We start from the raw sequence: 55,763 nt of genomic DNA on the forward strand, positions 1-55,763 counted from the left end.
GGGCGGGCCTGCGGGTCGCGGCACCGATGGGCCGGGCCGGGCGGGCGGCGCGCCCGAGCGCAACGGGCCTTCCGAACGGGCCGGACAAGGGGCGAATCCTGGGGCCGGGGAACGCGGCGACCGGGGCGAGCGCGGCGGCCGGGAGCCGGGCGCGGGCGGCGAACGCGGCAACCGCGACGCGGCCGGGCCTGATCGGGGCGGTCGCGGTTCTGCCGGGGAGCGGGGCGGTCGGGCCGGCGCCCGCGAGCACGGCTCCGTCCGCGGCGCGGTCGGGCGGCTGGATACGCGGCAGCGGACGGAGTTCCGCAGCTCGATCACCCGCCTCGGTGTCTCGCCGCTCCGGGACGTGGCTTTCGGCTTGGCGGTCGGCACCGCGATCCCGCGGTCGGTGACGCTGCACCGGCTGCCGCCGGCCATCGTGTCGATCGTGCCGGAATACGAGGGCTACGAGTTCATTCTCGTGCGCGACGACATCGTAATCATCGATCCCGACACCTACGAGATCGTCGACGTGATCCCGGCCTGATCGGCAGCCGCGCGCCGGCCAGCGAGGGTTCTGTACGGCGCGCGGCGTTTTTCCCGAAATCGCGATCGAGACCCGCCTCGGATTGCACCTGCGCCGAGTCTGGCGCGGGTCCGTCCTCAGCGCGCCATGGCATCGAAACCACGTGACATTCAGACCGCCTCGATCACTCGTCAGACAGACGTAAGGACCACCGCATCGGCGCTGCGGTTCAAGCCTCGACCGGCGGACGTCGCGCGGGGTAGCCGCCTGCATCGTGGCTCCCGCCGCCGGCACGGTTGGCGCGGCCAGCGTCGCCGCCTTACCGTCCACCGTCCAGCAACTTCGAAACGACGCGGGCGGTGTAGTCGACCATCGGCACGATGCGGGCGTAATTCAGTCGGGTCGGGCCGATCACCCCGACGACGCCGACGATCTTCTGCGATCCGTCCCGGAACGGCGCGGCGATCAGCGACGAGCCCGAGAGCGAGAACAGCTTGTTCTCCGATCCGATGAAGATGCGCACGCCGTCGCCGCCCTCGGCGCGGGCCAGGAGGTCGATGACATCCTTCTGGGTCTCAAGATCGTTGAACAACAGGCGAATGCGCTCGAGATCCTCGACCGCGCGCAGGTCGTCCAGCAGGTTGGCCTGTCCGCGCACGATCAACTGGCGCGCCTCCATGGGGCCGACCGGCGTCGCGAGGCCGGCGTCGACCAGGCGCTCGGTGATCGCGTCGAGTTCGCGCTTCATCGCCTTGCGGCCTGCCTCGATCTCGGCGCGCAGGGACCCGAGGGTGCGGCCCTGCAGGCGAGCGTTGAGGAAATTCGTCGCCTCCTGGAGCGCCCCCGCCGGCAGGCCCGGCGGCAGGTCGACGAGACGGTTCTCCACGGAGCCGTCGTTCGAGACCAGGATCACCAGGGCGCGGGCCGGGTCCAGGCGCACGAACTCGATGTGCTTCAGGTTCACGTTCGCCTTGGTGGTCAGGACGACTCCGGCCCCGCGGGAGACGCCCGACAGCATGGTCGATGCCTCAGCAAGCGCCGTTTCGAAGGTGTGCCCCGAGGCGGCGGCGCGCATCTGGGCCTCGATGCGCGTCTGCTCGTCCTGACTGACGTCGCCGAGTTCGAGCATCGCGTCGACGAAGAACCGCAGCCCCAGCTCGGTCGGGAGGCGTCCGGCCGAGGTGTGGGGCGCGAAGATCAGGCCGGAATGCTCGAGATCCGCCATGACGTTCCGGATCGAAGCCGGCGAGAGCGCCATCGGCAGGATTCGAGCCAGATTGCGGGAGCCGACCGGCTCGCCCGTCGTCAGATAGCTTTCGACGATCTGCCGGAAGATCTCACGGGCACGCTCATTGAGGGCGGCGAGCGCCTGCATGGATTGGCCGTTGGAAAGGTTGGGACTGGGGTGTGTCACGCAATCATCCTGTGGTCCGATCATGTCCAACCGTCCCGCCCGGATCAATCCGTAAGGCGATGCTTGCCCGCGGTGGCGCGCCGGCCTAAGAGCCCGGCCCTCGACACTCTCGACAGAAGGGGCCCGCAATGCGGCCTTCCAAGCGTGCCGCCGACGAGCTGCGGCCCGTCACCCTGGAGCGCGCGGTCTCGCGCTACGCCGAGGGGTCCTGCCTCGTCAGCTTCGGCAACACCCGGGTGCTCTGCACCGCCTCGCTGGAAGAGCGGGCACCCCCGTGGCTGCGCGGCTCGGGTAAGGGCTGGGTCACGGCCGAGTACGCCATGCTTCCCCGTGCGACGCACGAACGCACCCGCCGCGAGGTCGGTTCCGGCAAGCCCTCCGGGCGCACGCAGGAGATCCAGCGGCTGATCGGCCGATCGCTCCGTGCGGTCACCAACCTTCCGGCCATGGGCGAGCGTCAGGTGACGATCGACTGCGACGTGATCCAGGCCGACGGCGGCACGCGGACAGCCGCCATCACCGGCGCCTGGCTGGCCCTGCACGACTGCTTCGCCTGGATGCGGACGCGCTCGATCATCTCGGTCGATCCGCTCCGCGATCACGTCGCCGCCGTGTCCTGTGGCCTGTACAAGGGGACCCCGGTCCTCGACCTCGACTATGCCGAGGACTCGGCCGCCGAGACCGACGCCAACTTCGTGCTCACCGGCCGGGGCGGCATCGTGGAGGTGCAGGGCACCGCCGAGATGGAGCCGTTCACGCAGGAGCAGCTCATCGACCTGCTTGGTCTGGCCCGCGCCGGCACCGATCGGCTTGTCGCCCTCCAGAAGGAGGCCCTCGCGTGAGCCGGCGCCTCACCGGGAAGGTGGTGATCGCCACCCACAACGCCGGCAAGCTCGTCGAGATGCGCGAGCTGCTGGCGCCGTTCGGGGTCGCGGCGGTCTCGGCAGGTGACCTCGGCCTGCCCGAGCCTGAGGAGACCGGCACGACGTTCGCCGAGAATGCGGCGATCAAGGCCCAGGCGGCCGCCGTCGCCACGGGCCTTCCCGCCTTCGCGGACGATTCCGGCCTGTGCGTGGACGGCCTCGACGGGGCGCCGGGCATCTTCTCGGCCCGCTGGGCTGGCCCGACCAAGGATTTCGCCGGCGCGATGGCGCGGATCTTCTCCGAACTCGACAGGCGCGACATGGCGGACCGCCGAGCGCACTTCGTCTCGGCCCTGGTGCTCGCCTGGCCGGACGGCCACACCGAGCTGTTCGAGGGCCGGGTCTTCGGCGACCTGGTCGCGGCGCGCGGGACCGCGGGCTTCGGCTACGACCCGATCTTCCGGCCGGACGGGCACGAGTGCACCTTCGGCGAAATGACGGCCGAGGAGAAGCACGGCGTCGATTGGCAGAAGGGGTATGGCCTCTCGCACCGCGCCCGGGCCTTCGTGAAGCTGAGCCGGGCCTGTCTCGCGTCCGGAACCTGATTGCCAAACGGCACGTCCGCGCTCACATCCCGGCCATCATGTCATTCAACGGCCCGGACCACCCGACCCGCGACGCGGGCTTCGGCATCTACCTGCACTGGCCCTTCTGCGCCGCGAAGTGCCCATACTGCGACTTCAACAGCCACGTCCGCCACGCGGGCGTGGATGAGCCGCGCTTCCTCGCAGCCTTCCGCGCGGAGATCGCCCACACCGCAGCCCGCACCCCCGGCCGAACCGTTACCAGCATCTTCCTCGGCGGCGGGACTCCCTCGCTGATGCAGCCTGCGACGGTGGCCGGCCTGCTTGAGGCCGTGGCGGCCCACTGGCCGGTCGCAGCGGACGCCGAGATCACCCTGGAGGCCAACCCGTCGAGCGTCGAGGCCAACCGCTTCCGCGGCTACCGAGCGGCCGGCGTGAACCGGGTCTCCCTGGGCATCCAGGCCCTCGACGACGTGTCGCTTCGAACGCTGGGCCGCCTGCATGACGCCGCGCAGGCCTTCGCGGCGATCGACTTGGCGCAGTCGGTCTTCGAACGGACGTCCTTCGACCTGATCTATGCCCGGCCCGGCCAGACTTCGGAGCTCTGGCGGGCGGAACTCGGCGAGGCGCTGTCCCGGGCCGCCGAGCATCTCTCGCTCTACCAGCTCACCATCGAGCCGGGGACGCCGTTCCACGCCCTGGCCGCGGCCGGCAGGCTGGTCACGCCGGACGACGATGCCGGGCGCGTGCTCTACGATGTCACCCAGGATCTCTGCGCGAAGGCTGGCCTCCCGGCCTATGAGATCTCGAACCATGCCCGGCCCGGCGCGGAATCGCGCCACAACCTGCTCTACTGGCGTTACGGCGAATATGCCGGCATCGGCCCGGGAGCCCATGGGCGGCTTGTCACGTCCGGCGGCCGGATCGGGACCATCACCGAGCGTTCCCCGGAAGGCTGGCTGGCCCGGGTCGAGCACGACGGCCACGGCGTCGTCGCGACCGAGGCGCTGTCGGCCGCCGATCAGGCCGACGAGTTCCTGATGATGGGCCTGCGGCTCCGCGAAGGGATCGATCCGGACCGCTACGCGGATCTGAAGGGGCGCCCGCTGAACGGCAACCGTGTGGGCATGCTGATCGGCGACGGCCTGCTGGCGCGGCTGCCCGGCGGTCGCATCGCCGCCACGGCCCAGGGGGCGCCGGTCCTGAACGCCCTGGTGGCCGACCTCGCGGCCTGATCAGATCCCGGGCTTCGCCAGGACCCGGGGTGCCGGGCTGACCGGGGTCGCGGCGTTGTTGCGGATCTCGTAGACCGCCAGGGCGCGCTCGCTCTGCCCGTCCGGCCGGAACCGGAAGGTCCCGTCGATGCCTGCGAAGCCCGACCCGTTGGTCAGGGTCGTCTCCGCGAAGCGCTGCGAACCGTACCGGCGGGACAAGGCGCCGACGAGCATGACGGCGTCGTAGGCCAGCGACGCGACCCGCGGCGGCACGGCGCCGAAGCGGGCTTGATAGCGGCCGCTGAAGTTGGAGAAGCCGGTGCGGTCCGGGCCGGCGAAGCGGCCCCCCTGAAGGGCGGGGAGCGCGAAGAGTGCCGGCTCGTTCCAGAGGGCAGTCCCGACGGGGCGCACTCGGGCCGGCGAGAAGCCGGCCTTGGTGAGCGCCGCCGCCACGGTCGGCATGGCGTCTGCCGTGTCCGGGATGAACAGCGCGTCGGCGGTGGCGCCCGGCCCGGCGACGACCCGCGCCAGCCGTTCCACCGCAGCGACGGGTGCGCCCGCCGGGTAGCGCTCCACGGCGGCCACCCGCGCACCCTTGCGGGCGACGGCCTCCCGGAACTCCGCCTCGACGGCGTTGCCGTAGGCCGTCTCCGGAATCAGCGCCGCGAAGGACCGCTTGCCATCGGCGACGGAATCCTCGACCGCGCGGTCGACCTCGGGTTGGGGCAGGAAGCTCAGCAGGTAGACGCCGCGGTTGGCCACGGTCGCGTCCGTCGAGAACCCGATCACCGGCTTGCCGGTCGTCTTCGCCACAGTCGCGGCGGCTTGGACGGAGCCGGCGAAGAGCGGCCCCAGCACGATCTCGGCCCCCTGACGCAGCGCATCCTGGGTCGCGTCCCGGGCACCGTCCGGGCTGCCCCGGTCATCCTCGACCAGGATCGTGAGATCCGGCTGCTGCGCCTCGTCGAAGGCGAGCTGCGCCGCGTTGCGCATGGCCGCGCCCACCGTCGAGCCTTGGCCGGTCAACGGCAGCACGAGGGCGACCTTCACGGTGCCCGCGCCGATGCGCGCGCCGCCGCCCGCGGCGGGCAAAACCGGCGCGGCTGGCGTGAGCGCCTGCGCCTCCGGTACGGCGGCCGGCGGCGTCAGGTCGGCCTCCGGTCCCGGCCGGCGCCGGGCCAGATCGGTGCCGACGCAGGCGCCCAGCGACAGCAGGACGGCGCCCATCGCAGCGGACCGGGCGGTGACGCGCACGAGACGGTCCCGCGCGCTTGTCGGGCGCGCCATGGCGCGAACTCCTTCGAGCATGAAGGCCAGCCTGACTGCCGGATTTCGAAATGTAAACGCGGTGCCGCGGACTTGCCCCCGGTTGCATGACCTTGCCGCGACGCGCGGCGGCCGGTGTGGCAAGATCGCCGGTGATGACCCGCCGATTCGAAGACCCTGGGCTCGCCGCCCCGACCCGAGGCCCGTCCCCGAAGCTCGCCCCCGACCGACCGCGCCGCACCACTTTTACGGCTTTCGGCCTCGCGAGCGAGGCCGAGCCCCTGGCACCGGGCCTGCACATCGTCGCGACCCCTATCGGCAACCTGCGCGACATCACGATCCGCGCGCTGGCGACGCTGGCGGCCGCCGACGCGGTCCTGGCCGAGGACACCCGGGTCACCCGGAACCTGCTGGCGCATTACGGGATCACGACGCCGCTGCTCGCCTATCATGAACATTCCAACGACGCGGTGCGCGAGCGGATGGTCGCACGGCTTCGGGCCGGAGAGGCCCTGGCTCTGGTCTCGGATGCCGGCACGCCGCTGGTCTCCGATCCCGGCTACAAGCTCGTTCAGGCCGTCATCGAGGCCGGGATCGCCATCACGCCGGTTCCCGGCCCGTCGGCGGTGATGACGGCGCTGGTCGCAGCCGGTCTTCCCACCGACCGCTTCTTCTTCGAGGGCTTCCTGCCGCAGAAAGCCGGTGCCCGACGCAACCGTCTCGAGGCCCTGCTCCACGTGCCCGGAACGCTGGTCCTGTTCGAGTCGCCCCACCGCTTGCCGGACATGCTGACCGATGCCGCCGCGGTACTCGGCCCGGAGCGTCCGGCGGCGGTAACCCGCGAACTCACCAAGCTCTACGAAACCATACGGCGCGATACGTTGGGCAGCCTGAGCGAACGGTTCGCCCAGGAAGGACCGCCGAAGGGTGAGATCGTCGTGATCATCGGTGCGGCAACCGCCCCGGAGCGGCCCACGGACAGCGATGCCACCCTGGACGCGCTGATCCTGGCAGCCCTCGAACGGCACTCGATCAAGGACGCCGCGAGCCTCGTGGCCGACGAGACCGGCCAGCCCCGCCGGCTCATCTACACGCGGGCGCTGGCACTTGCGCGGGGGCAGGGATGAACGGGGTTCTGCCGGACCGCTCCGGCAGGCGCCGCGCCGCCTATCTGCGGGGCCACCACGCCGAGTGGCTCGCGCTCGCCGCCTTGATGCTCAAGGGCTACTGGCCGATCGGCCGACGGGTGAGCTTCGCCGGCGGCGAGATCGACCTCGTCGTGAAGCGCTGGAACACCGTCGTGTTCGTGGAGGTGAAGGCGCGCGCCCGGCGCGACGATGCACGGGAGGCGATCGACGCGGCCAAGCGTCGTCGGTTCTCGCGGGCGGTGCGCGCCTGGATCGGACGCAACGCATGGAGTGGCGGTGCGACGTTCCGCGCCGATGCCGTCTTCGTCGGCGCCCGGGGCTGGCCGGCCCATGTCGAGAACGTCTTCCCGATCGAAGGGCTCTGAGGCGCCGATCCCGAGCGGTCGCACCCGCGCGGTCGGGAGGGAGCGGTCAGGCAGAGGGCAAGGGCCGGAGGGAGGCTGCGGGAGCAGCCCCCGGGCGGGCGCCAGCGTCAGGCGCGGGCAGCCCGGATCGCTCCGATCAAGGTGCGCTTGAGGTCGGCCTGGCTGAACGGCTTCTGGACGACAGGCCGATCGCGGAACGGTTCGCGAATGCCCGCGCCGCCATAGCCGGTCGAGAACACGAGCGGTAGATCGCGCTTCGCGATGGCCTCGGCCACCGGATAGATCGGCTCACCGGCGACGTTCACATCGAGGATGGCAACCTCGAATGTTTCCTGCGAAGCCATTTCCAAGGCTGAGGACAGCCGCGCAGCAGGCCCCACGACGGCACAGCCGAAATCGAGGAGCATGTCCTCCAACAGCATCGAGATCGCGGCCTCGTCTTCGACGACGAGAACGCGGACACCTTGGAGAACGTCATCGTTGGGGTCAGCAATCACGCCGGGCCGTCTTCCCTTCGAACGCCCCCGTCACCGGGGATCTTGCCGTGCGGTTTGTCGAGCCCCGCGCACCTGTTGAGCAGCGTCCGGATGTCTGAACGCGGCTCGAAGGGCGGCCCGCGAGACTGCACGAGGGGTCGCCCGTATTCAGCAGTGTGTCAAGCGTTCTCGGCCCGTTCCGGATGCCAGTGACGCCGCTATGTTAACCGATGATACATTTTTGTGCGCGGGGTCGCGCGAGCGGGCGTCCGCTGCGGGTCAATCGTCCTTGAAGCTGACCTTGGCCCCGCGCGTCACATGAGACGCGAGATCACGCACGTTCCAGTTGGTCAGTCGGATGCAGCCGTGGGATTCGGTCTTTCCGACCTTTTCGGGCTCCGGCGTGCCGTGGATCCCGTAGCTCGGGATCGCCAGGTCGATCCAGACCAGGCCAACCGGATTGTTGGGGCCTGATTGGATCGTGAACTTGTGCTGTGCTTTCACGCCCTTGAACGCGTATTTCGGATTGTAGGTGTAATCGGGATCGAAGGCGACGCCCTTCACCTTGGTGTCGCCGCTGGGCGCCGGCTTCTCGGCGCTGCCGATCGAGGCGGGATAGTAGGCCAGGAGCTTCCCGTTGGCATCGAAGGCGCGGACGTCTCGGCTCGACTTGTCGACCTCGATGCGCTCCACTTTCGGTTCCTGAGGAAGGTCCTTGCCCTTCGGCTTGTCCAGGCCCATCGGATCCACGGCCGCGACCACGATCGTCGTTCCCGCCTTGTCGAGGGGCTTGCCGGGGTTGAGGGCGCTGACGAGATCGCGGCCCATGTGGAAGCGCTCGGCCAGCATCTCGCGGGGGTTGGTGTAGTCCAACGCCTTGAGATCGGCCTGCTCCTCCATCTTGGGCGGGATCCGGTCGACATAGGGTCCCGACGCGTCGGAATCCGTGACGGTATAATCCGTCACGACCGGTTTATCGCTGGAGGCCTGGAGCTTGTCCCAGACCTCCTGCGTCAACGCCTGCGTGGCGGGAAGACCCTGTGCCACCGCGAACGCCGAGAGCGCGCGCCGGTAATTGTCGCCTTTCAGGCCGTCGATCGCCCCGGGATAGAAGTGCGCGCGATCGAGCAGGACCTGCGCCTTGATGATCAGCGCGTCGGGCTTTTCGTCGGAAGCCTTGATCCTGCGCGCCCGGGCTCCGGATTTCGATCCGTTGGCCTTGCCGGAGTCGGGGGAGGCCAGGGATGCGGCATTCACCGCATCGGCGGTGAGCGGCGCCTTCTGAGGCGTTTGCTCCTTCTTGACCTTGGCCGGCCGCGCCGCCGCGCCATGTGCGGCGACGCAACTCGCCAGGAGAGCCACGCAAACCGGCCGCCAGGATGTCGGGATCATCGACGTCGTCATTCCCGGGAGCGGGCGCGCTCCCGAGCCATGAAATGCCGAGTCCGCCGGAACGTTCCACGCGAGGCTATTCGCAGAGACGGTGACCGGCGCTGCGCTCGCGCTCGTCGAAGTGGAGATGGTTGGCATGGGCCGCGTTCGTGCCCGGCCCGAGGACGGTCCGAAAGAAGCCGCAAGCCTTGGTTCGGACCGAACCGAGGAACTGCGCCTCCTCCGATCCGTCGGGCATCGCCTTCACGGGGATGGTCGCGCGGCCCGCAAAAGTAAAACCCATGATGTCGGCGGCGTTGGCGAAGGCGTGCTCGCTCAGCTTGGCATCGAGGTCGTGGTTCTGGCCGCGGCACACATAGGACCCGCCGAGTTCGAGGCCGGTCAGCGGATGCTTCAGAGTCCGCTCGGCCTCGACCTGCACCTCGGTGACCCAGCGCGCCAGCGCTTCGGCGGCGCGGCAGGTCAGCGTCGCGCCCTGGGGCAGCGCAACCCCGTCGGCGAACCGCGTCACCTTGAGCGGCAGCGGTGCGGTGCATTGCCCCTCCGCGATGGGTGGTAGCGGCTCGAAATCGACGCCGAGCCGCTTCAGTCGCGTCCGACAGGCCGTATCGTCCGGCGGCGCCACCTTGAGGGCCAGGGCCGCCTCGCCCGTCAGTTCCGGAGGGCGCCCCGGCGGTGTCGGCGGCGGCGACGGAATCTCAGGTCTGGCCGTTTCGGTCGGCCTCTCGCCGCCCGCGTCCTTCGTCGGCTCCTTGGCTGGTAGTGAGACGGCCGGCGTCAGTTCCGGCGGACGGGCCGGCGGCGTCGGGAGCGCCAACTCCGCAGCGGCGGGCGGCTTTAACGCGTCGGGGCGCTCCGGGGGCAGAGGCGGCGGGGTCGGAACCGTGGGGGCCGGTGCCTCGGCCGCCTGGCTTCGCGCGATCGGAAACAGGCAGAGCGCATGGGCGAGGGCAGCGCCCGCCAGGAATGCGGACGGTCGGCGGATCGACAGGATACGTCCCGGCATGGGGCCTCGAAGCGTGGGCGTGGGCCTCTACAAACGAGCGAGACGCCATTCGGATCGCACCCGACCGGTTGACGGCCGCGTCGAACGGGCCACTGTCTTCCCGATCGTGCCCCTGCACCCCATGTCGGCGCGCTGGCGGGGCGATGGGATTCGCCGTCGCGGGGACGTACCGTTGAGGATCGCATGTCGGACGCAGTAGAGGCCGGGCTTCCGAGCCTGCCGCAGGACAATCCTTTCCGCGAGGCGCACTGGAGCACACCGCACGGACTTCCGCCCTTCGATCGGATCCGTCCGGAGCATTACAGCCCGGCCTTCGACGCGGCCCTCGCCGTTCACGACGCGGAGATCCGCGCCATCGCGACCCGGACGGACCCGGCCACCTTCGGCAACACCGTGGAAGCGATGGAGCGGGCCGGCCTCGCCCTCGATCGCGTGGCCGGCGTGTTCTACAACCTGACCGGCAGCCACACGAATCCCGAGTTGCAGGCCATCGAGCGGGAGATCGGTCCGAAGCTCGCCCGGCACGGCAGCGCCATCTACCTGAATCCCGACCTCTGGGCGCGGATCTCGGCGATCGAGGCCGAGGGTCTGGGTCCGGAGGAGCGCCGGGTGCTCGACCGGTATCGGATCCGCTTCCGGCGGTCGGGCGCCGATCTCGGCCCCGACGCCAAGGCCCGCATCGCCGAGATCGCGGCCCGGATGTCGGAGCTGGGCACCCGATTCAGCCAGAATCTCCTGGCGGACGAGAGCAGCTTCACGCTTCCGCTCCAGGGCGAGGAGGATCTGGCGGGACTGCCGCCGTTCCTGCGCGCCGCCGCGGAGAGTGCCGCCAGGGAGCGCGGTCTCGACGGCCACGTCATCACGCTGTCCCGCTCGCTGATCGAGCCGTTCCTGGTCTTCTCGACCCGGCGCGACCTGCGTGAGCGCGCCTACGCGGCCTGGACGCGCCGCGGCGAGAACGGGGGTGCCACCGACACCCGCGCGATCATCGCCGAAATCATCCGGTTGCGGGCCGAGCGTGCGCGTCTGCTCGGATTCGAGAGCTTCGCGCATTTCGCCCTCGACGATACCATGGCGGCGAGCCCCGATGCCGCAACGGGGCTGCTGCGCGATGTCTGGACGCCGGCCCGTGCACGGGCGGCCGACGAGCGCGACCGCCTTCAGGCGACGATCCAGGCGGAGGGCCATGACTTCGCCCTCCAGGCCCACGATTGGCGGCACTACGCCGAGAAGGTCCGGCGCGCCGAGCACGACCTCGACGAGAGCGAGATCAAGGCCTACCTGCCCCTCGAGCGCATGATCCAGGCGGCGTTCGACACCGCCACGCGGCTGTTCGGCCTGACCTTTTCGGAATTGTCCGACGTCCCCCGGTATCACCCCGACGTCCGCGTCTGGCGGGTTGGCAATCCCGACGGTTCGGAAGTCGGCCTGTTCCTCGGCGATTACTTCGCCCGCGCGTCGAAACGGTCCGGCGCCTGGATGAGTGCGTTCCGCTCGCAGGAGCGCCTGAACGGGCCGGTCACGCCGATCATCGTCAACGTGATGAACTTCGCCAAGGCGCCCGACGGCGAGAGTACGCTGCTGTCCTTCGACGACGCCCGCACGCTGTTCCACGAATTCGGCCACGCCTTGCACGGTTTGCTGTCGGACGTGACGTACCCGCTTCTGTCCGGGACGGCGGTGTCGCGCGACTTCGTAGAGCTGCCCTCGCAGCTCTACGAGCACTGGCTGGAGCAGCCGGAGGTTCTGCGCACTCACGCTAGGCACCATCGCACGGGCGAGCCGATGCCCGACGCCCTTTTGCAAAAGCTGCTGGCGGCGCGGACCTACAATCAGGGTTTCGCCACGGTGGAATACACCGCCTCGGCAATCGTCGACATGACGCTGCACCTCTCGGCCGACGGCGAGGCCGGACTCGACGTGCCCGCCTACGAAGCCGAGGCGCTGCGGCGGATCGGCATGCCTTCCGAGATCAGCATGCGGCACCGGACGCCGCACTTCGCCCACATCTTCTCAGGGGACGGCTACGCGGCGGGCTACTACAGCTATCTCTGGTCGGAAGTCCTCGACGCCGACGCGTTCGACGCGTTCCGCGAGGCCGGCGACATCTTCGATCCGGACACGGCCCGACGGTTGCGGACCTTCGTCTACGGTGCCGGCAACCTGCGCGACCCGCGCGAAGCCTACACGGCCTTCCGGGGGCGGATGCCGAGCATCGAGCCGCTCCTGAAAAAGCGCGGTCTGGCGGCGAGCACCGCCGGCGCGCGGTAAGGGTTTCGTAAACAAACGTCCTTAACGAACGCTTGCAGCGGGATCCCGCGAGCGGAGTTCGGGGCGATGACGAAGATCGAGGCCATGCCAGCGGTGTCGCCGGCCGACCTGCTCAAGGCTGTCGTGACCGGTAAGGAGGCGCCGGCAGCGGCCGTGGGCGAAGCCACGGTGGCGCCCGCCGCCGGGCTCACCGCGTTCTCGGCTTTGCGGACCATCGATCCGAAGCGTCTCGCGCTTCCGGGTGCGGCGCTGGCGATCGGCGCTCTCCTGGGCGGGGGCATGATCGCTCTGGCCCGCCCCGCATCCGTCCAATCCGACGCGATCGCGGCGCTCGGCACGACCCTCGATGCCGGCCGGACCGAGACTGCGCGGCTCGCGAGCGACATCGCACAGCTTCACACCGTGCTGGCCGATCTGCGCGCCTCCACGGATGCCGCGCGGAAGGAGGCTGCGACGCGGAGCAGCGCCCTCGGCGAACGCATCGCTCAGGTGGACAAAAATCTAGGCTCTAAGAGCGCCGCCCTCGGCGAGCGTCTCGAGCAGGTCGAGCGCGAGCACAACACCCGGCTCGCCGGCCTCGCCGCCCAGCTCGACCGGCGGACGGCGGCGGCGCCGACCGTCACCAAGGCGGAACCGACGCAGACGGGAAGTCTCGCCGAGCCCCCCCGCAACGTCGAAACGAAGCCGGAGGTGAAGGTCGCGGACGCCAAGGTCGCCGACCAGAAGGTGAAGCCGGCAGCGACCGACAAGCCGCCCGTCATCGACGGCTGGGCGTTGCGCGACGTGTACGAAGGAACCGCGATCCTCGAAAACCGCCGTCGCCGCCTGGTCGAGGTCTCGCCGGGGGACATTCTGCCGGGTGTCGGTCGCGTCGAAGGTGTCGAGCGGCACGGTCGGGAATGGGTGGTGGTGACACGCCAAGGCTTGGTCACGCCACAACCCTGGTAGGGCGGCCGAACAGCCGGCTGCGCGTCAGCGGCCTGGGCAGGCGGTCGGAGCCAGCTCGCCGGGAGCGATCGGGAAGCGAGGCTCGATTGTCATCGGATCAGCGAGGGCGGAGGCGCGCTCGGCCCGCAGCCGTCCGTGCCTCAGAGCTCGGGTTTGTGCCGCCCGAGTGGGATGCAGGATCGCCGCGAGCAGAGCCTGCCCTTCGAACTCGCTGTCCAGATTCTTTGCTTCGAAGACGGGCATGGCCGGCCTGCATGAGTGCGGACGCGGACACTGCCAAAGGCGTCGATCCGGACCGCATCCCGAATAACGGGGATGGCGTGGACAGGTTCCGTCAAGCTTTCGCTCCGAAACCACTTTTTTACGTTCGTCCAGGCGCATCCCGAATGCAGTGCGGCGACGCACATCGATTGTCTGGTCAGACGAACTGGTTGAGGCCGGGGATCGAGCCGATGATCGGACCCATCGCGTCCTCGCCCACCTTCTCGCGGCCGAAGGCAAACAGCTCCTGGCCGAGCGGCTGCATCTGACCCATCGGCACGCCGGCGGACATCAGCTTCTGCCCGAGGGCCATGACGCCGCCGCCGCCCATCATTCCGCCGAGCATGCCCATTAGGCCGCCGCCCCCGCCCTCGCCGGCATTCGATTCGGCGATGAGCGACTCGGAGCCCGGCAGCGCGGCCAGCAATTGGCCGACCTCGTCCTCGGGTCCTTCCTTCTGCAGGAAGGCCAGGATGTGCCCGATGGCGCTCTGAGCGGTCGCAGTGTCGAGCCCGGTGCGAGCGGTGACGCGGGCGAGCAGTTCGTCCATGGCGATAATCTCTTCGGAACGTTTCGAGACGTCCTTCGACTCTGAGGCCGCGGAAATCAAGCGCCCGACCAGACTCCCCGGAAAAACTTCCCGTGTCGCCGATTCCAGTGCCTGACGGGGGGGCACGGCTGCAGCGCTATCGTCACCGAAATGCTCGTCGCCGGACAGGCCGGCGGGCGACGCAAACTCGAATTGTTGTCCCGCGCTGTCACACGGTGACGCAGCGTGCGACCTCGCCAAGCCGTGCCCCTTCCGATAGAGCCTTCTGTCAGTCTCGAACCGTTCCAGACCGCCGGGGCGGGCGATCCAGGGAGTTGTCGGACCATGCGGGTCGGCCTGTTCGTGCCGTGCTACGTCGATGCCTTCGAGCCCGAGGTTGGGATCGCCACCCTCGAATTGCTTGAGCGGCTGGGCTGCACGGTAGAGTATCCGTTCGATCAGACCTGCTGCGGCCAACCGATGACCAACACCGGTTGCCACGCTGAGGCGGCAGCGACCGAGGCCCTGTTCGTCAAGAATTTCTCCGGCTTCGACTACGTCGTCGCGCCATCGGGATCCTGCGTGCATCAGGTGCGCGAGCACCTGACCGCGATCCCGCAGACCGACGCGGTGCGCCACGTCCGTGCCAGCACCTACGAGCTTGTCGAGTTCCTCCACGACGTCCTGAAGGTCGAGGCGTTGCCCTGGGCGAATTTTCCTCACAAGGTCGCCTACCACACGAACTGCAACGCCCTGCGCGGCATCCATCACGCGCGACCGTCGGAGCTGGTGAAGCCGTACTTCTCCAAGCCCCTCGACCTCCTGCGCCTGGTGAACGGGGTCGAACTCGTCGATCTGGCCCGTCCGGACGAGTGCTGCGGCTTCGGCGGCACGTTTTCGGTGTTCGAGCCGGCGGTCTCGGCCAAGATGGGCTACGACAAGGTCGCCGATCAGAACCGGGCCGGTGCCGCATACGTCGTCTCGGCGGATTCCTCGTGCCTGATGCACCAGAAAGGCTGCGCCGAACGCCTGGGCCTGCCGCTGAAGTACATCCACATCGCGCAGGTGCTGAACGGAGCCACGGCATGAGCGTCGAGGATCTCAATCCACGCGAGGCCGAGGGCGTCATCCATCCCGAGGTGCGTGCCCGCGACGACGAGAGCGCGCGGGCGCCGGACGGCCGGCGTCTCCAGCACGCCGAGGCCGCATCGAAGCCGATCCGCGCGCCGCAGATCCGCGAGCCCCAGCCTCGCGGGGCGAAGGTCCGTGGCGACCGGCCGATCGATCAAGCGGAGGCCGCCGAGCGGTTCCTCGCCGCGCCGCTGCATCAGGCGGCCCACGACGAGCGCCTGTGGGACCTGCGCAAGAAGCGCGACGCCTCGGCCCACGGCATCCCCGAATGGGAGGAGCTGCGGGACCTCGCCTCGCAGATCAAGACGCACACCCTCAGCCACCTCGATCAGTACCTCGAACAGTTCGAGGCTGCCGCGAAGGCGAACGGCGTGCACGTCCACTGGGCGAAGGATGGCGCCGATCACAACCGGATCGTCCTCGAGATCCTGCGGAGCCACGGCGCCAGGACGCTGGTGAAGTCGAAATCGATGCTCACCGAGGAGTGCGGCTTTCGCCATCACATGGCGGCCAACGGCATCGAGGTGATCGAGACCGACCTCGGCGAGCGGATCCAGCAGCTCGACAACGAGGAGCCGAGCCACGTCGTCGCCCCGGCGGTCCACAAGACGCGCATGGACGTGGCCGAGGTCTTCGCCAAGACTCTCGGCACCGACCCCGACAACGACGATGCCCATTACCTCGCCGAGAGCCAGCGCGAGACGACCCGGCCCTACATCCTGCAGGCGGATGCCGGGATGACCGGCTGCAACTTCGCCATCGCCGAGACCGGCGCGGTGGTCACCTGCACCAACGAGGGCAACGCCGATCTCTCCGGCAACGTCCCGCCGCTGCAGATCCACTCGATCGGCATCGAGAAGATCATCCCGAGGACCGAACATCTCGGCATCTTCATCCGCCTGCTCTCGCGCTCGGCGCTGGGCTCGCCGATCACGCAGTACACCTCGCATTTCCGCGGACCCCGCACGGGCACCGAGATGCACATGGTGCTGGTCGACAACGGCCGCTCGGAGCGGCTGGGCATGGAGGAGTTCTGGACCTCCCTGAAGTGCATCCGCTGCGGCGCCTGCATGAACACCTGCCCGGTCTACCGTCGCTCGGGCGGCCTCTCGTACGGGGCGACCTATTCGGGGCCGATCGGGCTGATCATCGATCCGACCTTCAACAAGCGGAAATACTCGACGCTTCCGTTTTCCTCTACGATGAATGGCTCCTGCACCAACGTCTGCCCAGTGAAGATCAACATTCACGAGCAGATCTTCGCGTGGCGGAAGGTGCTGGTCGAGGAGCACCAGATCCCGGCGCTCAAGCAGGGCATGATGAAGGCGGCAGGCGCCGTGCTGTCGCGGCCGGCCGCCTACCGGGCGGCGATCGGTGCGGCGGATTCCGCCCTCAAGGTCCTGCCGCGCTTCGCGGTCTACAATCCGCTCAACACCTGGGGGAAGAAGCGCGAGATGCCGGAGGCGCCGCGCCAGACCTTCCACGCCTGGTACAAGCAGAACCGCATGAAGGACACGGGTCGATGAGCGCCCGCGACGGGATCCTGGCCGACATCCGCAGGAACCGCCCGGCGGGTGACTACCCGCTGCCGGAGCTGCCGCTGTTCGCTCCGCTCGTCGGCGACGACCTGGTGGCCGAGTTCGGCGAGCGGCTGAAGCGGATGGGCGGCCGGGTCGCGGAGCCCGGCACCGGCGACGTCTTCGCCGGCGTGCGCGACCGCCTCGACACCGCGAAGATCGTCGCATCCGCGGTGCCGGAACTGACCGGCAACCGCGACCTGCGGACGGTGCGCGCGCCGCAGGAGGTCGAGGACGTCGACGTGGCGGTGGTCCGTGCTGTGTTCGGCATCGCCGAGACCGGCTCGGTCCTGTTCACACAGGACCAGCTGATCGTGAACGCCGTGGCCTATCTCGCCCAGCACCTCGTCGTTTTGCTGGATCCGGCCGACATCGTGACGAACGTGCAGGCGGCCTATCGGCGGCCCGAATTCGGACGCGCGGCCTATGCCGTGCTGCACACTGGCCCGTCGGCCACCGCCGATATCGAGGGCGTCCTGATCCACGGGGCGCAGGGCGTCCGCTCGCTGACCGTCCTGATGCTGCCGCGAGCGGCCTGAGCTGGAACAGGCGATCGGGCGCGGCCCTTGCTTGAGTTGCCGATAGGCCGCCATCCGGCAAGGAGATCCGATGCGCTATACTCTGGGTTGTAGTCTGTCCTACAACATCCTCTCCGACACGACCTTCATCTTCAACCTCGAAGTGGCGAAGCTGAAGAGCATCGAGATCCTCAGCGAGACCCTGGTTCTGACGCCGAATCTGAAGCGCGACATCTACGTCGCGCCCGATCAGCGCAACCGGTACCTGGGCGTCAACGTGCCCACCGGCCCGTTCGCTCTGGAATACAACGCGGAGGTTGACCTCACAGTGCACCGGGCCGACCCGGCGACCATCAGCGAGACGCCTGTCGGGCAGCTGCCCCTCGACATCCTGCCGTTCCTGCTTCCGAGCCGCTTCGTGTCCTCGGACAGGCTCACGCCCTTCGCACAGGCCGAATTCGGAGCTCTTCCGAAGGGGCATGCCCGCGTGAACCAGATCTGCAACTGGATCCACGATCACATCGCCTATCAGCCCGGAACCAGCGACGGCGAGACGACGGCGCACGAGTCGCTGCTGAAGCGGGCCGGCGTATGCCGCGACTTCGCGCATATCGGGGCCGCCTTCTGCCGAGCGCTCGGCATCCCGGCCCGTTTCGTCAGCTGTTACGCCCACGGGCTCGTCCCGAGCGATTTCCACGCGGTCTTCGAGGCCTATCTCGACGGCCGCTGGTGGCTGTTCGACGCAACCCGGCAGGCCGATCTGGACGGTCTCGTGCGGATCGGCGTCGGCCGCGACGCCGCCGAGATCGCCTTCTCGACGCCCTTCGGCAACATGCAGCCGGTCAACCAGCAGGTCCGGATCCAACGCTCCGACGGGCAGGGCAGCCCGATGCCGCGCACGGTGGACGCCATCTCGACCGAGATACCGGCGCCCCATGCCGGGGCCGCCTGAGCGCGCAATCCGCACGGGATCACGCCCTCCTGTCATCCGGTGATCCTGTCATGAGGTACGCGTCGGTCCGCCGTCGAACCGGGCGGCCATGGTGTTGCCGACCGTATATCCGCGCGGGCCGCTGCCGCGCCCGTCCGTAATCCGGCGCGATCGCGGCCTGCCGGCCTAGCTTGATCACGGCGCCGCCTGGGTAGGGTGAGCGCGAACCACATCCCGATCGCGGAGAGCCTCGACCTTGAGACGGTCGGGACCCGCGCTGTTGGATCCTTCACCAACTAAAACGTCGTTCCGCGGGCGCTCGACGCGAAGCGCGCAAGTCGCGCTCCGAATAGAACCCCTCTGAATTGCTTCACATGACCGGGACACATCGGAAAAGAGCCGAGCCAAGCGCGGTGACACGTCGCGACCTGATCAAGCATCCGACGGCTCCGACGAGATTGTCCTTCGTCGCGTTCCCGCGTGCGAAATGGCCTCAAGCGTGGCTGTGGCGGGGTCGCAACACCGTAAAACGATCCCGGCTTGGCCCCGAGACCTGCCCGTAAACGCCGCGATCCCGCCATAGTCCGGGCTCACCTCAACATCCGCGGTAAACGGCAATTTCGACAACGATTTACCGTTTAGAAACGAGGACTTCCCGAGCACGCGGACGGATCACCCGGCGCTTCGCGAACGGCGACGCGCTGCGGTCCAACGCACCCTCGGGATCGGCTGTGCGAAGGCTTGGTCTGGGGTCATGGTGACGCGTTTGAACGACAAGTCGAAGCTGCCGAGCCGCCACGTCACGGAGGGGCCGGACCGCGCCCCGCATCGCTCGTATCTCTACGCCATGGGTCTGACCCGCGAGCAGATCCATCAGCCGCTGGTCGGCGTCGCGTCCTGCTGGAACGAAGCCGCGCCCTGCAACATCTCGCTGATGCGCCAGGCCCAGGCGGTCAAGAAGGGCGTCGCCGCGGCCCACGGCACGCCGCGCGAGTTCTGCACCATCACGGTCACGGACGGCATCGCCATGGGCCATGGCGGCATGCGCGCCTCGCTGCCGTCCCGCGAGGTCATCGCCGACTCGGTCGAGCTRACCATSCGCGGYCACGCCTAYGAYGCCCTCGTCGGGYTGGCCGGATGCGACAAGTCSCTRCCSGGSATGATGATGGCGATGGTGCGCCTCAACGTKCCSTCGATCTTCATCTATGGCGGCTCGATCCTGCCCGGCTCGTTCCGCGGCAAGCCGGTCACCGTGCAGGACCTGTTCGAGGCGGTGGGCAAGGTCGCGGTCGGCGACATGAGCCTGGAGGATCTCGACGAGCTGGAGCAGGTCGCCTGCCCGTCGGCGGGCGCCTGCGGCGCGCAGTTCACCGCCAACACCATGGCGACCGTCTCCGAGGCGATCGGCCTGGCGCTGCCCTATTCGGCCGGCGCCCCCGCGCCCTACGAGATCCGCGACAAGTTCTGCGCGACCGCCGGCGAGAAGGTGATGGAGCTGCTGGCCAAGCAGATCCGCCCGCGCGACATCGTCACCCGCAAGGCTCTCGAGAACGCCGCGACCGTGGTGGCCGCCTCCGGCGGTTCGACCAACGCGGCATTGCACCTGCCGGCGATCGCGCACGAGTGCGGCATCGAGTTCACGCTGTTCGACGTCGCCGAGATCTTCCGCCGCACCCCCTACATCGCCGACCTGAAGCCCGGCGGGCGCTACGTCGCCAAGGACATGTTCGAGGTCGGCGGCATCCCGCTGCTGATGAAGACGCTCCTCGACCACGGCTTCATGCACGGCGACTGCATGACGGTGACCGGTCGCACCATCGCGGAGAACATGGACCGCGTGACCTGGAATCCGGACCAGGACGTGGTCTACCCGGCCAATCGCCCGATCACCCCGACCGGCGGCGTCGTCGGCCTCAAGGGCAACCTCGCCCCCGAGGGCGCCATCGTGAAGGTCGCGGGCATACCGGCCGAGAAGCAGGTCTTCACCGGCCCGGCTCGGGTGTTCGACGGCGAGGAAGCCTGCTTCGAGGCCGTGCAGACGCGCGCCTACAAGGAGGGGGAGGTGCTCGTCATCCGCTACGAGGGTCCGCGCGGCGGCCCCGGCATGCGCGAGATGCTCTCCACCACGGCCGCCCTCTACGGCCAAGGCATGGGCGACAAGGTGGCGCTCATCACGGACGGGCGCTTCTCCGGCGCGACCCGCGGATTCTGCGTTGGCCATGTCGGCCCGGAGGCGGCTGTCGGCGGCCCGATCGGCCTGATCCGCGACGGCGACATGATCACCCTAGACGCCATCCAGGGCACGCTCAGCGTCGCCTTGTCGGATGAGGAGCTGGCCGAGCGCGGGAAGGCCTGGACGGGGCGGCCCAACACAGCGACCTCGGGCTATCTCTGGAAATACGCGCAAGGTGTCGGGCCGGCCCTGTATGGCGCCGTGACCCATCCGGGAGGTGCCAAGGAGACGCAGAGCTATGCGGACGTCTAGGACTGACCTCAGCCGGCGCAGGGCGTCGGCCGGGGCGGGTCCCGGTCGGTTCAGAGGCGGCTTCAGATGCACCGCCGCGGCCCTGACGCTCGCCCTCTGCGCCGTCCCGACGGCCGCGCCCCGGGCGCTCGACGCCAATGTCCGCACGCCGGTGCAGGTGCCGGTGGCGGACAAGAGCTATCGCTCGGCGAAGGATGCGCTCAGGGCCGGCGTGCGTGAGTACAATGCCGGCGACAAGCAGGGTGCGGCCCGTGCCCTCGAGTACGCGGCCGGCCAGGGCCACGCCCTGGCCTTGTGGAAGCTCGGCCGGATGTATGCCGAGGGCGACGGCGTGCCCCACGACGACCTGAAGGCCTTCGAGTTCTTCTCCCGGATCGCGGATGCCAGCGCCGACGACGGGCCTGATCCGCAGAATTCCGCGGTTCTCGGCAGTGCCTTCACGGCGCTGGGCACCTACTTTCTGGAGGGGATCAAGGGCACTTATGTTCGCCCGAATCCCGAGCGTGCCTACGATATGTTCAACTACGCGGCGTCGTACTATGGCGACCCGAACGCGCAGTACAATCTGGCCCGGCTCTACCTCGACGGCACCGGCGTCGAGGCTGATCCGCGGCAGGCGGCACGCTGGTTCAACTTGGCGGCCGAGAAGGGCCACCATCCGGCCCAGGCCCTGCTCGGCGACATGCTGGTCAACGGCCTTGGCGGCATTCCGGTCCAGCGCGTGAGAGGGCTGATGTGGCTCTCCCTCGCGCGGGAGGGGGTGGAGAGCCGCAAGGACGACTGGATCGTCGCGCTGTACGACAAGAACTGGGCCGCCGCGAACGAGGATGACCGCGCCGAAGCCCAGACGCAGCTTCAGACGGTGGGCTCCATCCGGCGGCGGCGCTGATCGCCGCCGGATGAAGCCGGCCCTGATCGCGGCCCGGTCGTGATCGACTTTCGACCCATGTCCTGACGGCTCGCGTTCGCCGAACCGTCAGCCACATCTGCGGCGAGCGTCCATGCGCGGGGGATCAGCCCTTCCTGGCGTCCATGGCGGCCTTGAAGGACGACCGCGCTAGCGTCTCGGCGACGTAAGCCGCGAGCTTCGGCCAGCGATCGGCGTCGATCTGGGCCTTTGCCAGCTGGAAATTGTAGAACCCGGTCGCGATCGAGATGTCGGCGATGCTGAAGGCGTCGCCCACGAGGTACGGACCCGAGATCTGTCCTTCCAGATAGTCGAAGATCGGCGGCAGATCCTTGTCGAGCGCCTTGGTCACCGCACCCTCATCGGTGGGCTGCTTCATCATGTTAGGCTTCAGCACGCGCTCCACGAAGGGCACGATCAGCTTGCCGAAAAGTTCGGTATCGCCAAACTTGTCGAACCAGACGGCGCGGCCGAGGTCCTTCGGATCGACCGGTGCGAGAGCCGGGGACGGATGTTTGCGCTCGATGTACCAGAGGATCGCCGACGAGTCGGCGAGCCGGAAACCGTCATCCTCGATGGCCGGGATCTTTCCAAGCGGGCTGGCCGCCTGGAAATCCGGATCCGGAGCGTGGAACATGACGGGCCTGTGCTCGTAGGCGACGCCCTTCTCGGCGAGGGAGACCAGGACTTTGCGGACGTAAGGCGAGTAGCCGGTGCCGTAGACGATCAAGCGTGACTCCTGTGTTCGGCGGTGCGGCGGCATACGATCCGCCGGTGCCGCCCTCTACATAGGGCTGTCCGTCACGCTGCCGAAAGCTCCGCCGTCACCGGCACGTGGTCCGAGGGCTTCTCCAGGCCGCGCAGGTGTTTCTGCACCGAGGCCGAGACCAGCCGGTCGGCGGCCTGCGGCGAGAGCAGCAGGTGATCGATGCGGATGCCGAAGTTCCGCTGCCAGCAGCCGGCCTGGTAGTCCCAGAAGGTGAAGAGCCCGTCACGCGGGTCGCAGGCACGCAGACCGTCGGTGTAGCCTTCGGCGAGCAGCGCCCGGAATGCGGCCCGGCTCTGCGGCAGGAACAGCGCATCCGTACGCCACGCTTCCGGATCGGCCGCGTCGGCGGGCTCCGGGATGACGTTGTAGTCGCCGGCCAGCACCACGGGGATCTCGTCCTGCATGAGGGCGCGGGCGTGCAGTCGAAGCCGTTCCAGGAAGGCCAGCTTGTAGGGGTATTTCGGGCTGTCCACCGGGTTGCCGTTGGGCAGGTAGATCGAGGCGACCCGCACGGGCTTCGAGTCCGAACCGGAGATCAGCGCCTCGATGTAGCGGGCCTGCTCGTCGTCGCCATCGCCGGGCAGACCGCGCCGGACCTCGCTCACCGCCAGGGGGGCGCGGACCAGCAGGGCCACGCCGTTATAGGCCTTCTGGCCCAGGGTCTCGACGGCGTAGCCTGCGCCCTCGACCTCGGCGCGGGGGAACGCCTCGTCCTGGCATTTCAACTCCTGAAGGCAGACCACATCGGGTTTCGCCTCCTCGAGGAAACCGAGCAGGTGCGGCAGCCGCTGCTTGATCGAATTGACGTTCCAGGTCGTGATCCGCATCGCTTCGCTTCCGGTCGCCGCCGCGCCGTCATCCGCGCTTCGCCGCGCGCTGACAAGGCCATCCCGGCGCAAGGACGGGGATCTAGGGTCCGCCGATGGATTGGTTCGAGCCGGTGAGCGCCTATTGCGAGCGGGGTGGCCCTCAATTCTGGGCCGAGCCGGCCAATGCCCTGTCGAACGTGGCCTTCCTCCTGGCCGCCGCGGCGGCGGCGCGCCGCGCAGCTACGGCTACCCCGACCGACCGGTCCTGCCTCGGCCTCTCCGCGCTGATCGCGGTCGTGGGCGTGGGCTCGTTCCTGTTCCACACCCTGGCGGTCTACGGGGCGATGCTCGCCGACGTGATCCCCATCGCGCTGTTCATCTACGCGTATCTCGCCCTCGCGCTGCACCGATTCCTTCGCCTCCCGCCGGTCCGTGTCGCGGCGGCGACCGGTGGCTTCGCCCTGTTCGGCTTCGCACTGACGCCGATGCTCGACGGGCTAACCGGCCTCGACGTCGCGCAGCTGACCAACGGTTCCATCGATTACCTGCCAGCTCTAGTTGCGCTGTTCGGGGTGGCGTGGGCGGCGGCGCACCGTCCCGAAGAGCGCTTCGTGGGAACGGGGCGGCGGCTTGCCGGCATCGGCATGCTCTTCCTGATGTCGCTCGCCGCGCGGACTGCCGACTGGGCGGCTTGTGCGATCCTGCCGACGGGCACGCACCCGCTCTGGCATGTGCTGAACGCGGCCGTCCTCTACGCCCTTGTGGCCACCGCGGTCCGTCACCGCCAGACGGCCGGGTGAGCCGGTCGACGCCCGTGTCTTTCCGGCCCGGGCAGGATCGGCAGCGCATCAGGGCGGAAGGGACTTGCGCGCCATCGCGGTCCGAGACGACTGCCGGCGACAGGCGCGAGGCCGCACAGCGACGCGCAGGGCGGAAGCGCGTATGGAGCCGGTGCATGGCTTCGCCCCACCCACCCTCCGTCGGACGGCCCGCAGATTGGTTCGGCTTCGCCCGCAGTTTCGTCGTCGGCGCCATCGTCACGGGCGTGGCGGCGATCGCCTTCGTCACGGCCACTGATCCCTACGGTCTGCGGGCAGCCCCCGGCCGTCCGCCGGGGCCGATCATGGACGCCAACCAGCGTCTCTCCTACCCGCAGATCGCCCGCGGCGGCCCATTCGACGCGGCCGTCTTCGGCACCTCGACCGCACGGTTACTCGACCCGCATGCGCTCGATGCCGCGTTCGGCGTCCGGTTCGCCAACCTTGCCGTCAACGCCGCGACGCCCGACGAGCAGATCCGACTGGCCGCCTTGTTCCTGGCGCATCGTCAGGTCCGCGCCGTGCTGTTCGGCCTCGATGCGACCTGGTGCGCCGCCGATCCGCCGATGCGGACGGCCAACGCCTTTCCTGAGTGGCTCTACACCGAGGGAACGCCGGGCGGTCTGCTCCGCCAGATGAACCTGCGCGCCATCACGACGGCCGTCCAGGTGGCTTTCGCGGACCTGGGCCTGGCGAGGCCGAGGATCCGCGGGGACGGCTACGCGGTGTTCACGCCGCCGGAGGAGCGCTACGACCTCGCGCGTGCCCGGGCGCACATCCGCGCGGGCACGGTCGATCCGGCCGCCGCGGACGCCCCCGAGAGCCCCATGCCGGCCCTCGACCGGCTGGACGATCTCCTCGGACGGATCCCGCCGGACGCCCTGAAGCTGGTGGCCTTCATGCCTGTCCATGCCGCGGCTCAGGGGGCGCCCGGCTCACCGGCGGCCCGTCGCGCGGAGGCCTGCAAGGCGCGCACCGCAGAGATCGGTGCGCGCCGGGGCGCCGTGGTGGTGGATTTCCGCCGGATATCGCCGCTCACGACCCAGGACGCCAACTACTGGGACGCCTTGCATTACCGGCTCCCCGTGGCGGCGCGCCTCGTGGCGGACCTGAAGGCGGCCGTATCGACCGGCCTCGACGATCCCGACGGGACCTACCGGGTTCTCACGCCTCCGTAACGCGCTGAGTCAGGCCGAGGCGCGTTCGGCCCTTGCCCAGCCCGCGCGGGTGCCGGCGCAGTAATCCGCGAAGCGGCCGTCCCGGATCGCCGCACGCGCTCCAGCCATCAGATCCTGGTAATAGGCGAGGTTGTTCCAGGTCAGCAGCATCATCCCGAGAATCTCGTTCGACCGCACGAGGTGATGCAGGTAGGCGCGGGAATAATCTCGGGCGGCCGGGCAGGTCGAGGCTTCGTCCAGGGGGGTAGTGTCCTCGGCATGGCGGGCGTTGCGCAGGTTGACGCGACCGTGACGCGTGTAGGCCAAGCCGTGGCGGCCCGCGCGGGTGGGCATCACGCAATCGAACATGTCGATGCCGCGGGCGACCGCACCCAGGATGTCGTCCGGCGTGCCGACACCCATCAGGTAGCGGGGCTTAGCCGTGGGAAGGTGCGGCTCCACGGTCTCGATCATGGCGAACATGACTGCCTGCGGCTCGCCCACCGCGAGACCCCCCACCGCGTAGCCCTTCAGGTCGAGGTCGGTCAGCGCCCGCGCGCTCTCCACCCGCAGGGCCGGGACATCGCCGCCCTGGACGATGCCGAACAGAGCCCGACCGGGCTGCTCCCCGAAGGCGACGCGGCAGCGCTCCGCCCAGCGCAGGGACAGGTGCATGGCCTTCTCGATGGCCGCGTGATCCGCCGGCAGCCGCACGCATTCGTCGAGCTGCATCTGGATGTCGGAGCCGAGCAGCCCCTGGATCTCGATGGAGCGTTCCGGACTCATGTGGTGGGCGGTGCCGTCGATATGCGAGCGGAAGGTCACGCCCTGCTCGTCGATCTTCCGGAGGGCGGACAGCGACATCACCTGGAAGCCGCCGGAATCCGTCAGGATCGGCCGGTCCCAATTCATGAACCGGTGCAGGCCGCCGAGGCGGGCCATGCGCTCCGGCCCGGGCCGCAGCATCAGGTGATAGGTGTTCCCGAGGACGACGTCGGCGCCCAGGTCGCGGACCTGGCCCGGATACATCGCCTTGACGGTCGCGGCCGTGCCCACCGGCATGAAGGCCGGGGTACGGATCTCGCCGCGCGGCGTCGCGATCAAGCCCGTCCGGGCGGTGCCGTCCTGCTTCAGCAGGCTGAAGCCGAAGGAAGTCTCGGTCATGGAAGGTCCGCGCGCGGGCTCGGGAAGAGCAGGCTGGCGTCGCCGTAGGAGTAGAACCGGTATCCGGCCTCGATCGCGTGCGCGTAGGCCGCACGCATCGTCTCCAGGCCGGAGAAGGCCGAAACCAGCATGAAGAGTGTCGAACGGGGCAGGTGGAAGTTGGTCACCAGCGCATCGACGGCGCGGAACCGGTGGCCCGGCGTGATGAAGATCTCGGTTGGCCCCGAGAACGCCGAGAGCGTCCCGTCCGGGGCGGCGGCGCTCTCCAGCAGGCGCAGGGCCGTGGTGCCCACCGCGACGACCCGGCCGCCTGCGGCCCGGGTGGCGTTCAGGGCGTCGGCCGTGGCGGCGTCGAGGATACCGACCTCCGCGTGCATGCGGTGCCCGTCGGTATCCTCGGCCTTGACCGGCAGGAATGTGCCGGCGCCGACATGGAGGGTGACGTGGTGTCGTCGCAGCCCAGCGGCATCCAGATCGGCCAACAGCGCCTCGGAGAAGTGGAGGCCGGCGGTCGGGGCTGCCACGGCTCCCGGATTGCGGGCGTAAACCGTCTGATAATCGGTGGTGTCGCGGGCGTCCGTGGCGCGCTTGCCCGCGATGTAGGGGGGCAGCGGCAGGGCTCCTTCGCGGGCGATGGCGGCGTCGAGCTCGGCGCCGCCCCGGTCGAAGGCCAGGACGATCTCGCCGGCCTCGGCCTTCTCGACCACCGTGGCGGCGAGGGACCCGAATTGCAGCGCGTCGCCGGGCGCGAGGCGTTTGGCGGGTCGCGCGAAGGCGCGCCAGCGGTCGAGGGATTCCCGCAGATGCAGCATGACCTCGGTGCGTTGGCCGGGTGCGCCGGGACGCGTGCGCACTCCGTTCAGCCGCGCGGGGATCACCCGCGTGTCGTTGAAAACCAGCGCGTCGCCGCTCCGCAGGACGTCCGGCAGGTCGCGGACGGCGCGATCAGCCAGCGGCTCACCGGGACGCACCACGAGCAGGCGCCCGGCATCGCGCGGCTCGGCCGGGCGCAGGGCGATGCTGGTCTCCGGCAGCTCGAAATCGAAGAGGTCCACGCGCATCGCCGGTTGCCTGCACTGAACCCGACGCGGTTTCAACCGCGGAACCGTCGGGGAGCACACCCGTTTTCCGCGTCACCGAGACGCCTGAGGCCCCATCGATGCCCCGGTACGCCGTTCGCCCCCGTGACGAGGCCGATCCACGCTGGCCGCTGCCCGGCACCCCCGAGATCGTGCTCAAGGCAGAGGATCCGAAGGCCGCGCGCGCAAAGTTCGAGTCCGCTTATCCGAGCCAACCCTTCGGCAGCCCCGCCGCGCCGGTTCCGAATGCCGGCGCCGGGAGTTTCCGCGGCGACGTGGACGCGCTGATCGTGGCCGAAACGGGCGAGCCGGCCGCCCGGCGGGGTGGTGAATCGTGACGGCGCCGGGCCGCCCCCGCCGGGTCACGTTGGACGGGCAGCTCCTGACCTACTGGGAGCGCGAGGCCGGGCGCCTGGAGGCCCTGGCGGCGGCGGCGCGCTTCGCCTGGCAGCGCCGCCGCTACCTGCGCAAGGCCGAAGCCGCCCGCGCCAAGGCGGAGGTGAGCCGCCGGCGCGAGGCCGCCCGCGGCCAGGATACCGCCGCGGAGACTTAGCCGCGGCTAACAGGTTTTCGATTCCGTCGAACCTTTGCCGTGGCCTTGGCCCTGACAGGTGCCGTATGGGCGCCGCGTCACCGCAACGGCGTACGTCATGGACCGCACCCAGAAAGCCGCACTTCACAGCGCGGGCATCGGACTCGCTGTCACGGCGCTGAAGTTCTACGCCGCGTGGCTCACCGGCAGCCTCGCCCTGTATTCGGATGCGCTGGAGAGCATCATCAACGTGGTCGCGGCGGTGGGCGCCTTCGTGGCCCTGCGTGTCGCCGCACGACCGGCCGACGAGGACCACCCTTACGGGCACCACAAGGCCGAGTTCTTCTCGGCGGTGATCGAGGGCGCGCTGATCATCGTGGCGGCGCTCCTGATCCTCCGCGAATCGTATTTCGGGCTGCTCGTGCCGGTCCCCCTCGACGCGCCGGCCCTCGGTCTCGCGATCAACTTCGCTGCCGGGATCATCAATGCCGCGTGGGCGGTGGCCCTCATGCGTTGGGGCCAGCAATGGCGTTCGCCCGCGCTCATCGCTGACGCGCGCCACATCTTCGCGGACGTCGTCACCTCCTGCGGCGTGCTGGCTGGCGTGGGCGCCGTGGTTCTGACGGGCTATCCGATCCTCGATCCGTTGGTGGCGGGTCTCGTCGCCCTCAACATCCTGTGGTCCGGTTTCCGGATGGTCAGGGAATCCGTCGACGGCCTCATGGACCGGGCCGCACCCCCCGAGATGGTCAGCCAGATCCGCTCGCTCATCTCACAGCACGGGGAGGGGGCATTGGAGGCCCACGACGTCCGCACCCGATCGGCCGGTCAGGCGACCTTCATCGATTTCCACCTGGTGGTGCCCGGCACCATGACGGTCGAGGCTTCCCACGCCATCTGCGATCGGCTGGAGACCGCCCTGGAGACGACGATCCAGGGCGCCGTGGTGACGATCCATGTCGAGCCTGGCGAGGAGGCCAAGGCCCGGGGGCTGCCGGTGCTGTAGGGGTGCGTTCAGCTCCAGGCGTGGAGCGGCGGATTCACGCCGTTCAACGCGTGGTTGCCGATGATCGCGTATTTCCAGCGCACCGGATCGTGCAGCGTGTGGGTACGGGCATTTCGCCAGTGACGGTCGAGGTTCTCCGCGGCCAGCGTGGAACGGGTCCCCGACAGCTCGAAGAGCTTGTTCGACGCTGCCAGTGCCACCTCGGTGGTCAGCACCTTCGCCTCGGCCACGGCGAGCTGCGCGGCCGCCACGCGCGCGGCGTCCGGCCGAGCGACGGCCGCGTCGAGGGCGAGCCCGGCGCGGTCGAGCAGCGCCTCGGCGGCGTGCTGGCGGATGGTCAGGTCGCCGATTGCATGGATCGTGTAGGGATCGTCCGCGGCCCTTTCCAGGCCGCTGTCGATCCAGGGACGGGCCTTCTCGCGAACGAAGCGGATCGTGTCGTCGAGGGCCTCGCGGCCGATCCCGGCGTCCACGGCCGCCTGGATGATCTGGAAGACGGCGCCGTCGGCGGTGGGCGCCTCGTAGCCCTTCCAGGCCGGCACCAGATGGGTCTTGGGCACGCGGACGTCCTCGATCAGCACGGTGCCGCTTGCCGTGCCGCGCTGGCCGAAGCTCGACCAGTCGTCGATCACGGTCAGGCCGGGCGCATCCCGCGCAGCGATGGCGTACCAAGCGCGCCCTTCGGCATCGAGGGCGACGATGGGAACGCTGTGCGCCAGCAGGGCACCGGTGGCGTAGAACTTCTGGCCCCGGACCACGACATGGTCGCCGTCATCGGTGAACCGTGTGTCGAAGTCCGCCGCCCGTTTGGTGCCGCGCTCCGAAAACGCGTTGCCGAACCGCGTGCCGCGCAGCACCTCCCCGAACAGCAGGTGCTTCTGCGCCTCGTTCGACACGGTCCGGATCGCTGCCAGGATTCCGAGATGGTTCTGAGCGATCTGCGCGATGGCTGGGTCGGCGGCTGCCAGGATGGCGATCACCTGGGCGAGCGTCCGGTACGAGATCTCCGGGCCGCCATAGGCCCGCGGCACATTGATCGACCACAGGCCGCTCTGGGAGAAGGCGTCGAGTTCCGCGATCGGCCGCACGGCGTGGCGGTCCCGCTCGGAAGCGCCGGCCCGGAACTCTTCCGCCAGCCGGTGGGCGACGGACAGCGCCTCGGCATCGTCTCGGATCACATGAGCGGGGGAGGGCGGCCGCGCGGGGCCGGGCACGCCCTGGGGGCGCGAGGGTTCGAGCGCGCGCGCATCGACGGCGATGGTCATGGCTCACTCCGGTCTGTCGGGATTCGGATCGCGGTAGGCGGCGGTCAAGCCGCCTCGACGCGCCGGTCGCGGGCGGCCTCAAGGGCGCGGACCCGCGGGATCACGTGCGCGCCGAAATACGCGACGTCCTCCTGGAAATGCAGGAACGCCAGCAGGGCGAGGTCCGCACCCGCATCCTTCAGCGCCACGATCCGTTCGGCGATCTGGTCAGGCGTGCCGATCAGGTTGGTCTTGAAGCCGTCGTTGTACTGGACGAGATCCTCGAAGCTCGACTTCGCCCAGTTGCCTTCCCCCTCCGGTGAGGCCTTGCCGGCATTCTTCACTTCGTGGCCGAAGGCCTTCACGGCGTCCGGGTCGGCATGGTCGATGATCTCCTGGAGGGCGGCGCGGGCCTCCTCCTCGGTGTCGCGGGCGATCACGAAGGCATTCACCCCGATGCGGGGATGGTTGCCCGTCTCGGCCGACTTCGCGCGGATGTCGTCCACCTGGGCGCGGATCGTCTCCGGCGTGCCGCCATTGGTGAAGTACCAATCGGAGACGCGGGTCGCCATGTCGCGAGCCGCCCGGGACGAGCCGCCCTGGAAGATCTCGGGTAACGGCTGCGCGGGCTTGGGCTTCAGGGTGTAGTCGCTGTAGCGATAGAAATCGCCGCGGAAGGTGAAATTGTCCTGCGTCCAGATTCCGCGCAGGCTGCGGATGAACTCCTCGGACCGGCGGTAGCGCTCGTCGTGATCGAGCCAGGGCTCTCCGATCGCGCGAAACTCCCCCGAGAACCATCCCGAGACGATGTTGACCGCGATGCGCCCCTCCGTGAGCTGCGAGATCGTGGCGATCTGCTTGGCGGCGAGCGTCGGATGCCAAGGTCCGGGCAGGAGGGCGGCGATCACCTTGAGCTTGGTCGTCGCGGCCAGGAGCGCATGGCTGATGGCAACCGATTCATGCTGGTTCTCGGCACCGTACCCTGCGGTGAACCGAATTTGCGTCAGGCCGTAATCGAATCCCGCCTCCTCGGCGATCTGGGCCAGCTTCCGATTGTAATCGGCATCCCAGCTCGTCCGCTGGGGTATCTTGCTGATCACCAAGCCCCCGGAGACGTTGGGCACCCAGTACGCGAAGCGGATAGGCTCGCGCGGTCCGTGGTCGAAATGGCTGCTCATTCGGCGTAACCTCAGTTGCGCGACGTCCAGGCGCCGCGTCGTCTTCGGATGATCGACGCGAACTGTATACACAATGCAGGACGCGATCGATCGCTCAAGAACACCGAAAGTATTCCGGGGCGACGACGCGCGGTCAAAGGAATGAGGTGCCGTTTTTCGGCCGATCCGGGCGAGACTGTTCCTTGCCGTAACGGCGAGGCCGCTGCTTTTTTCTAGGCGCCCCGGGCCGCCGATGAATCGTGCAGGCGGCGCCACGCGAAGACCGAAAACACGCCGATCAAGCAGGCGGCGAGGCCGAACCACGTGAACGCGTATTGCAGGTGGTTGTTCGGCAGGTCGACCCGCAATTGGCCGCCGCGGGGCCACGTCGTCTGTCCTGGCACCGCGTCGGCCTCGATCAGGTACGGCGCGACAACCCCGAGGCCGCGGGCCGATGCGATGCCGGCAATGTCCCGGTTGAACCATTCCCCGCGGGCGGGATCCGGCTCCGGCACGAACAGCCCGCGGGCCTCGCTCGCGCGGAGGATGCCGGTGACCGTCGTCGGTCCCTCGATGAGGCCGTCCCGCCGATCGCTCTGCCCCTTGAGTTCGGTCGGAACGAAGCCGCGGTTGATCAGCACCACGCCGCCGTCGTCCCGCTCAAGCGGGGTGAGAACGTAGTAGCCCTGCAGGGCTCGACCCGGCGTCTCGCCGGCCGCGAGGCCGTGCACCAGGGTCTCCTTGTCGTTGCGGAAGCGTCCGGAGACGCGCACGTGGCGAAACTCGTCGCGGCCGGGATCCCAGGCCTCCGGCGCCGGCGGTGCCACGGGTTCCGCCCGGCTCTGCCGGACGATGCGGGCGATGAGGTCTTCTTTCCAGGCCTTCCGCTCGAGCTGCCACGTCCCGAGGCCCAGCAGGATCGCCAGCGCGATCAGCGAGGCGAGCCCCGGCGCCAGGAGGTCGCGCCAGGCGGGCCGGGTCTGTGCAGCCGCGCTCACCGCTCGAAGCGCCCCTCTTCGGCCCGATTGCTGAACTGGAGGGCGATCAGGAGGCCCTTCAGAGGCCGGACCAGGAGCAGGCTGAGGCCGATCGACAGCGTCGCAGCGACCAGCGCATGAACCCAGATCGGCGGCTCGTAGGTGATCTCGAGCCACAGGGCGAGGCCGACGACGATCAGGCCGACGATCGACATCACGAAAAAGGCCGGCCCGTCCGCCGAGTCGAATTTCGCGTAGTCGAGGCCGCAGGCGTCGCAGGCCGGGCGCAGGGTCAGGAAGCCGCGGAACAGATGGCCCTCGCCGCAGCGCGGGCAGCGGCCGCGCAGGCCGGTGGGGATCGGAGGCGGTGGCGCGTAGGTTCGGTCGTCCACAGGCACACTCCAGGGCTGATCCGCGCAGTCCGCGGTCCTGCCGCGTCTGCTCCGTCACATCCGATATGGGGATTTCGAGGGATCGGAAACGCGAAAGGGCGGCCGAAGCCGCCCTTCACAGGTCCGCCATGCAACGGCGGGATGGATCGGCCTCAGTGCGCGGCGCCGTGGAAGACGCCCGAGCCCCACACGTAGATGGCGGCGAACAGGAACAGCCACACCACGTCGACGAAGTGCCAGTACCAAGCCGCGAACTCGAACCCGAGATGCTGGCGCGGCGTGAACTGGCCCGCGTAGGCCCGGAACAGGCACACCGCCAGGAAGATCGTGCCGATGATCACGTGGGCGCCGTGGAAGCCCGTCGCCATGAAGAAGGTCGACGAGTAGATGCTGCCCGAGAAGCCGAATTCGGCGTGGCTGTACTCGTAGGCCTGGCAGGCAGTGAACAGCACGCCGAGGATGATCGTCAGCCACAGGCCGTACTTCAGGCCCTTGCGGTCACCCTCCAGCATCGCATGGTGCGCCCAGGTCACGGTGGTGCCCGAGGTCAGCAGGATCAACGTGTTGAGGAGCGGCAGGTGCCAGGGATCGAACGCCTCGATGCCCTTCGGCGGCCAGACGCCGCCGGTGAACTCCACGCGCGACACCTGGATGGGGTCGGCGGTGTAGAGGGCGGCCTCGAAATAGGCCCAGAACCACGCGACGAAGAACATCACCTCGGAGGCGATGAACATCATCATGCCGTAGCGGTGATGCAGCTGGACGACGCGGGTGTGATCGCCCGAATTCGCCTCGTGCGCCACGTCCTTCCACCACGAGAACATCGTGTAGAGGACGCCGATCGCGCCGGCACCGAAGATGTACGGACCCGGGGACAAGGTGCCGATCTGGAGGCTCTTCATCCAGAAGACCGCACCGAACGCCATCAGGAAACCCGAGAAGGCGCCGATGAGCGGCCATGGGCTCGGGTTCAGGATGTGAAAGTCGTGATTCTTGGCGTGCGCCTCGGCCATCGTCCCGTTGCTCCTCACCCTCGCGCCCTGCGCCGTTACCGGCGTCCGGCCTTACGCTGCTTACTCTTGACCGGGCACGGTCTGCACCACGCCCAAGCTTGTCGGCACGTGTAGGCGGTGCGGGGCCGTGTTGTCACGGTCCCGCGATCAGAAATCGCCCTTCGTGCCCGGTGAACCGGAATTCGCCACCGCCGCGGTGACCGGCTGCCCGTTCTTCGCGGCGAAGTAGGTGTACGACAGCGTCATCTCCGAGAGATGCGCGGTGTTGGAATCATCCCGCACGGCCGGGTCGACATAGAACACCACCGGCACGTCGAGCGTCTCGCCCGGCTGCAGCGTCTGCTCGTTGAAGCAGAAGCAGGCGACCTTGACGAAGTAGCCGCCCATCAGTCCCGGCTGAACGTTGAAGGTCGCGACACCCGTGGACGGCTTGGTGCCGGTGTTCTGCACCCGGAAGAAGACCGTCTTGGTCTCGCCGAGCTTTGCCTCGACGCGATTGGCCTCCGGGGCAAACTTCCAGGGCAGGCCCGGCGCGACGTTCGTGTCGAAATGCACGATCATGCTGTCGTCGGACCGCGTAGCGACGGCAGCGAGGGCCGGTCCCTGACGGGGCGTCCCGTCGTACCCGGTCGCCTTGCAGAACGCGTCGTAGAGCGGCACAGATGCGAAGGCGAGGCCGACCATGCCGACGGCGAGGCCGGCGCAGGCGAGCGCGGTGCGCGTCGCCCCGCGGTTCGGGTTCGGGCGGGGAGCTGTCATCGCGAGCGCCTCAGAGCGGCCGGCTGAGGATCTGCGGCCCGAGCTTGACGATCGTCAGCACGAAGAACAGCAGGACCCAGGCGCCGAGGGCCAACGCGATCGCGACAGAGCGCTTGCGCCGGCGCGCCTCCTCTTCGGGCGTCAGCGGTCGATACTGGATCTCGGGATCCGCCATCGTAATCAGCCCAGCACCGGGTGGAACAGGCCGAAGCTCTGCTCGGCCAGCAGCGCCGAGAACAGCGCGAACAGATACAGGATCGAGAAGCCGAACATGCCCATCGCGGCGCGCTTCTCGGCCTCGCCCTCGCGGTTCCGGAGCACCCGGATGCTGAAGGCCACCATGCCGAGACCGCCCACGAGGCCGATCACCGCATAGATCACGCCGCCGAAGCCCAGGGCCACCGGCGCGAGGCCGAGGGGCGCGAGGAGCAGGGAGTACCATACGATCTGACGGCGGGTGGAGGCCGGGCCGGCGACGTTCGGCATCATCGGGATGCCGGCACGGGCATACTCGTCAGCCTTGATCAGGGCGAGCGCCCAGAAATGCGGCGGGGTCCAGATGAAGATGATGGCGAACAGGACGAGCGACTCGATCCCCACCGAACCGGTGACCACCGCCTGGCCGATGACCGGCGGAAGGGCGCCCGCGGCGCCGCCGATGACGATGTTCTGCGCGGTCGCCCGCTTGAGCCACATCGAGTAGACCACCGCGTAGAAGACGATGGTGAAGGCGAGGAGCGCCGCGGCCAGCCAGTTCGCGGTCAGGCCGAGAACCAGCACCGACGCCACCGAGAGGAACAGCCCGAAGCCGAGGGCTTCCTCGGACGTGATCTTGCCGGCCGGGATCGGCCGCGTGGCCGTGCGGCTCATAACGGCGTCGATATCCGCGTCCCACCACATATTGAGGCAGCCGGAGGCGCCGGCGCCGACCGCGATGGCCAGCAGCGAGATGGCGCCGATCGCCGGCTGCACGTGGCCCTGGGAGACGACCATCCCGACCAGGGCGGTGAAGATGACGAGGACCATCACCCGCGGCTTGAGCAGGGCGAAATAGTCCGGAACGTCGCCGCCGGCGCTCGTGAGGGCCGGGGTCGGAACGTCCGGTCCGAGGGTGTTCGTCAGGCTCGTCATCGCGTCTGCCGCTGCTGTGTCGGCGCCCGGCCGCGCGCGTCACGGTCGGGTCGTGTCTTGAAGTCGACGTGTTCCAAGGATTGGCGTGAGCGGGGCTCGGGATAAAGCCCGAACCCATGCGGATCGCCCTCGTCGCTCGCCCTTGCCGGGAGGTCGGTGACCGGCCTCCGGGAAAGGGCGAGGGCCGCGGATGCGGCCCTCGCGGTTTGTCTATCAGTGCGCGCCGGGCTCGTCGACGATGCGGGGCAGCGTCTCGAACTGGTGGAACGGGGGCGGAGAGGACAGCGTCCACTCGAGGGTGGTGGCGCCTTCGCCCCACGGATTGTCCGCGGCCCGCTCCTTGGAGCGGAAGGCCAGGACCACGCCGATCACGAACACGAACATGCCGAGACCGAAGATGTGGCCGCCGTAGGTCGACACCTTGTGCCAGCCCGCGAAGGCCTCCGGATAGTCGGCGTACCGACGCGGCATGCCGGCGAGGCCGAGGAAGTGCATCGGGAAGAACAGGACGTTCGCGCCGATGAAGGCCAGCCAGAAGTGCAGCTTGCCGGCCCATTCCGGGATGATGTGGCCGGTCATCTTCGGGAACCAGTAGTAGACACCGGCGAAGATGATGAACACGGCACCGAGAGACAGCACGTAGTGGAAGTGCGCGACCACGTAGTAGGTGTCGTGCAGGTACTTATCGACCGCCGAGTTGGCGAGCACGACGCCGGTCACGCCGCCGACGGTGAACAGGAAGATGAAGCCCACCGCCCAGTGCATCGCGGCGGTGAAGCGGATGGAGCCGCCCCACATGGTGGCGATCCACGAGAAGATCTTCACGCCGGTCGGCACCGCGATCACCATGGTGGCGAACACGAAGTAGGACTGCGTCTGGAGCGACAGGCCGACCGTGTACATGTGGTGCGCCCACACGACGAAGCCGACGACGCCGATCGCCACCATGGCGTAGGCCATCGCGAGGTAGCCGAAGACGGGCTTGCGCGAGAACGTGGCGATGATGTGCGAGACGATGCCGAAGGCCGGCAGGATCATGATGTACACTTCGGGGTGACCGAAGAACCAGAACAGGTGCTGGTACAGGATCGGGTCACCACCGCCGGCCGGGTCGAAGAAGGTCGTGCCGAAGTTGCGGTCGGTGAGCAGCATCGTGATGGCGCCCGCCAGAACCGGCAGCGACAGCAGCAGCAGGAAGGCGGTCACCAGCTCGGCCCAGGCGAAGAGCGGCATTTTGTGCAGCGTCATGCCCGGGGCGCGCATGTTCAGGATGGTGGTGATGAAGTTGATCGCGCCGAGGATCGAGCCGGCGCCCGAGAGGTGCAGGGCGAAGATCGCGAAGTCGACGGCCGGGCCGGGATGGCCGGCGGTCGAGAGCGGTGGGTAGACGGTCCACCCGGTGCCGGCGCCGGACGCGCCCGGCGCGCCCTCGACGAACAGCGAGCAGAGCAGGGAGCAGAAGCCCGCCACCGTCAGCCAGAACGAGATGTTGTTCATGCGCGGGAACGCCATGTCGGGCGCACCGATCATGAGGGGCACGAACCAGTTGCCGAAGCCGCCGATCAGCGCCGGCATCACCATGAAGAACACCATGATGAGACCGTGGCCCGTGACGAACACGTTGTAGGTCGCGGGGTTCGAGAAGTACTGCAGGCCGGGCGCCTCCATCTCCATCCGGATGCCGAAGGAGAGGAACGCGCCGATCATGCCGGCGCAGAAGGCGAAGAGCAGGTAGAGAGTGCCGATGTCCTTGTGGTTCGTCGACAGGAACCAGCGGGCGAAGAACGACGGCTTGTGGTCGTGGACCTCGTGGGCCTCGGCATGGGCTGCGGCTGTAGCCATGGATTCGGGTGCCTTGTGGATCTGATGGGTTCGGATCGGTCAGCCGGGGCTCAGCGCGCCTCGGCGACGCTCGTGCCGTTGTCGATGCGGGCGTACTTGGTCTTGGCCTCCTTCAGCCAGTCGGCGTAGGCCTGCTCGCTGACGACACGCACCACGATCGGCATGTAGGCGTGGCGCTGGCCACATAGCTCGGAGCACTGGCCGTGGAACGTGCCTTCCTTGTCGGCCTTGAACCACATCTGGTTGAGGCGGCCGGGAACGGCGTCGATCTTGAAGCCGAAGGCCGGCATGGCCCAGGAATGCAGCACGTCGGCGGCGGTGACCTGGATCTTCACGATCTTGCCGACCGGGACGACCATCTCGTTGTCGGTCTGAAGCAGGCGCGGCTGCTTGTCCTCGTCGATGTTCGCATCGAACGTGAAGCCGCCGCCGGCCTCGGTCTGCGGGTATTCGTAGGACCAGTACCACGCGTGACCGATGACCTTGACGATCATGTCAGCCTTCGGGTCCGAGAGCTGCGTGCGCAGCAGACGGAAGGACGGGATCGCCACGGCCACCAGGATCAGCACCGGCACGATCGTCCAGGCGATCTCGATGGCGGTGTTATGGGTGGTGCGCGAGGGGGTGGGATTCCGCTTCTCATTGAAGCGGAAGACGCACCAGAGGATCAGGCCCAGTACGAACACCGAGATCGCCAGGGACAGCCAATGCAAGCCGACCTCGAAGCTCAGGATGTCGCGCGCATTCTCCGTCACCGGGATCTGCCGGCTCATTTCCCACGGAACCGGTTGACCGAAGCCCGCAGCCTGCGCGCCTGCTATCGGGAAGAGCGAGGCGCCGAGCGAGGCGAGGCTCCAGAGTGACCGGTTGATCGTCCGCACCGTCCGCATCTGCCTCTCGTGGCTCCCCTGGCTGTCTGACTGTCGCCGGACCTCCCCGTCTTGATCGAGTGCGGGATCGTACCGACGTAACGGAGTACCGGTTGTGTCACCCGGCATTATCCGACCGGGGCTTCAGACCACAAGGGCCGGCGCGGTGCAACCGCACAAGCGTCGCATCGCACGCTTTCCCGCCGGTTCGCGAACCGTCGTGGCGCCTGCGCACTACCACAATGGCGGATACGCGCGGCGCGTCCGCGGTCCCCTTCGGCGTTCCCGCCGGGTCCCGGGATCCCGATGGTGGGAATGCGATCCCGCGGACGCGAAATCCGTCCCCGTGACGTTGCAACGCGGGTCGGGCGGCGCCTACCGTCCCCGACGTGTCATCGGAGTTCGAAATGTCGACGCAGCCGGAAGGCCCCTCGTCCGGTCCGCTGCCCTGTGCAGTGCGCCTGCCCATGCAGGTGATGGCCTATTCCGGCTCGATGTCGAAGCACGACACGCGGGCGTTGGCGGTGGAAGCGCCGGTCAACCTCGTCTACGGCAGCGTTCCGCACGCCGTGATGATGGCGACCCCTGCGGACCTGGAGGATTTCGCCTACGGGTTCAGTCTCACGGAGGGGATCGTGGACAGCGCGGCGGAGATCCGCGCGACCCGGGTCGAGACCGGCGCGGATGGCATCCGCCTCCACGTCGAACTGGCGCCCGGGCGCCTCCGCGAGCATCTGGCGCGGAAACGCGCCATCAGCGGCCGCACCGGCTGCGGCGTCTGCGGCATCGAGGATCTGGCGCAATTGCCCCAGGCCGACGGTGTCCTGGCGGCCGATGTCCGGGTCAGCCTGCCGGCCATCGCCCGTGCTCTGTCGAGCCTCGACCGGGCTCAGGTTCTCGGTGCCGAGACACGCGCCGTCCACGCCGCGGCCTGGGCCGGCCTTGACGGCACCCTCTGTGCGCTGCGCGAGGACGTTGGCCGCCACAATGCCCTCGACAAGCTGATCGGCGCGCTGATGCGGTCGGGAACGGCGCCGGATGCCGGTTTCCTCGTCATCACGAGCCGCTGCTCGTTCGAGATGGTCGAGAAGGCGGCCAGCCTCGGCGCGGCCGTGATCGTCGCGATCTCGGCACCCACATCCCTGGCGCTCGAACGCGCCAAGGCTCACGGCATGACGCTCTGCGCCATCGCGCGATCCGATACGGTCACGGTCTTCACGGGTGCTGAGCGGCTGATTCCGGGTTAGCAGCCGGCCGTTCGGCGACTGGTCTCTATTCGGCTGTGCCCGGGACGATGGTGGCGCCGCCGATGACCCGAACGTGCTTCTTGTCCGACGCGGGCGGATCCTTCCAGTCCTTCGCAGGCGGCTTTGCCGTCTCCGCGACGACAGCTTCAGCCGGCTTCGAGGCCACGGGCGCCGATGTATTGGGCGCCGGTGCCGGAGGCGCCGCCTTCTCGATCGCGGCCGCCTTGGTATCGGTTCCCGATGCCGGTTTGGGATCCAACTTCGCCGCTTCGGCAGGGGCGATCTGCGGCGTGGGCGCTTCGGGCGACGTGCGGTGCGTCGGCTTCACGTCCGTCGGCCGAGGGGGCACAGCACGGGCGACCTTCCGCGGCGGCGGTGTGCGGACGATCCCGTCGGGGTTCAGGCCGTCGGGATTGCCATCCGGTCGAAGGGCCTCGTTGGTCGGCCGGCGCTGAAGCCGCAGCGCCGGGCCTTCCTCCTGCGGCACGGGTCGGATCACTCGCCGCGGAGCCGCGTCGTCCTCGGTCCAGCCGAAACCGGGGGCGGGGCGCTCCAGCCGCGCATAGGTTTCCGGCGCGCCGATCCGCTGGCGCCCAACGATCGCACCGGTTGTCGAATCGACGAAGAGCCGCACCGGGATGCCGGTCGGTCCGACCGCGTCGACGACATAGCCCCGTCCGTCGAAGCGCGGGCGGCTGAGGCCCGTGAAACCGCGATCGGCGAGACGCCAGGCCACGACCCGCGGCGGCAGGATCTCATCCTCGAAGGCGAATTGCGCCCGAGCGCCGCTGGATACGCCCAGCAGGATCGCCCCCATGAGGAGGGCGGTTCGCAGCGTCCGTCGCGGCGAACGGTCCGGACGTGAGGCGGCTCTGCTCTGTGACGTCACTCTCGTGCGTTCCTGATTTGGAGACCCGGCAGAGTGTCCGGTTCCGGCATGGTCCGGGCCGGTGAACCCGGACCTCGACCATGCCGGCGAGGTCGTTGCCCCGCATGCCGCTTGTGCTCGGCCCGCACGGTAGACCCCGCGATTCGGGCGAGATTGCGGAGGCCGTTGCCCGGGTCCGACCCGTCATCCAGAGCGGCGACACCGTAGCCGCAGGCTCTCTCTTGCTGAAAACATTTCAATCTGGCAGTTTCGCGACTTAGGACAGCAGAACTGTCCCATCGGCCGTGCATCCCGGCCGTCGCCGTCTCGCGCGCGGGCGAGAAATTCGGCAGACGGACACGGGCGCGCCAGCGCACCGCTCCTCGAGCGGTCCGGGTCCTCGATGAACGCAAGTCGACGGACGTGTCCCCGGGGACCGGACGGATGGCCTGCGGCAACGGGAGGGAGCGCCAGGCGCCGACGGCCGCGGGCATGAAACGTGCTCGCGGGTCCAGGGGCGACGGACGGGTTCGAGGGAAGGACGAGACGAAGCATGTCACAGCGCAGACCCGCCGAAGAGTTTGCCGCTTCCACGATCCAGGCTGCCGCTCCGCGCGGCGCCGCGATGCCGCTCATCGTGCGCGACCCAGCGCTTCCGAAAGCCGAGGGCGCCTACGATCCGGCCCACGAGCGCGACGCCTGCGGCGTCGGCTTCATCGCCGACATGCACGACCGGCGCACGCATGCCATTGTCGAGCAGGGCCTGAAGATCCTGGAGAACCTCGACCATCGCGGCGCCGTGGGTGCCGACCCCAAGATGGGCGACGGCTGCGGCATCCTCACGCAGATCCCGCACGGCTTCTTCGCGGAGGAATGTTCGCGTCTCGGATTCGAACTGCCGCCGGCCGGTTCTTACGCGATCGGTCAGTTCTTCATGCCCAAGGCCGAGGAGCCGCGGGCGATCATCCAGACGATCGTCGAGGCGGCCCTCGCCGCCGAGGGCCTGCCGCTGCTCGGCTGGCGCGACGTCCCGGTGGATCCGGAGGATCTCGGCGTGGCCGTTAAGGCCACAGAGCCGCACCACCGTCAGGTCTTCATCGGCCGGCCGGCCTCGGTCGCCGATCAGGATGCCTTCGAGCGCCGGGTCTACGTCGCCCGCAAGGTGATCTCCAACAAGGTCTACGCCCTCGAAGACCCGCGGGTGAAGGAGTTCTACCCCGTCTCCGTCTCGAGCCGGACGATCGTCTACAAGGGCATGGTGCTCGTCACCCAGCTCGGGGGCTATTTCCTCGACCTGAAGGACAAGCGGTTCGTCTCGGCGATCGCCCTCGTTCACCAGCGCTTCGCGACGAACACGTTCCCGACCTGGCGGCTGTCGCACCCGTACCGGATGGTCGCGCATAACGGCGAGATCAACACCCTGCGCGGCAACGTCAACTGGATGGCGGCGCGTCAGGCGAGCGTCGATTCCGACCTGTTCGGCAACGACATCTCGAAGCTGTGGCCGATCTCCTACGAGGGCCAGTCCGACACCGCCTGCTTCGACAATGCCCTCGAGTTCCTCGTGCAGGGCGGGTACCCGCTGGCCCACGCGATGATGATGCTGATCCCGGAAGCCTGGGCCGGCAACCCGCTGATGAGCGAGGAGCGGCGCGCCTTTTACGAGTATCACGCGGCTCTGATGGAGCCGTGGGATGGCCCGGCCGCGGTCGCCTTCACGGACGGGCGCCAGATCGGCGCGACCCTCGACCGGAACGGCCTGCGTCCGGCCCGCTACATCGTCACCGATGACGGCCTCGTGGTGCTCGCCTCCGAGATGGGCACCCTGCCGATTCCGGACGAGAAGATCGTGCAGTCCTGGCGCCTGCAGCCGGGTCGCATGCTGCTGATCGACCTTCAGAAGGGGCGGATCGTCTCCGACGAGGAGATCAAGGGCGAACTCGCTGCCGCCCACCCCTATGCCGACTGGGTGAAGAACACCCAGATCGTGCTGGAGGATCTGAGGCCGGTGCAGCCGCGCGAGTCGCGCGGCGACGTCAGCCTGCTCGATCGCCAGCAGGCCTTCGGCTACACCCAGGAGGACCTCAAGCTGCTGATGCAGCCCATGGCCGTGACCGGCCAGGAGGCGGTCGGCTCCATGGGCACGGACACGCCGCTCTCGGCGCTCTCCGAGAAGTCGAAGCTGCTCTACACCTACTTCAAGCAGAACTTCGCGCAGGTGACGAACCCGCCGATCGACCCGATCCGCGAGGAGGCCGTGATGAGCCTCGTCTCGTTCATCGGGCCGCGGCCGAACCTGCTCGACATGGAGGGTGCGTCCCGGCGCAAGCGTCTGGAGGTCCGCCAGCCGATCCTGACCAACGGCGACCTGGAGAAGATCCGCTCGATCGGCCATTTCGAGGATCGGTTCGACACCAAGACCCTGGACATGACCTACCCGGCCGAGATGGGCGCCCAGGCCATGGACGGGGCGCTCGACCGCCTCTGCGACCGCGCTGAGGCGGCGGTGCGCGGCGGCTACAACATCATCGTGCTCACCGACCGCGCGGTCGGGCCGGACCGGATCCCGATTCCGGCGCTGCTCGCCACCGCGTCCGTGCACAACTACCTGATCCGCAAGGGTCTGCGGACGTCGGTCGGCCTCGTGGTCGAATCCGGCGAGCCGCGGGAGGTCCATCACTTCGCCTGCCTCGCGGGCTACGGCGCCGAGGCGGTCAACCCGTACCTCGCCTTCGAGACGCTGCTCGAAATGAAGGACGAGTTCCCGCCGGACCTCACCGACGACGAGATCATCTACCGCTACATCAAGGCGATCGATAAGGGCCTGCTGAAGGTGATGTCCAAGATGGGCATCTCCACGTACCAATCCTATTGCGGCGCCCAGATCTTCGATGCGGTCGGGCTGAATTCGACCTTCGTGGGCCGCGACTTCTTCGGCACGGCGACCACGATCGAGGGCGTCGGCATGTCCGAGATCGCCGAGGAGACGTTCCGCCGTCACCGCGACGCCTTCGGCGATGCGCCGGTCTACCGCAACGCCCTGGATGTCGGCGGCGAATACGCCTACCGGCTGCGCGGCGAGACCCATACCTGGACGCCCGACACGGTCGCGACGCTGCAGCATGCGGTGCGCCTCAACGTGCCTGAGCGGTATCGGGAATACGCCGCCCTGGTGAACCGCCAGGAGCACCAGCTGAAGACGCTGCGGGGGCTGTTCCGCATCAAGTCGGCGTCCGAGATCGGCCGCGCGCCCGTGCCGGTCGAGTCGGTCGAGCCGGCCTCCGAGATCGTCAAGCGCTTCGCGACCGGCGCCATGTCGTACGGCTCCATCTCCAAGGAGGCCCACGAGACGCTGGCCATCGCGCTGAACTCCTTCGGCGGCCGCTCGAACTCCGGTGAGGGCGGCGAGGAGGTCGAGCGCTTCAAGCCGCTGCCGGACGGGCGCTCGCGCCGGTCGGCGATCAAACAGGTCGCCTCGGGCCGGTTCGGCGTCACGACGGAATACCTCGTCAATTCCGACATGATGCAGATCAAGGTCGCGCAGGGGGCCAAGCCCGGCGAGGGCGGCCAGCTGCCCGGCCACAAGGTCGATGCCAAGATCGCCAAGGTCCGCTACGCCACCCCGGGCGTCGGCCTGATCTCGCCGCCGCCGCACCATGACATCTACTCGATCGAGGATCTGGCTCAGCTGATCTTCGACCTGAAGAACGTGAACCCGTCGGCGGACGTGTCGGTGAAGCTCGTCTCGGAGGTGGGCGTCGGCACGGTCGCGGCCGGCGTCGCCAAGGCGCGGGCCGACCACATCACGATCTCGGGCTTCGACGGCGGCACCGGCGCAGCGCCCCTGACCTCGCTCAAGCACGCGGGCGGCCCCTGGGAGACCGGCCTGGCCGAGACCCAGCAGACGCTGGTGCTCAACAACCTGCGCGGGCGCGTTGCCCTTCAGGCGGATGGCGGCATCCGCACCGGGCGCGACGTTATCATCGCGGCCCTGCTCGGCGCCGACCAGATGGGCTTCTCCACGGCCCCTCTGATCGCGGCCGGCTGCATCATGATGCGCAAGTGCCACCTGAACACCTGCCCCGTGGGCGTTGCCACCCAGGATCCGGTGCTCCGCAAGCGGTTCAAGGGCACGCCCGAGCACGTGGTGAACTACTTCTTCTTCGTGGCCGAGGAGGTGCGAGAGATCCTGGCCTCGCTCGGATTCACCAAGCTGGAGGAGGCGGTCGGCCGCTCCGACGTGCTCGACAAGGTCGAGGCCATCACGCACTGGAAGGCTCGGGGACTCGACTTCACCAAGCTCTTCCACCGGCCGAAGGTGGGCGAGGGCACGGCGATCCGCCACGTGGAGGTGCAGCACCACCCGATCGATACGGTCCTCGACCGGCGTCTGATCGAGAAGGCGCAGCACGCCGTCGAGACCGGCGAGCCGGTCGTGATCACCGATACGATCCGGAACTCGGACCGTGCCACCGGAGCGATGCTTTCGGGCTTGGTGGCGAAGGCGCACGGCCATGAGGGCCTGCCGGACGACACCATCGTGGTGAAGCTCTCCGGCACCGCCGGCCAGAGTTTCGGCGCGTGGGTCGCTGCCGGTGTCACCCTCCAACTGACCGGTCACGGCAACGACTACGTCGGCAAGGGCCTGTCGGGCGGCAAGCTGATCATCCGGCCGAGCGACGCGCTGAAGGCGCCGCCGAACCGGACCATCATGGTCGGCAACACGGTGCTCTACGGCGCTATCGCGGGCGAGTGCTACATCCGCGGCTCCGCGGGCGAGCGCTTCGCCGTGCGCAACTCTGGCGCCATCACGGTTGTCGAGGGCATGGGCGACCACGGCTGCGAATACATGACCGGCGGCGTCGTCGTGTCGATCGGCGAGACCGGGCGCAACTTCGCGGCCGGCATGTCGGGTGGGATCGCCTACGTCCTCGACGAGGACGGGTCGTTCTCAGCGCGTTGCAACTTGTCGATGGTCGATCTGGAGCCCGTGGAGGAGGAGGACGACCTGATGCGCCGCTTCCACCAGGACGGCGACCTCGAGACCAAGGGGCGGGTCGATATCCTGGCCGACATGTCGGGCCATGACGAGGAGCGCCTGACGCAGCTCATCACCAACCATCTCAAGTACACGGGCAGCCCGCGCGCCAAGGCGATCCTCGACGACTGGAGCCGCTACCGCACCAAGTTCGTGAAGGTGATGCCGGTGGAGTACCGCCGGGCGCTGCGCGAGATGGAGATGGCGCGGATGCCGGTGGCCGCGGAGTAGTCGGCTTCCCAAAACCGGGCGGTCCGCCGCCCGGTCAAGCACACAAGAGGACGACGCGGGCAGCGCAGTCACAGACTGGCCGGCCCAGGGGCTGACCGATGGGCAAGATCACAGGTTTTCTAGAGTTCGACCGGCAGGAGCAGAAGTACCAGCTCGCCGCCGACCGGGTCCGGCACTTCCGGGAGTTCACGCTCCCTCTGGACGAGCATGACCTGACGAAACAGGCCGCCCGCTGCATGGATTGCGGCATCCCGTTCTGCCATGGCCCGACCGGCTGCCCGGTCCACAACCAGATCCCGGACTGGAACGACCTCGTATTCCAGTCGGATTGGGAGGAGGCGTCCCGCAACCTGCACTCGACGAACAACTTCCCGGAGTTCACCGGGCGCGTCTGTCCTGCCCCCTGCGAGGAAGCCTGCACGCTGAACCTCGAGAACCAGCCGGTCGCCATCAAGACCATCGAGCAGGCGATCGCCGATCGGGCCTGGAACATGGGCTGGGTGAAGCCCGAGCCCGCTCAGACCCGGACCGGCAAGCGCGTGGCGATCGTCGGCTCCGGGCCGGCCGGGATGGCTGCGGCCCAGCAGTTGGCTCGGGTCGGTCACGACGTCCACGTCTTCGAGCGGGAGCCGAAGGCCGGTGGCCTGCTGCGCTACGGCATACCGGACTTCAAGATGGAGAAGCGGCACATCGACCGGCGGGTGCGGCAGATGGAGGCCGAGGGCGTGGTCTTCCATTACAATCAGAACATCGGCGTGACGAAGCCTGTCGACGAGCTGAAGGCGGAGTTCGACGCGGTGATGTTCTGCGGCGGCGCCGAGGATCCTCGTAACCCGCAGCTGCCGGGTCAGGACCTCGACGGTGTCCATTACGCGATGCCCTACCTGGTCCAGTCCAATCGTCGAGTGGGCAACGAGCCGATCCGCGGCAACGGCGAGCTGCCGATCCTGGCCGCCGGCAAGAACGTGGTCGTCATCGGCGGTGGCGACACGGCCTCCGACTGCGTCGGTACGGCGTTCCGCCAGGGCGCCCTGTCGGTCACGCAGCTCGACATTCGCCCGCGGCCGCCGGAGCGCGAAGACAAGCTGACTGTATGGCCGTATTGGCCGACGAAGATGCGGACCTCGTCCAGCCAGGCCGAGGGGGCCGAGCGCGAGTTCCAGGCGGCGACGCTCCGCCTCGAAGGCAACAAGAAGGGTCGGTTGACCGGCGTGGTCTGCGCCCGGGTCGATGCCAAGCGTCAGCCGATCGCCGGGAGCGAATTCGTTCTCCCCGCCGATCTGGTCTTCATGGCGATCGGCTTTGCGGGCTCGGTTCAGAAGGGTCTTCTCGAACAGTCCGGCATCGACGTCAGCAAGCGCGGGAATGTCGAGGCCAACGAGGACGATTACCGCACATCCGATGCCAAGATCTGGGCGGCGGGCGACATGCGTCGCGGCCAGTCGCTGGTCGTCTGGGCGATCCGAGAGGGACGCCAGGCGGCGCGCGCCATTGACGAGACCCTCATGGGCGCCAGCCTCCTGCCGCGCTGAAGCAAACGCGCCAGGACGGCCGGCGTCAGCCGGGCGGCCAGCGGAAGTCGTCGGCGCGTCCCGGCTGCGGCATCGGGGCGTTTCCGCGGAGCAGCGTCCGCTCCACGGTGCCGAGGCTGTCCGAGTCGCGCGGGCGACCGTTCAGCAATGTGCCGCCTGGTGAGACTTCCGTCCGGCTCAAGGGCACGACCGGTCCCGCCGCGGGCTTCACCGGGAGTGCCGGGATGCCGGGTGGTTCCGGCAGGCTCGGCAGCATGGCGGTGATCTGCCGATCGATCGCCGCGGTATCGGTCGCCTGTCCGGCCCCATCGAGGCTGGGGCCCGGGGTCACGGAGGGGGAGGCCGGCGTCACGGTGGCCGTGGGCGCGGGGTCGGGCTGCCCCGGGACTGTCCCCATCAGGCGCTTCAGCTCCACATCGGCGAAATGGGCGAGCTTGCGGTCACCCGCCTTGGTGAAGTGGACGCCGTCCGCGGTGCGGAGCTTGGCGATCTGGCCCTCGGGATCCGGCCCCGAGGCGGCGTACCGGTCCCGGTCGTCGACGAAGCCGGGCCAGATGTCGACATAGGTCCCGCCGGCCTTGGTGACGCTCTCGCGGACGATGTCGTTCAGCGACGCGAGGTCCCGGCTCAGCGCCTCGTTCTGCACGGGCGGGAGCCCAACCCAGATCAACGGGATCTTGCGATCGGCGAACACCTTGGCGAGGGCTTCCGCCCGGCCCCGATAGAGGGCGCGCCAGCGATCCGTCAGAAGCTCGACCGTCTCGTCGCCATCGCGGATTGGCTGCCGGTCGTTGGCGCCCATCATGACGAGGGCGTAGCGCACCTTGGCATTGGTCTGGAGATAGTCCTGGGCCACCTTCGGCCAGTCGACCACATCCTTGCGCACCAGACCGCTGTCGCCCTTGGCGCGGTCGATGACGGCGACGTCGGCATTATCCTCGAACACGTCGTCGAGGCCCTTCGCGAGGTGATCGGCGAGGGAATCGCCGAAGACGGCGATCTGGACGTTCGGCTCGGTCTTGGCGACCGCGGGTTTCGGCGGTGTGGGTGCGCGGGCGGGGCGGACCCGCCGCTTGATCGCGGGGGTCGGTCGTTGCGCTTCCCCGGTTCCGTAGGTGCTGCGCGGCCGCGGCGCCCGGTAGGTGCGCTCGGGCTGCGGCGCCGCCGGTTGCGGCCTGTCTTCCCAGGGCCAATAGAACTGGCGCGGTGCTTCCTGTTGCGGCGCATAGCGGGGCTGGCGCCCATAGGATCCGTCGTCGCGATAATAGGCGTCGCGCGGTCGCCGTCGCGGCGGCGCCTCGTAGTAGGTACCGCCGCCGGGCTGCTGATAGCTGTCACCCCACTGGGCGTGCGCCGGCATGCTGCCGACCGCCGTCATCCCGGCCAACCCCAGCAGGGCCGCCAGTCCGAGGAGCAACGGGCGTTCCGATTGACGCCGACCAGCGAATTCCATGCGCATCCCGTACGCTTACGCCGAACCGAGACCGTTCGGAACGCACCCACTATAGGTGGAAGCGAGGCGCGGGTCTAAACCGGCGTCAGGGCCGCGGAGCCGGCCTCCCCGTGATTCGGGCCAAAAGCGTTGGCGTGGCATAGCCGTCGGCGGGCAGCCCGACGCTGATCTGATAACGCCGCACAGCCTCGCGAAGCTTGGGGCCGGCGCGGCCATCCGTCGGCCCCTCGTAGAAGCCTGCCGCTGCGAGACCGGTCTGCAGCGCCTTCAGGCCGGTTCCGTCGAGACGTCCGCCGGCCGCCGGCCAGGATGCGGCGAGCGGCGGGCCGCCTCCCAGACGATCCGCGAGATGACCGACCGCCAGGGCGTAGGAATCCGAGGTGTTGTAGCCGCGAAACACCTCGAAATTCCCGGTGATCAGAAAGGCCGGAGACCCGAGGCCGCCGGGCAGGAACAGACTGGCGTCGCCGCGCCCCGGGAGCGGCTTACCGTCCGCGCGCCGGATGCCCCGCTGCGCGAACGCGCCGAGATCGCCCGCATACCGACTGAGATCGAACTCCTTCGGCAGGAGAACCTCGTATCCCCAAGACAGCGCGGGATCCCAGCCGAGATCCCTGAGGTAGGCCGCGATGGAGGCGAGCGAATCCGCTTCGCTGGTCCAGATATCGCGTCGCCCGTCCCCGTCGAAATCCACCGCATGCGCGAGATAGGTGGAGGGAAGGAACTGGACCTGACCCATGGCGCCGGCCCAGCTGCCGCTCATCCGGTCCGCGGTGATGTCGCCGCGTTGCAGGATCGTGAGCGCGGCCAGGAGTTCGTCGCGGAACAGCGTTCCCCGATGGCGCGCCTCGGCCAGGGTCGCCAGAGCCCGGATCGTCGAGACGCTGCCCGCGCTGGCTCCGAAGTCGGATTCGATTCCCCAGAAGGCCAGCACGACCGGGCCAGGCACACCGTACCGGGTCTCGATGGCGGCAAGTGTCGGCGCCAGGGCGTCCGCCCGGGCGCGTCCGCGCGCGATGCGGCCGGGCGAGACGGCACCGACGAGATAGTCCCAGACCGGCCGGACGAACTCGCTCTGGCGGCGCGTGCGGGCGAGGATGGCGGGATCCGGACCGGTGATGCCTCGAAAGGCCGCATCGAAGGTCTGGGCGGAGACACCCCGGGCCTCCGCATCCGGGCGGAGGGCGTCCACGAAGATTTGGAAAGTGTCGGCGGCGGCGGCACGATTTGCCGCGAGGCACGCCGCCGTGGTCAGAAAACCTCTGCGGGACAGCATCCGGTCAGATCCGGTTGCGTTTGCCCAAGTGGTCCTCCCAGGCCAGGGCCTGTCCGACGATCGCGTCCAGGTCGTCGAAGCGCGGCTGCCAACCCAGGCGTTGGCGCACCCGACCCGCCTCGGCCACGATCCGGGCCGGGTCCCCCGGACGGCGCGGGCACAGGCGGACCGCGAAGTCGCGGCCCGACATCCGCTTCACCACCTCGATGACCTCCAGCACGGAATAGCCGCGGCCATAGCCGCAGTTGAGCGTCAGGCTCTCGCCGCCGGCGCGCAGGTGGTCGAGGGCCAGCCGGTGCGCTTCCGCGAGGTCAGAGACCTGGATGTAGTCGCGCAGGCACGAGCCGTCGGGGGTCTGATAGTCGGTTCCGAAGACGTCGAGCCGGGGGCGCTGACCCAGGGCGGCCTGCGTGGCGACCTTGATCAGGTGCGTCGCATTCGGCGTCGATTGCCCCGATCGGCCGTCCGGATCCGCGCCCGCGACGTTGAAGTAGCGCAGGACGACGTACGAGAATCCGTGCGCGGCCGCGGCGTCGGCGATCATCCACTCGCTCATCAGCTTCGAGCGACCGTAGGGGTTGATCGGGTTCAGCGGGAGATCCTCGGGGACCGGAACGACCTCTGGCTCCCCGTAGACGGCCGCGGTGGACGAGAAGATCACGTGCCGCACGCCGGCACGGACCGAAGCCTCGATCAACGAGCGGGTCTTCACCGTGTTGGACAGATAGTAGCCGAGGGGATCGGCCACGGAATCGGGCACCACGATCTTGGCGGCGAAGTGGGCGAGCGCATCGATCCGATGCTGAAGGATGGTCTGCGTGACGAGGGCTTGATCGGCCACGTCGCCGACCACGAGCTTCACGCCCTCCGGAACCGCCCAGTCGAATCCGGTGGAGAGATCGTCCAGAACGACGACCTCCTCATGGCCGGCGTCGAGGAGGGCCAGAACCATGTGGCTGCCGATGTAGCCGGCACCGCCCGTGACCAGAACCGCCATGTCGCCCCCGCTGTCGCCGCCCCGTGTCCGCTGACTACGCGTTTGCAGACGGGAAATTTACGGCCCGCTGCCTCATACTAACGGCGTAGTGGCCTTGCGAGGTCTGGCGTAAGCCTATCTCAGTGACCGCACCGTTGACCACGTCGTCCCATCCTGTCCCGGGGTTACCGCTCGATGAAACCGATCCGCAAGGCCGTCCTGCCCGTAGCGGGCCTTGGCACGCGCTTCCTGCCCGCCACGAAGGCGGTCCCGAAGGAGATGCTCACGGTCGTCGACCGGCCGGTGGTGCAGCATGTGGTCGATGAGGCCCGTGAAGCCGGTATCGAGCACTTCATCTTCGTCACCGGTCGCGGCAAGGCCGTGATCGAGGATCATTTCGACATCGCGTTCGAACTCGATCACACCCTCCAGGAGCGCGGGAAGACGGCAGCCTACGAAGACCTCAAGAAGGATCTTCCCAAGGCCGGTCAGACCAGCTTCACCCGCCAGCAGGCGCCCCTCGGGCTCGGCCACGCGGTGTGGTGCGCCCGCGAGATCGTCGGCGACGAGCCCTTCGCGGTGCTGCTGCCGGACATGCTGAGCCGCGGCTGCATGCAGCAGATGCTGGCGGCCTACGAGCGCCACGGCGGCAACATCATCGCCGTCGAGGAGGTGGCCCCTGCGGAGACGCATCAATACGGCATCGTCAGCGTCGGCGAGACCTACGGTCAGTCGTTCGAGATCACCGGCATGGTGGAGAAGCCCAAGCAGGGGACGGCACCGTCCAACTTCATCATCTCGGGCCGCTACATTCTGCAACCGGAGATCTTCGGCATCCTGGAGCACGGCAAGAAGGGCGCGGGCGGCGAGATCCAGCTCACCGATGCCATGATCGACCTGATGGAGACGCAGGCCTTCTTCGGCATGCGCTACCAGGGCCGGACCTACGATACTGGTTCGAAGCTCGGCTTCCTCACGGCGAACCTCGCCTATGCCCTCGAGAGGGACGACCTGTCGGAGCCGCTTCGCGCCGAGATCGAGAAGCTTCTCAAGGATCGTGCCTGAGGCGTGACGCGGCGGCGGGTTGTCCCGGGGCTGCCCTGCGGACGCGGTCCAGCCATGCACGCAGTGCGGCGTCCGAGAGCGATTTGCCCTTGCCTCTTGTGCGGCGCACTCTATTTTGTGCGTTGCGGGATGGCGATGGCGTCGCGATCCCGCTGCCCTTCTTGGGCGTTTCCTCCCTAGACTTCGGGCCGCTCCTTCGGGAGTGGCCTTTTTTCTGTCCGGGACCCCGGTGGCTCACCGGGGAGCGCGACGGTCCCGACGCTACTCGGCGGCCATCCGACGCGGGACGAGGTCTCCGAGATCCGACGCGACGCCGATGATCACGGTGCGCAGGGCGTCGACCAGGATCGGGAACCCGGGTGTCGTCGCGAGGCTGATCTCGTTCATGTAGAGCCCACGATTGACCTCGATCTGCAGCGCGTGGCGGCCGAGATTCGGCTCTCCATAATGCTCGGTTATGAAGCCGCCCGCGTACGGCTTGTTGCGCGTCACCCGAAAGCCCTGCGCGCGGAATGCCGCCTCGAAACCATCGATCAGAGCGGGGGCGCAGGCCGTCCCGTAGCGGTCGCCCAGCACCACGTCCGCCTTCATCTCGGGATCACGCCCGAGGCTCGATGACGGCATCGAGTGGCAGTCGATGAGCATGCAATGCCCATGGGTTCGCGCCGTGCGCTGGACCAGGCCCCGCAGCACGCGATGATAGGGTTTGTAGAGGCCGTCGATCCGGGCGGTCGCCTCGGCCACGGGCAGTCGGCGCGCGTAGATCTCCTGGCCGTCGGCGACGACGCGGGGCACCGTGCCGAGGCCGCCGGCAACGCGCATCGATCGGGTGTTGGCGAAGGGCGGCAGCCGACCGTCGAACATGCGGGGATCGAGTTCGAACGGCTCGCGATTCACGTCGAGGAAGGCGCGGGGGAAGTTCGCCCGCAGGAGCGGCGCGCCCAGCGCGACCACCGGCGCGAACAGGCGCTCGACATAGGCGTCCTCCGACCGACGCAGCGCCAGGGCGTCGAGTCGCGAGGCCGCGATGAACTCTGGGGGGTAGACGGCCCCGGAATGACCGGTATTGAAGACGAAGGGCAGGGTGTGAGTCGCCGGCTCGTCGACCGCGAAGGCCGGGGCAAATCCGAAGGCGTCTGGCTTTACCGGTTCGGATGCGGTCATCGGCTGGTGGACACCCCGTCGGCAGTGCGATCACGGTCGGCGCTCACTGTGGTGCGCGATCGACCGCCTGTCCACTCCATGCCGGCGGCAGACGTGAGTCGCCCGTGACACACGCGGCTCCGGCCGCGTGCTCCATGCTAACACCTTGTTTACCATCGCCTCCCTTTATGGGATCAACACCTCGACTCGAAGGCTCGGATCCGGCCGATGAAAATCCTGCTGGCGGAAGACGACAACGACATGCGCCGCTTTCTGGCCAAGGCGCTTCAGAACGCGGGTTACGATGTCCTGTCCTTCGACAACGGCCTCTCCGCCTACAACCGGTTGCGCGAAGAGCCCTTCGAGCTGCTGCTGACCGATATCGTGATGCCCGAGATGGACGGGATCGAGCTGGCGCGCCGCGCCACCGAGCTGGATCCGGACATCAAGGTGATGTTCATCACCGGTTTCGCGGCTGTCGCGCTCAATCCGGACTCGAAGGCTCCGAAGGATGCCAAGGTCCTCTCGAAGCCGTTCCACCTCCGCGATCTCGTGAACGAGGTGGAGAAGCTGCTGGCTGCCTGAGGTCGGCACCGGCCGAATTTCACCCTGCGGGCGAGGGATCGTGCCTGTGACCACGCGGGCATAGGCAAGTTGCGTCCCGCGCTCCTATATGACCGGACTTCACGCGCGGGACCACGATCGCGATGCAGCCGGTCACAATCTACACCACGGCCTGGTGTCCCTATTGCTCGGCGGCCAAGAGCCTGCTGAAGGAAAAGGGCGCCGCCTTCCAGGAGATCGACGTCGAGCGCGTTCAGGGCGCCCGGACCGCCATGGTCGAACGGGCCGGCGGTCGCACGAGCGTCCCCCAGATCTTTATCGGCGCCGCGCATGTCGGCGGATGCGACGATCTCTATGCCCTCGACCGCTCCGGCAAGCTCGATCCGCTCCTGAAGGACACGGCCGATGCCTGACGCCCGCTTCACGGCCGCCTGCGTGCAGATGCGGTCCGGGCGGGACCCGGCGGCCAACCGCGACACGGCCGTGGCGGGCGTGCGCGAAGCCGCCGCACGCGGCGCGGCCTACGTGCAGACCCCCGAGATGACCTCCCTGGTGGAGCGAAGCCGGGAACGCCTGTTCGCGCAGGTGACCACTGAAGAGCAGGACGCGACTCTGGCCGCTCTCCGCGAGGCCGCACGGCAGACCGGCACAGTCGTGCAGATCGGTTCCATCGCGGTCCGGTCGGGCGACAGGATCGCGAACCGCGCCTATCTGATCGGCCCCGATGGCGACATCCTGGCCTCCTACGACAAGCTGCACCTGTTCGACGTGGATCTCCCCAGTGGCGAACGCTGGCGGGAGTCGGCGACCTATTCCGGCGGGAGCTGCGCGGTGCTCGCGGCGACGCCCTGGGCCATGCTGGGCCTGACGATCTGCTACGATATCCGCTTCCCGGCGCTGTACCGGGCGCTCGCCGAAGCGGGCGCCGAGGTGCTGACCGCGCCGGCCTGCTTCACGCGCCAGACCGGCGAAGCCCACTGGCACGTCCTGCAGCGTGCGCGGGCCATCGAGACCGGCGCCTTCGTGATCTCGGCGGCCCAGGGTGGCTTGCACGAAGATGGGCGCGAGACCTTCGGCCATTCGCTGATCGTCGATCCCTGGGGCCGGGTGCTGGCCGATGCCGGCGGGTCCGAACCCGGGATCATCCTGGCGGAGATCGACCTCGCACAGGTCGCGGATGCGCGGGCACGCATCCCGTCGCTTCAGCACGGACGGCCCTTCACCATCGAGCGCGCCGGTTCCCAGGTCCGGGCGGCGCAGTAGTCGGCACAGCAAGCAAGCGAATGATCCGGTACAGTCTCGTCTGCGAGGCCGGCCACGGCTTCGAGAGCTGGTTCCCGTCCTCCGAGTCCTACGATGCTCAGGCCGCACGGGGCCTCGTCACCTGCCCGGTCTGCGACAGCGCCAAGGTCGCCAAGGCCCTGATGGTGCCGAACGTCGCCCGGACCGATCGGGGGCGTGCGCCCGCGCCGCCGGCGAAAACGGATGCGCCGGTCACCATGATCGCCGAACCGGAGCGCCAGATGCGGGCCATGCTGCGGGCGCTCCGGGAACACGTCGTGGCGAATTCCGAGCACGTCGGCGCGCGCTTCCCCGAGGAGGCGCGCAAGATCCATTACGGCGAGGCCGAAGGCCGCTCGATCTACGGTGAGGCAAGCCCTGCGGAGGCGCGGGCGCTCATCGACGAGGGCATCGAAGTGGCTGCGATCCCGGTCCTGCCGGACGACCGCAACTGAGCGGCCTCCGGCGCGGACCGACGACTCAAGGCCGCAACGCGGCGGTGCCCGCGAAGGAGCCTAGCACCCCGGACACGATGGCGCTCCAGCCGGCGAGGGAGATCCCGAGCACGCGCAGCGCCGCT

Annotated in this window: 53 protein-coding genes (1 of these 53 running past the window's edge); 27 read left to right on the forward strand and 26 right to left on the reverse strand. The window is 68.7% G+C overall.

Translation table 11 applies throughout. The features are described from left to right. The coding region (locus ACXJKQ_RS09945; RefSeq protein ID WP_457105598.1) for a DUF1236 domain-containing protein at nucleotides 1-526 on the forward strand (526 nt) is incomplete at its 5' end. A gap of 298 nt (nucleotides 527-824) precedes the next feature. On the opposite strand, the gene hrcA is transcribed toward ACXJKQ_RS09945, so the two are convergent. Then, nucleotides 825-1,880 carry a heat-inducible transcriptional repressor HrcA gene (hrcA, locus tag ACXJKQ_RS09950; RefSeq protein ID WP_457105681.1) on the reverse strand — a complete coding sequence of 352 codons (1,056 nt, stop codon included), beginning with the start codon at nucleotides 1,878-1,880 and terminating at the stop codon, nucleotides 825-827. Nucleotides 1,881-2,047: 167 nt separating this feature from the next. On the opposite strand from hrcA, the gene rph reads away from it, so the two are divergent. From rph to hemW, 3 genes are read left to right on the forward strand one after another with little or no spacing between them, the layout of a single operon-like run. Beyond that, nucleotides 2,048-2,761, forward strand: a complete 714-nt coding sequence (gene rph, locus ACXJKQ_RS09955) for a ribonuclease PH (RefSeq protein ID WP_457105599.1) — start codon at nucleotides 2,048-2,050, stop codon at nucleotides 2,759-2,761. After that, nucleotides 2,758-3,387 carry an RdgB/HAM1 family non-canonical purine NTP pyrophosphatase gene (gene rdgB / locus ACXJKQ_RS09960; protein WP_457105600.1) on the forward strand — a complete coding sequence of 210 codons (630 nt, stop codon included), beginning with the start codon at nucleotides 2,758-2,760 and terminating at the stop codon, nucleotides 3,385-3,387. Before rph ends, rdgB begins: the two co-directional genes overlap by 4 nt. A 38-nt stretch (nucleotides 3,388-3,425) precedes the next feature. After that, nucleotides 3,426-4,601 (forward strand): radical SAM family heme chaperone HemW, encoded by a 1,176-nt coding sequence (gene hemW / locus ACXJKQ_RS09965; protein WP_457105601.1) that lies wholly within the window; start codon nucleotides 3,426-3,428, stop codon nucleotides 4,599-4,601. Here hemW and ACXJKQ_RS09970 read toward each other — a convergent pair whose 3' ends face one another. Then, nucleotides 4,602-5,867 (reverse strand): penicillin-binding protein activator, encoded by a 1,266-nt coding sequence (locus ACXJKQ_RS09970; protein WP_457105602.1) that lies wholly within the window; start codon nucleotides 5,865-5,867, stop codon nucleotides 4,602-4,604. Nucleotides 5,868-6,001: 134 nt separating this feature from the next. Here ACXJKQ_RS09970 and rsmI point away from each other — a divergent pair, with 134 nt between their 5' ends. Together rsmI and ACXJKQ_RS09980 are read left to right on the forward strand one after the other, a co-directional pair. After that, the gene (rsmI, locus tag ACXJKQ_RS09975; RefSeq protein WP_457105603.1) at nucleotides 6,002-6,973 is read left to right on the forward strand and encodes a 16S rRNA (cytidine(1402)-2'-O)-methyltransferase; all 972 of its coding nucleotides are present in this window, start codon (nucleotides 6,002-6,004) and stop codon (nucleotides 6,971-6,973) included. After that, a complete protein-coding gene (locus ACXJKQ_RS09980; RefSeq protein WP_457105604.1) occupies nucleotides 6,970-7,359 on the forward strand; it encodes a YraN family protein in 390 nt (129 codons plus the stop codon). Before rsmI ends, ACXJKQ_RS09980 begins: the two co-directional genes overlap by 4 nt. 107 nt (nucleotides 7,360-7,466) lie before the next feature. On the opposite strand, the gene ACXJKQ_RS09985 is transcribed toward ACXJKQ_RS09980, so the two are convergent. The 3 genes from ACXJKQ_RS09985 to ACXJKQ_RS09995 all read right to left on the reverse strand — a co-directional run bounded on the left by ACXJKQ_RS09985 (nucleotide 7,467) and on the right by ACXJKQ_RS09995 (nucleotide 10,233). Beyond that, complete coding sequence (locus tag ACXJKQ_RS09985; RefSeq protein ID WP_457105605.1) at nucleotides 7,467-7,856, reverse strand: response regulator; 390 nt, start codon at nucleotides 7,854-7,856, stop codon at nucleotides 7,467-7,469. 258 nt (nucleotides 7,857-8,114) lie between these two features. Further along, nucleotides 8,115-9,227 (reverse strand): L,D-transpeptidase family protein, encoded by a 1,113-nt coding sequence (locus ACXJKQ_RS09990; protein ID WP_457105606.1) that lies wholly within the window; start codon nucleotides 9,225-9,227, stop codon nucleotides 8,115-8,117. Nucleotides 9,228-9,303: 76 nt separating this feature from the next. Beyond that, entirely contained in the window at nucleotides 9,304-10,233 is a 930-nt protein-coding gene (locus ACXJKQ_RS09995) for an extensin family protein (RefSeq protein ID WP_457105607.1), read from the reverse strand. 183 nt (nucleotides 10,234-10,416) lie between these two features. On the opposite strand from ACXJKQ_RS09995, the gene ACXJKQ_RS10000 reads away from it, so the two are divergent. Continuing rightward, complete coding sequence (locus ACXJKQ_RS10000; protein ID WP_457105608.1) at nucleotides 10,417-12,504, forward strand: M3 family metallopeptidase; 2,088 nt, start codon at nucleotides 10,417-10,419, stop codon at nucleotides 12,502-12,504. A 66-nt stretch (nucleotides 12,505-12,570) separates the two neighbouring features. Continuing rightward, on the forward strand, nucleotides 12,571-13,452 hold the full coding sequence (locus ACXJKQ_RS10005) for a hypothetical protein (RefSeq protein WP_457105609.1): 882 nt from the start codon (nucleotides 12,571-12,573) through the stop codon (nucleotides 13,450-13,452). Between the two features lie 418 nt (nucleotides 13,453-13,870). Here the strand turns inward: ACXJKQ_RS10005 and ACXJKQ_RS10010 are convergent, their stop codons facing one another. Continuing rightward, the gene (locus ACXJKQ_RS10010; RefSeq protein WP_457105682.1) at nucleotides 13,871-14,263 is read right to left on the reverse strand and encodes a DUF2267 domain-containing protein; all 393 of its coding nucleotides are present in this window, start codon (nucleotides 14,261-14,263) and stop codon (nucleotides 13,871-13,873) included. 324 nt (nucleotides 14,264-14,587) lie between these two features. Between ACXJKQ_RS10010 and ACXJKQ_RS10015 the strand changes: the two genes are divergently transcribed. From ACXJKQ_RS10015 to ACXJKQ_RS10040, 6 genes are all read left to right on the forward strand, one after another. Then, a complete protein-coding gene (locus tag ACXJKQ_RS10015) occupies nucleotides 14,588-15,331 on the forward strand; it encodes a (Fe-S)-binding protein (protein WP_457105610.1) in 744 nt (247 codons plus the stop codon). Next, nucleotides 15,328-16,899, forward strand: coding sequence for a lactate utilization protein B (locus ACXJKQ_RS10020; protein WP_457105611.1), 1,572 nt, complete (start codon nucleotides 15,328-15,330; stop codon nucleotides 16,897-16,899). Before ACXJKQ_RS10015 ends, ACXJKQ_RS10020 begins: the two co-directional genes overlap by 4 nt. Continuing rightward, nucleotides 16,896-17,489: a LutC/YkgG family protein gene (locus ACXJKQ_RS10025; RefSeq protein WP_457105612.1), complete on the forward strand. Its 594-nt coding sequence runs from the start codon at nucleotides 16,896-16,898 to the stop codon at nucleotides 17,487-17,489. The genes ACXJKQ_RS10020 and ACXJKQ_RS10025 overlap by 4 nt, the downstream gene beginning before the upstream one ends. A gap of 70 nt (nucleotides 17,490-17,559) precedes the next feature. Next, a complete protein-coding gene (locus ACXJKQ_RS10030) occupies nucleotides 17,560-18,420 on the forward strand; it encodes a transglutaminase-like domain-containing protein (protein ID WP_457105613.1) in 861 nt (286 codons plus the stop codon). Nucleotides 18,421-19,153: 733 nt separating this feature from the next. Then, nucleotides 19,154-20,884, forward strand: a complete 1,731-nt coding sequence (ilvD, locus tag ACXJKQ_RS10035) for a dihydroxy-acid dehydratase (RefSeq protein ID WP_457105614.1) — start codon at nucleotides 19,154-19,156, stop codon at nucleotides 20,882-20,884. Then, the gene (locus ACXJKQ_RS10040) at nucleotides 20,871-21,773 is read left to right on the forward strand and encodes a tetratricopeptide repeat protein (protein ID WP_457105615.1); all 903 of its coding nucleotides are present in this window, start codon (nucleotides 20,871-20,873) and stop codon (nucleotides 21,771-21,773) included. Before ilvD ends, ACXJKQ_RS10040 begins: the two co-directional genes overlap by 14 nt. A gap of 124 nt (nucleotides 21,774-21,897) precedes the next feature. Here the strand turns inward: ACXJKQ_RS10040 and ACXJKQ_RS10045 are convergent, their stop codons facing one another. Next, nucleotides 21,898-22,521 carry a glutathione S-transferase family protein gene (locus tag ACXJKQ_RS10045; protein WP_457105616.1) on the reverse strand — a complete coding sequence of 208 codons (624 nt, stop codon included), beginning with the start codon at nucleotides 22,519-22,521 and terminating at the stop codon, nucleotides 21,898-21,900. 71 nt (nucleotides 22,522-22,592) lie between these two features. Beyond that, entirely contained in the window at nucleotides 22,593-23,387 is a 795-nt protein-coding gene (gene xth / locus ACXJKQ_RS10050) for an exodeoxyribonuclease III (protein WP_457105617.1), read from the reverse strand. 95 nt (nucleotides 23,388-23,482) lie between these two features. Between xth and ACXJKQ_RS10055 the strand changes: the two genes are divergently transcribed. After that, nucleotides 23,483-24,169, forward strand: a complete 687-nt coding sequence (locus tag ACXJKQ_RS10055) for a ceramidase domain-containing protein (protein ID WP_457105618.1) — start codon at nucleotides 23,483-23,485, stop codon at nucleotides 24,167-24,169. A gap of 155 nt (nucleotides 24,170-24,324) precedes the next feature. Continuing rightward, nucleotides 24,325-25,365, forward strand: a complete 1,041-nt coding sequence (locus tag ACXJKQ_RS10060) for a hypothetical protein (protein WP_457105619.1) — start codon at nucleotides 24,325-24,327, stop codon at nucleotides 25,363-25,365. Between the two features lie 9 nt (nucleotides 25,366-25,374). Here ACXJKQ_RS10060 and tgt read toward each other — a convergent pair whose 3' ends face one another. Together tgt and queA are read right to left on the reverse strand one after the other, a co-directional pair. Further along, entirely contained in the window at nucleotides 25,375-26,508 is a 1,134-nt protein-coding gene (gene tgt / locus ACXJKQ_RS10065) for a tRNA guanosine(34) transglycosylase Tgt (protein ID WP_457105620.1), read from the reverse strand. Further along, nucleotides 26,505-27,569 (reverse strand): tRNA preQ1(34) S-adenosylmethionine ribosyltransferase-isomerase QueA, encoded by a 1,065-nt coding sequence (gene queA, locus ACXJKQ_RS10070; protein ID WP_457105621.1) that lies wholly within the window; start codon nucleotides 27,567-27,569, stop codon nucleotides 26,505-26,507. The genes tgt and queA overlap by 4 nt, the downstream gene beginning before the upstream one ends. 98 nt (nucleotides 27,570-27,667) lie before the next feature. Here queA and ACXJKQ_RS10075 point away from each other — a divergent pair, with 98 nt between their 5' ends. From ACXJKQ_RS10075 to ACXJKQ_RS10085, 3 genes are all read left to right on the forward strand, one after another. Then, nucleotides 27,668-27,925, forward strand: coding sequence for a hypothetical protein (locus ACXJKQ_RS10075; protein ID WP_457105622.1), 258 nt, complete (start codon nucleotides 27,668-27,670; stop codon nucleotides 27,923-27,925). Next, nucleotides 27,922-28,140: a hypothetical protein gene (locus ACXJKQ_RS10080; protein ID WP_457105623.1), complete on the forward strand. Its 219-nt coding sequence runs from the start codon at nucleotides 27,922-27,924 to the stop codon at nucleotides 28,138-28,140. The genes ACXJKQ_RS10075 and ACXJKQ_RS10080 overlap by 4 nt, the downstream gene beginning before the upstream one ends. A 97-nt stretch (nucleotides 28,141-28,237) precedes the next feature. After that, nucleotides 28,238-29,125 (forward strand): cation diffusion facilitator family transporter, encoded by an 888-nt coding sequence (locus ACXJKQ_RS10085; RefSeq protein WP_457105624.1) that lies wholly within the window; start codon nucleotides 28,238-28,240, stop codon nucleotides 29,123-29,125. 8 nt (nucleotides 29,126-29,133) lie between these two features. Here ACXJKQ_RS10085 and ACXJKQ_RS10090 read toward each other — a convergent pair whose 3' ends face one another. The 10 genes from ACXJKQ_RS10090 to coxB form a co-directional block, all read right to left on the reverse strand. Next, a complete protein-coding gene (locus tag ACXJKQ_RS10090; protein WP_457105625.1) occupies nucleotides 29,134-30,390 on the reverse strand; it encodes an SfnB family sulfur acquisition oxidoreductase in 1,257 nt (418 codons plus the stop codon). Between the two features lie 44 nt (nucleotides 30,391-30,434). Continuing rightward, complete coding sequence (gene sfnG, locus ACXJKQ_RS10095) at nucleotides 30,435-31,547, reverse strand: dimethylsulfone monooxygenase SfnG (protein ID WP_457105626.1); 1,113 nt, start codon at nucleotides 31,545-31,547, stop codon at nucleotides 30,435-30,437. A 212-nt stretch (nucleotides 31,548-31,759) separates the two neighbouring features. Next, nucleotides 31,760-32,524, reverse strand: a complete 765-nt coding sequence (locus tag ACXJKQ_RS10100; protein WP_457105627.1) for an SURF1 family protein — start codon at nucleotides 32,522-32,524, stop codon at nucleotides 31,760-31,762. Then, nucleotides 32,521-32,895, reverse strand: a complete 375-nt coding sequence (locus ACXJKQ_RS10105; protein WP_457105628.1) for a DUF983 domain-containing protein — start codon at nucleotides 32,893-32,895, stop codon at nucleotides 32,521-32,523. Before ACXJKQ_RS10105 ends, ACXJKQ_RS10100 begins: the two co-directional genes overlap by 4 nt. 152 nt (nucleotides 32,896-33,047) lie before the next feature. Beyond that, the gene (locus ACXJKQ_RS10110; RefSeq protein WP_457105629.1) at nucleotides 33,048-33,908 is read right to left on the reverse strand and encodes a cytochrome c oxidase subunit 3; all 861 of its coding nucleotides are present in this window, start codon (nucleotides 33,906-33,908) and stop codon (nucleotides 33,048-33,050) included. Nucleotides 33,909-34,055: 147 nt separating this feature from the next. Continuing rightward, the gene (locus ACXJKQ_RS10115; protein ID WP_457105630.1) at nucleotides 34,056-34,667 is read right to left on the reverse strand and encodes a cytochrome c oxidase assembly protein; all 612 of its coding nucleotides are present in this window, start codon (nucleotides 34,665-34,667) and stop codon (nucleotides 34,056-34,058) included. A 10-nt stretch (nucleotides 34,668-34,677) separates the two neighbouring features. Next, nucleotides 34,678-34,842 (reverse strand): hypothetical protein, encoded by a 165-nt coding sequence (locus ACXJKQ_RS10120; RefSeq protein ID WP_043348492.1) that lies wholly within the window; start codon nucleotides 34,840-34,842, stop codon nucleotides 34,678-34,680. A 5-nt stretch (nucleotides 34,843-34,847) separates the two neighbouring features. Beyond that, on the reverse strand, nucleotides 34,848-35,798 hold the full coding sequence (locus ACXJKQ_RS10125; protein ID WP_457105631.1) for a heme o synthase: 951 nt from the start codon (nucleotides 35,796-35,798) through the stop codon (nucleotides 34,848-34,850). Between the two features lie 213 nt (nucleotides 35,799-36,011). Continuing rightward, a complete protein-coding gene (gene ctaD / locus ACXJKQ_RS10130) occupies nucleotides 36,012-37,640 on the reverse strand; it encodes a cytochrome c oxidase subunit I (protein WP_457105632.1) in 1,629 nt (542 codons plus the stop codon). Nucleotides 37,641-37,690: 50 nt separating this feature from the next. After that, nucleotides 37,691-38,530, reverse strand: coding sequence for a cytochrome c oxidase subunit II (gene coxB, locus ACXJKQ_RS10135; protein ID WP_457105633.1), 840 nt, complete (start codon nucleotides 38,528-38,530; stop codon nucleotides 37,691-37,693). A 386-nt stretch (nucleotides 38,531-38,916) separates the two neighbouring features. Between coxB and fdhD the strand changes: the two genes are divergently transcribed. Continuing rightward, nucleotides 38,917-39,756 (forward strand): formate dehydrogenase accessory sulfurtransferase FdhD, encoded by an 840-nt coding sequence (fdhD, locus tag ACXJKQ_RS10140; RefSeq protein ID WP_457105634.1) that lies wholly within the window; start codon nucleotides 38,917-38,919, stop codon nucleotides 39,754-39,756. A 25-nt stretch (nucleotides 39,757-39,781) separates the two neighbouring features. Here the strand turns inward: fdhD and ACXJKQ_RS10145 are convergent, their stop codons facing one another. After that, nucleotides 39,782-40,390, reverse strand: a complete 609-nt coding sequence (locus ACXJKQ_RS10145) for a hypothetical protein (RefSeq protein ID WP_457105635.1) — start codon at nucleotides 40,388-40,390, stop codon at nucleotides 39,782-39,784. Nucleotides 40,391-41,177: 787 nt separating this feature from the next. Here ACXJKQ_RS10145 and gltB point away from each other — a divergent pair. Both gltB and ACXJKQ_RS10155 read left to right on the forward strand, forming a co-directional pair. Then, complete coding sequence (gene gltB / locus ACXJKQ_RS10150; protein ID WP_457105636.1) at nucleotides 41,178-45,893, forward strand: glutamate synthase large subunit; 4,716 nt, start codon at nucleotides 41,178-41,180, stop codon at nucleotides 45,891-45,893. 98 nt (nucleotides 45,894-45,991) lie between these two features. Beyond that, nucleotides 45,992-47,425: a glutamate synthase subunit beta gene (locus ACXJKQ_RS10155; protein ID WP_457105637.1), complete on the forward strand. Its 1,434-nt coding sequence runs from the start codon at nucleotides 45,992-45,994 to the stop codon at nucleotides 47,423-47,425. Between the two features lie 25 nt (nucleotides 47,426-47,450). On the opposite strand, the gene ACXJKQ_RS10160 is transcribed toward ACXJKQ_RS10155, so the two are convergent. The 3 genes from ACXJKQ_RS10160 to galE form a co-directional block, all read right to left on the reverse strand. Continuing rightward, nucleotides 47,451-48,884, reverse strand: coding sequence for a DUF459 domain-containing protein (locus ACXJKQ_RS10160; RefSeq protein WP_457105638.1), 1,434 nt, complete (start codon nucleotides 48,882-48,884; stop codon nucleotides 47,451-47,453). A 79-nt stretch (nucleotides 48,885-48,963) separates the two neighbouring features. Further along, a complete protein-coding gene (locus ACXJKQ_RS10165; protein ID WP_457105639.1) occupies nucleotides 48,964-50,154 on the reverse strand; it encodes a lytic murein transglycosylase in 1,191 nt (396 codons plus the stop codon). Between the two features lie 4 nt (nucleotides 50,155-50,158). Further along, entirely contained in the window at nucleotides 50,159-51,151 is a 993-nt protein-coding gene (gene galE, locus ACXJKQ_RS10170; protein ID WP_457105640.1) for a UDP-glucose 4-epimerase GalE, read from the reverse strand. A gap of 174 nt (nucleotides 51,152-51,325) precedes the next feature. Between galE and galU the strand changes: the two genes are divergently transcribed. Continuing rightward, nucleotides 51,326-52,195, forward strand: a complete 870-nt coding sequence (galU, locus tag ACXJKQ_RS10175; protein ID WP_457105641.1) for a UTP--glucose-1-phosphate uridylyltransferase GalU — start codon at nucleotides 51,326-51,328, stop codon at nucleotides 52,193-52,195. Between the two features lie 261 nt (nucleotides 52,196-52,456). On the opposite strand, the gene ACXJKQ_RS10180 is transcribed toward galU, so the two are convergent. Further along, the gene (locus ACXJKQ_RS10180) at nucleotides 52,457-53,359 is read right to left on the reverse strand and encodes an N-formylglutamate amidohydrolase (RefSeq protein ID WP_457105642.1); all 903 of its coding nucleotides are present in this window, start codon (nucleotides 53,357-53,359) and stop codon (nucleotides 52,457-52,459) included. 207 nt (nucleotides 53,360-53,566) lie between these two features. On the opposite strand from ACXJKQ_RS10180, the gene cpdR reads away from it, so the two are divergent. The 4 genes from cpdR (at nucleotide 53,567) to ACXJKQ_RS10200 (ending at nucleotide 55,638) form a co-directional block, all read left to right on the forward strand. After that, nucleotides 53,567-53,923: a cell cycle two-component system response regulator CpdR gene (gene cpdR / locus ACXJKQ_RS10185; protein ID WP_003603128.1), complete on the forward strand. Its 357-nt coding sequence runs from the start codon at nucleotides 53,567-53,569 to the stop codon at nucleotides 53,921-53,923. Between the two features lie 122 nt (nucleotides 53,924-54,045). Then, nucleotides 54,046-54,315, forward strand: coding sequence for a glutaredoxin 3 (gene grxC / locus ACXJKQ_RS10190; RefSeq protein ID WP_457105643.1), 270 nt, complete (start codon nucleotides 54,046-54,048; stop codon nucleotides 54,313-54,315). After that, nucleotides 54,308-55,165 carry a carbon-nitrogen hydrolase family protein gene (locus ACXJKQ_RS10195; protein ID WP_457105644.1) on the forward strand — a complete coding sequence of 286 codons (858 nt, stop codon included), beginning with the start codon at nucleotides 54,308-54,310 and terminating at the stop codon, nucleotides 55,163-55,165. Before grxC ends, ACXJKQ_RS10195 begins: the two co-directional genes overlap by 8 nt. 20 nt (nucleotides 55,166-55,185) lie before the next feature. Then, on the forward strand, nucleotides 55,186-55,638 hold the full coding sequence (locus ACXJKQ_RS10200) for a DUF1178 family protein (protein ID WP_457105645.1): 453 nt from the start codon (nucleotides 55,186-55,188) through the stop codon (nucleotides 55,636-55,638). Between the two features lie 25 nt (nucleotides 55,639-55,663). Here ACXJKQ_RS10200 and ACXJKQ_RS10205 read toward each other — a convergent pair whose 3' ends face one another. Next, nucleotides 55,664-55,763 carry the final stretch of a disulfide bond formation protein B gene (locus ACXJKQ_RS10205; RefSeq protein WP_457105646.1) on the reverse strand. The gene runs 389 nt beyond the window's last position, so only the last 100 of its 489 coding nucleotides appear in the window; its start codon lies beyond the right edge, outside the window; it ends in the stop codon at nucleotides 55,664-55,666.

The organism is Methylobacterium sp. P5_C11 (assembly GCF_054049775.1).

Coding starts and splice junctions, on each gene's coding strand:
- ACXJKQ_RS10120 (WP_043348492.1), bottom strand. CDS start 34,842: ATGGCGGATCCCGAGATCCAGTATCGACCGCTGACGCCCGAAGAGGAG.
- rsmI (WP_457105603.1), top strand. CDS start 6,002: ATGACCCGCCGATTCGAAGACCCTGGGCTCGCCGCCCCGACCCGAGGC.
- ACXJKQ_RS10180 (WP_457105642.1), bottom strand. CDS start 53,359: ATGACCGCATCCGAACCGGTAAAGCCAGACGCCTTCGGATTTGCCCCG.
- ACXJKQ_RS10040 (WP_457105615.1), top strand. CDS start 20,871: ATGCGGACGTCTAGGACTGACCTCAGCCGGCGCAGGGCGTCGGCCGGG.
- sfnG (WP_457105626.1), bottom strand. CDS start 31,547: ATGAGCAGCCATTTCGACCACGGACCGCGCGAGCCTATCCGCTTCGCG.
- ACXJKQ_RS10055 (WP_457105618.1), top strand. CDS start 23,483: ATGGATTGGTTCGAGCCGGTGAGCGCCTATTGCGAGCGGGGTGGCCCT.
- ACXJKQ_RS10005 (WP_457105609.1), top strand. CDS start 12,571: ATGACGAAGATCGAGGCCATGCCAGCGGTGTCGCCGGCCGACCTGCTC.
- ACXJKQ_RS10010 (WP_457105682.1), bottom strand. CDS start 14,263: ATGGACGAACTGCTCGCCCGCGTCACCGCTCGCACCGGGCTCGACACT.
- queA (WP_457105621.1), bottom strand. CDS start 27,569: ATGCGCGTGGACCTCTTCGATTTCGAGCTGCCGGAGACCAGCATCGCC.
- ACXJKQ_RS10015 (WP_457105610.1), top strand. CDS start 14,588: ATGCGGGTCGGCCTGTTCGTGCCGTGCTACGTCGATGCCTTCGAGCCC.
- hemW (WP_457105601.1), top strand. CDS start 3,426: ATGTCATTCAACGGCCCGGACCACCCGACCCGCGACGCGGGCTTCGGC.
- ACXJKQ_RS10000 (WP_457105608.1), top strand. CDS start 10,417: ATGTCGGACGCAGTAGAGGCCGGGCTTCCGAGCCTGCCGCAGGACAAT.
- xth (WP_457105617.1), bottom strand. CDS start 23,387: ATGCGGATCACGACCTGGAACGTCAATTCGATCAAGCAGCGGCTGCCG.
- ACXJKQ_RS10090 (WP_457105625.1), bottom strand. CDS start 30,390: ATGACCATCGCCGTCGATGCGCGCGCGCTCGAACCCTCGCGCCCCCAG.
- galE (WP_457105640.1), bottom strand. CDS start 51,151: ATGGCGGTTCTGGTCACGGGCGGTGCCGGCTACATCGGCAGCCACATG.
- cpdR (WP_003603128.1), top strand. CDS start 53,567: ATGAAAATCCTGCTGGCGGAAGACGACAACGACATGCGCCGCTTTCTG.
- grxC (WP_457105643.1), top strand. CDS start 54,046: ATGCAGCCGGTCACAATCTACACCACGGCCTGGTGTCCCTATTGCTCG.
- ACXJKQ_RS09990 (WP_457105606.1), bottom strand. CDS start 9,227: ATGATCCCGACATCCTGGCGGCCGGTTTGCGTGGCTCTCCTGGCGAGT.
- ACXJKQ_RS10025 (WP_457105612.1), top strand. CDS start 16,896: ATGAGCGCCCGCGACGGGATCCTGGCCGACATCCGCAGGAACCGCCCG.
- rph (WP_457105599.1), top strand. CDS start 2,048: ATGCGGCCTTCCAAGCGTGCCGCCGACGAGCTGCGGCCCGTCACCCTG.
- ACXJKQ_RS10110 (WP_457105629.1), bottom strand. CDS start 33,908: ATGGCCGAGGCGCACGCCAAGAATCACGACTTTCACATCCTGAACCCG.
- ACXJKQ_RS10165 (WP_457105639.1), bottom strand. CDS start 50,154: ATGCTGTCCCGCAGAGGTTTTCTGACCACGGCGGCGTGCCTCGCGGCA.
- ACXJKQ_RS10030 (WP_457105613.1), top strand. CDS start 17,560: ATGCGCTATACTCTGGGTTGTAGTCTGTCCTACAACATCCTCTCCGAC.
- ACXJKQ_RS09980 (WP_457105604.1), top strand. CDS start 6,970: ATGAACGGGGTTCTGCCGGACCGCTCCGGCAGGCGCCGCGCCGCCTAT.
- ctaD (WP_457105632.1), bottom strand. CDS start 37,640: ATGGCTACAGCCGCAGCCCATGCCGAGGCCCACGAGGTCCACGACCAC.
- fdhD (WP_457105634.1), top strand. CDS start 38,917: ATGTCGACGCAGCCGGAAGGCCCCTCGTCCGGTCCGCTGCCCTGTGCA.
- ACXJKQ_RS09995 (WP_457105607.1), bottom strand. CDS start 10,233: ATGCCGGGACGTATCCTGTCGATCCGCCGACCGTCCGCATTCCTGGCG.
- ACXJKQ_RS10085 (WP_457105624.1), top strand. CDS start 28,238: ATGGACCGCACCCAGAAAGCCGCACTTCACAGCGCGGGCATCGGACTC.
- gltB (WP_457105636.1), top strand. CDS start 41,178: ATGTCACAGCGCAGACCCGCCGAAGAGTTTGCCGCTTCCACGATCCAG.
- coxB (WP_457105633.1), bottom strand. CDS start 38,530: ATGCGGACGGTGCGGACGATCAACCGGTCACTCTGGAGCCTCGCCTCG.
- ACXJKQ_RS10115 (WP_457105630.1), bottom strand. CDS start 34,667: ATGACAGCTCCCCGCCCGAACCCGAACCGCGGGGCGACGCGCACCGCG.
- ACXJKQ_RS10200 (WP_457105645.1), top strand. CDS start 55,186: ATGATCCGGTACAGTCTCGTCTGCGAGGCCGGCCACGGCTTCGAGAGC.
- ACXJKQ_RS10060 (WP_457105619.1), top strand. CDS start 24,325: ATGGCTTCGCCCCACCCACCCTCCGTCGGACGGCCCGCAGATTGGTTC.
- ACXJKQ_RS10195 (WP_457105644.1), top strand. CDS start 54,308: ATGCCTGACGCCCGCTTCACGGCCGCCTGCGTGCAGATGCGGTCCGGG.
- ACXJKQ_RS09970 (WP_457105602.1), bottom strand. CDS start 5,867: ATGGCGCGCCCGACAAGCGCGCGGGACCGTCTCGTGCGCGTCACCGCC.
- ACXJKQ_RS10125 (WP_457105631.1), bottom strand. CDS start 35,798: ATGACGAGCCTGACGAACACCCTCGGACCGGACGTTCCGACCCCGGCC.
- galU (WP_457105641.1), top strand. CDS start 51,326: ATGAAACCGATCCGCAAGGCCGTCCTGCCCGTAGCGGGCCTTGGCACG.
- tgt (WP_457105620.1), bottom strand. CDS start 26,508: ATGACCGAGACTTCCTTCGGCTTCAGCCTGCTGAAGCAGGACGGCACC.
- ACXJKQ_RS10160 (WP_457105638.1), bottom strand. CDS start 48,884: ATGCGCATGGAATTCGCTGGTCGGCGTCAATCGGAACGCCCGTTGCTC.
- ACXJKQ_RS10075 (WP_457105622.1), top strand. CDS start 27,668: ATGCCCCGGTACGCCGTTCGCCCCCGTGACGAGGCCGATCCACGCTGG.
- ACXJKQ_RS10020 (WP_457105611.1), top strand. CDS start 15,328: ATGAGCGTCGAGGATCTCAATCCACGCGAGGCCGAGGGCGTCATCCAT.
- hrcA (WP_457105681.1), bottom strand. CDS start 1,880: ATGCAGGCGCTCGCCGCCCTCAATGAGCGTGCCCGTGAGATCTTCCGG.
- ACXJKQ_RS10155 (WP_457105637.1), top strand. CDS start 45,992: ATGGGCAAGATCACAGGTTTTCTAGAGTTCGACCGGCAGGAGCAGAAG.